This is a genomic window from Domibacillus sp. F004 (genome assembly GCF_057814295.1).
The window spans coordinates 862,486-920,156 of sequence record NZ_JBVATB010000001.1 but is presented as its reverse complement, the minus strand read 5'-3'; the positions used below and the strand labels follow the sequence as shown (position 1 = coordinate 920,156).

Genomic DNA, 57,671 nt, shown 5'->3' with positions numbered 1-57,671 from the left:
TCTTTGGCGATTTGAATCATCACATCAGCAAAGGCATCCATTGTTTCTTTTGACTCTGTTTCTGTCGGCTCAATCATCAAGCATTCCTCTACATTTAGCGGGAAATAGATAGTCGGCGGATGGTAGCCGAAATCGAGCAGACGTTTTGCCATATCAAGTGTTCTTACACCTAACTTTTTCTGTTTCGACCCTGATAAAACAAATTCATGCTTACAAACTTGTGAATATGGTGCCTCAAAGTACGGCTCTAGCTTTTTGCGAAGGTAATTCGCATGAAGCACAGCACTTTCAGATACTTGACGCAACCCAACAGGTCCCATTGTACGAATATACGTGTACGCACGCACGAGGATACCGAAGTTTCCATAATACCCTTTGACACGGCCGATAGAGAGTGGATGATCAGAGTTCAATTCATACTTCTCGCCGTCTTTTTCAACACGCGGCACTGGCAAGTACGGAATGAGTTTCTCTTTCACGCCGACTGGTCCTGCACCAGGACCGCCGCCGCCATGAGGGGTTGTAAATGTTTTATGAAGATTTAAATGGACGATATCAAAGCCCATTTTACCTGGCGTTGTTTTGCCTAAAATAGCATTGGCATTTGCCCCATCATAATACAGTAAGCCGCCTGCTTCATGAACAACTTTGGCGATTTCCACAATTTCTTTTTCAAATAGACCGAGTGTATTAGGATTTGTGAGCATGAGTGCCGCTGTGTCGTGGTCCACGTGCTTCTTTAATTCTTCTACATCTACTAAACCATTTTCATTTGATGGAATGGTCACTGTTTGAAAACCGGCAACCGTCGCGCTTGCGGGATTCGTACCGTGAGCAGAGTCTGGAACAAGTACCTTCGTTCTCGTTTCTCCTTTTTCTTTAAGATACGCCTTCACCATCATGAGCCCTGTCCATTCGCCTTGAGCGCCTGCAGAAGGCTGCAGTGTCACAGCATCCATGCCTGTAATGACAGCTAATTCCTCTTGCAATTCATATAAAAGCTGAAGTGCTCCCTGTGCCGTTTCAGCTGGCTGGTAAGGATGAATGCGGCTAAAGCCTTCTAAACGCGCTACATCCTCGTTAATTTTTGGATTATACTTCATCGTGCAAGAACCAAGCGGATAAAAACCATTATCGATCCCGTGATTTTTATTGGAGAGTGCAGTATAATGGCGTACTAGCTGAAGCTCCGATACTTCCGGAAGTTCAGCCGGGATATCACGAATTAAATGTTTAGGAAATTTATCTTGCAGATCAACTTTGTTTACGTCGCTTTCCGGAAGACTGGAACCGACACGCCCTGAACGACTAATTTCAAAGATCAAATCATTATATTCAACCATTTACGCTCGCCTCCAATACATTTATAAATTGGTCAATTTCTTCTTTCGTACGCTGTTCTGTTACTGCAATGAGCATTTGATGGTCAAAGCCGTAATCATTTCCTAAATCAAATCCGCCGATGATTCCTTGCTCAAGAAGCTTTGTATTAACTTCCTTAACTGGACGAGGAAGGTCTACAACGAATTCATTAAAGAAAGGTGCTTCATTCGTAACAACAAATCCTTTTTCCTGCAGACGTTTTGCCATATAATCCGCTTTCTCTATATTCAGCTGTGCCATATCGCGGATTCCCTGCTTTCCAAGTGCTGTCATGCAGATGGAAGAAGCAAGAGCATTCAATGCCTGATTAGAACAAATATTAGAGGATGCTTTATCACGACGAATATGCTGCTCACGCGCTTGCAGTGTTAAGACAAATCCACGTTTGCCTTGCTCATCTGCCGTTTGTCCTACAATACGCCCCGGCACTTTGCGCATAAATTTTTTAGTAACCGCAAAATATCCACAGTGCGGACCGCCAAAGGACATTGGTATCCCTAATGGCTGCATATCCCCGACAACGATATCTGCCCCTAGCTTACCTGGTGCCTGTAATTGTGCCAGTGACAATGGATTGGCACTAACAATGAAAAGGGCACCTGTTGTATCTGCGATATTTTTAATTTCTGCTAAGTCTTCGATCGATCCGAAGAAGTTTGGGTATTGAACAATCACAGCAGCCGTGTCTTTATCGATTTGGGCCTGCAGGCTTTCCAAATCTGTACAGTCACCTGCTAAATTTATCTCTTCGACTGTATAGCCCGGACCTCCCGCAACTGTGTTTAAGATCGCCCGTGACTCAGGATGAACAGCTTTAGAAACAAGTACTTTCGAACGCCGCGTAGACGCAACGGCAAGTGATGCAGCTTCTGCAAGAGAAGTAAAGCCATCGTACATAGAAGAGTTGGCAACATCCATTCCCGTTAGCTCACAAACCATCGTTTGAAATTCAAAAATGGCTTGTAATTCCCCTTGGCTGATTTCCGGCTGGTACGGAGTATAAGCTGTATAAAACTCAGAGCGGGAAATCATATGGTTCACTACACTTGGAATGTAATGATCATACGTGCCGGCTCCAAGAAAAATTGGGTATTCGTTAGCATTTTTATTTTGCGATGCAAGCTTATGCATCTTTTTCATCAACTGCGGTTCAGGAATGGCGTCTGGAATATTTAACTCTTCCTTCAGACGAATCTCGGGAGGGATATCTCCAAACAGCTCATCTACTGAAGAAATATCTAAAAAGGCTAACATTTCCTCTTGATCTTGTTTTGTATCTGGGAGATATCTGTATGTCTCTGTCATCTTAGGCATCTCCTTTACTAATAAATTCCTTGTAATCCTCTTCACTTAAAAGCGATTCTAATTCTTCTGGATTGGACATTTCCACTTCTACTAACCAGCCTGCTTCGTACGGCTGTTCGTTAATTGTCTCAGGTGTATCTCCCAGCTCCTCATTTACACCGACAACTTTACCTGATACAGGTGAATAAAGTTCAGAAGCGGTTTTCACTGACTCGATGGTACCCATTGTTTCATTCGCTGTTACTTCATCATCCATTTCCGCACTCTCCACAAAGACGATATCACCTAATTGCTTTTGGGCAAAATCGGAAATACCGATACGCACTCGATTTTCGTCCAATTGTAGTACCCACTCATGATCCTTGCTATATAACAAGCTTGAAGTCGTTTTTACCATTGTTTTCTCTCCCTTTCCCGCATTAATATTTCTGCAGTTTTTAAAATTTTTATGAGCCTTTTTTATAAAACGGTGCTTTTACAACGACAGCATCAATTCTTTTGTTCCGGATTTCAACTTGCAGCTGTGTTCCCAACTCCGTATGTTCTGTCGATACTAATGCCAGACCTAAATTTTTCTGTATTGACGGTGAGCGTGTTCCGGATGTAATAGAACCAATTTCCTTTTCTCCGGAAAACACTTTGTATCCGTGACGAGGGATGCCTCTTCCTGTTACTTCAATCCCTACTAACTTTCGTTTTAACCCTTCTTCTTTTTGAGCTATCAGGGCTGCCTTGCCGATGAAATCACTTTCTTTGTTCATTTTGACAGCAAAACCTACTCCTGCTTCAAGCGGACTGATTTTACTTGTAAGCTCCTGGCCATATAGTACAAGGCGTGCTTCAAGACGAAGTGTATCACGCGCACCAAGGCCACATGGTATTAAGCCATCTGCCTTTCCCGCTTCTAAAAGCTTCTCCCAAAGTGATTCGGCCTTGTCCGCTGCCAGATAAAGTTCAAAACCATCCTCTCCCGTATAGCCAGTGCGAGATACAAGCACGTCTATAATGCCGTCTACATTGACATGTTGAGCAAAGCGGAAAATACCGATTTCAGATAAATGAACCTCTGTAAGTTTTTGTAAGATGCTCTCTGCTTTTGGGCCTTGGATGGCGAGCAAAGCAATTTCACTTGATCTATTTTCGAGCTTTACGTCTCCTTCTGCATGCTGCTTCATCCAATCAAAATCTTTTTCAATGTTTGATGCATTAATGACGAGTAAATATTTCTCATTCTCTAGCTTATAAACTAACAAATCATCGATCGTTCCACCGTCCGGATAGCACATGGCTGTATACTGTGCTTGGTTGACTTGAATCTTTGTTACATCATTCGTCACCAGGTAGTTAAGGTATTTCTCTGCATCTTTTCCTTCTACGAGCACTTCCCCCATATGAGAAACATCAAAAAGCCCAGCTTCCTTTCGAACGGCCTCATGTTCTTCTAAAATGCTTGAAAATTGTACTGGTAGTTCCCAGCCACCAAAATCAATGACCTTTGCACCGTACTTTTTATAGACTTCAAAAAGTGGTGTTCGCTTTAATACTGTTTCTGTATTCATTGATACACCTCCGATTAAGTTTTCCTGCAAAATAACTCTTCTTTTACCTTTTTACCTGTTTCCGTCATAGCAAGACCGCCAAGTGCTGTTTCTCTAAGTGTTCTTGGCATTTCCTTTCCAATCTTGTACATAGCTCCAATCACTTCATCGCATGGAATGCGGCTTTCGATACCGGCAAGAGCTAGATCCGCCGCCGCAAAGGCAATCGATGTACCTATGACATTTCGCTTAATGCAAGGTACTTCAACAAGTCCCGCAACGGGATCACAAACTAAGCCTAAAAGTGATTTCATCGCAATGGCTGTTGCATGTACGGCTTGTTCTGGTGTTCCGCCTTTTAATTCAACGATCGTTCCTGCAGCCATGGCTGTGGCAGAACCGACCTCTGCCTGGCACCCTCCTGCAGCCCCTGAAATAAACGAACGGTTTGCAATCACATAACCAAGCATACTTGCCGTAAACAATCCCATAACTAAATCTTTATAGGGGGTACCGTCATTTTTGTGAAGCGAAAACAATACGCCCGGCAAAATTCCTGCGGCGCCGGCAGTCGGAGTGGCTACGATGACCCCCATCCGTGCATTACTTTCAGATGTTGCCATCGAGAAAGTCATCGCGTTACTAATATAATTGCCTGTAAGTGATTTCCCTGAACGTTCATAATCACTCATTTTCACAGCATCACCACCGGAAATACCACTCGGTGCAGCAGAAGTGTCTTTTCTACCACTATCAACTGCTTCCTTCATTTTGATTAACCGTTCTTCCATCATGCTGATAATGGTTTCTTTATCTCTCCCTGACTTTTCGGCTTCCATCATCAGCATAATTTCACCAATTGTTTTTTGTTCACTTTCACAAGCTTTAATGAGTTCTTTCATTGACCGGATTTCCATCATACATCTCCCATAAGAACTTTTCTCTTCCTATATTGTGGATATTTTTCGGCCAACGCAGCAAAGTCTTCGCTTGTACTTAAACGTATATCTACCGTCTTGTTATCAATCATAAATACTTTGGATAAGCCTCCCCCAAGAGATGCTCCACCAACTTTTACAACATTCTCCCCCCGCTTTGCTGTCACAATTGTTGTATTTGGATGCTCAAAATGCACACAATTGTCTTCGAGATTTAAGGTATAGTCAAGCCCTTGCCCGTATGCCAGCTCAAGCGCATATTTAATTCTTGAATCATCTGTATCCATCCCGAGCAGCCCGCCAAGTAAAGCCTTATTTGTCCCGTGCCCTTGGTAGGTTTGTGCGAAAGAATCATAGAAAATAATGTTCGCCTCTTTCGGACAACCGCCTAAGAGTTCATGTATAAACCTGCCAATAGATACAACACCGGCTGTATGAGAACTAGATGGTCCTACCATGATTGGTCCGATAATGTCAAAGCAACTTTGAAATTCCATGATAATTCCCCTTTCTTACACATTAATTGGGTGTTGAAATAAGGGATACACTTCACAAATAGATTTTGTTGTTTCTTTTGCCTTTTCTAGAACAACTGAATCCCCTTTGCTCTTCAAAACAGCCGAGATGACTTTCGCAATTTGCACCATTTCTTCCTTTTTCATTCCGCGTGTTGTTAATGCCGCTGTGCCCATACGGACTCCGCTTGTCACAAACGGGCTTTTTGGATCATATGGAATCGTATTTTTATTGACAGTAATTCCTGCCTCTTCAAGCAGCTTCTCTGCTTCTTTTCCCGTTAAGTCCCACGGGCGTACATCCAGTAACACAATATGATTATCTGTTCCGCCGGAAACAAGGACAGCTCCTTCTTTCTTTAATGCTTCACCAAGTGCTGCAGCATTTTCAATGACTTGTCTGGCATATTCTTTAAAGCTTGGCTGCAATGCTTCTTTGAAGGCAACAGCTTTGGCTGCAATAATGTGCATCAACGGTCCGCCTTGAATCCCTGGGAATACCGCTTTATTGATCGCTTTCATCATTTCTTCATCATTTGTTAAGATAATGCCGCCGCGCGGACCTCTCAATGTTTTATGTGTGGTGCTCGTCACAACATCTGCATACGGTATTGGTGATGGATGAAGCCCCGCTGCCACAAGGCCTGCAATATGGGCCATATCCACCATCAATTTTGCCCCAACTTTGTCGGCAATTTCTTTAAAACGGGCAAAGTCGATCGTTCTTGGATAAGCGCTCGTTCCGGCAATAATTAATTTTGGTCTTTCTTTTTTAGCGATGGCTTCCAGCTCGTCATAATCAATCATTTGTGTATCTTCTCTTACGCCATAAGATACAACCTCAAACCATTTTCCTGAAATGCTGACAGGACTTCCGTGAGTTAAATGTCCGCCGTGTGAAAGGTTCATTCCCATGATTTTGTCGCCAGGCTGAAGCAGCGCATAAAAAACAGCGAGGTTTGCTTGGGCACCAGAGTGAGGCTGAACATTTGCATACTTTGCATGAAACAGCTCAGTCAAACGTTCAATCGCTGCTTGTTCTGCAACATCAACAAATTCACATCCACCGTAATAACGCTTCCCTGGAAGACCTTCTGCATATTTGTTCGTCATCACGCTTCCCATTGCTTCTAATACATCTTCGCTGACAAAGTTTTCTGATGCGATCAACTCGAGTGTTTGATGTTGACGATTTTTTTCCTGCTCAATCGCTTCAAAAATTGTTGAATCATTTTTTTGTAAACTCACTCTTATTCCTCCTTATCGTTTCATTTTTCTCTAGATTGTTGCAGTAAACATTCATACACTATTCCTTTTCCGTATGTAAAAAAGGACAGAAAAGGGTAGTAATTCCTCCCCGTCTCTGTCCTTTTACCTGAGAGTTTGACTTCATTTACAGTGAAGTTTTCCCCTTTGGTGGCGTGTTATAAACGCTCTCTCCAGAGGTGCGTCCTGTTGCAGTTCATCTACCTGAGAGATTAGTTCCAAGGGTATTTTTGGAACTTGCTCCTTCGGTGGCATTACTTCTACGCTCTCCCACAACAATCATCCGCGCCATATTGAATTGTCATTATGTCCAAATAAAACAGAAGGATCTTTGTTAAATAAATTACTTGCGACTGCTCGATTTATGAAATTTGTTCCTTTAGTTTCAATGTTCCTATTACAGAATGTATAATTGCCTATCCCACTCATTATTCCCTGAGCGGGATCGAGTTGTTATAAATAAGATGGATTAGCCTCTACATTTTTAAAATAAACAGCTTCCCCATCACTTTCTCCATCAAAAATAACGGTTGTCTTAGGAGAGAAGATTAAAACGTCCCCCACTTCACCTACGTATTTATTTCCTTGGACATCACGCACAACCATTTTTCCTTTTGTCACTACTTTAATTTCGATAAAATCAAATTCTGCTGAATAATCTACTGAAGGTTGCAAGGCAAAATAACCCAATGTTAATACTTCTTTTTTGTCTGTGAGAGGCACATCCAGAATTTGTCCCTTTAGTTCCGGTGTTCTCCGCAGCTCACTTAACTCATTTAAATTGTACGTACCTGCTTTAAGCAACTGAATTCCTGGCTTTTCACACAATAGTTTTGATTCGGTTTTTTGACTCATTTTATTATCCACCTTCTATTAGATAGTTGTTTTCTGCTTTAAAGCAGGTCGATTTATGGAAAAGATCGAAATATCATGTTCCGTTTTACCAGTTGTAGCTAATTGGCTTAATGTTTCCCCAACTACGCTTGAGAATTTAAACCCATGGCCAGAGAAGCCAGCAGCAATCACTACATTAGAGTGCTCTGGGTGTACATCGATAACGAAGTGCTCATCCGGTGTTTTTGTGTACATGCAGACTGCGCCTCTTTTTAACTCACCATTTGCTCCTTGCATATACTCGCCCAAGAACTCGCGGAGGTTGTTTTCATCCTCTGGATAAACGCCAAACTCACGGTTAATGGTATCTGGGTCGATTTGCTGGCCATAAGTATGATAGCCAATTTTTAATCCGCATCCGCCGAAGCTCGGGAATCCATAATAGATGCCTTTTGGCACTTCAACCATGAAAGCCGGGAAGTCGATATCATTGCTGTATTTTGATTCATCGGATTCAAAGAAACCTACAACTTGACGGTATGGCTGTAATGGAATGTTAATGTTTAGCTTAGAAAGAAGTTTGCTGTTCCAAGCTCCCATGCTGACGATTAATTTATCAGCTGTATAAGAGCCTTTTGCTGTTTGGATTTTAACTAAGTCCGGTGAAATTTCGAAATCCTCCACTGGTGTATAAGTTAAAACTTTGGCACCGTGCGCTTCAGCCAACTCGCGGTAAGCACGAATACAGTTTTCGCTGAACAATACGCCTGAGTTTGGCTCGAAGATCGCATTGTAATTCTCAGGAACAGCAACACCTGGCCAGCGCTTATTGATTTCATCACCTTCAAGTAAATCAACAGTCAAGGAATGTTCCTTTGCAGCTTCCATCGTTTCTGCCACGAAATCTGATTCGCCTTTAGGTCCGAATACTAACACACCTGTTTTTGTAAAGATTTTATGGTGTGTTGCATTTTCTAGTTCATACCATAACTCTTGTGATCTTAAAGCAAATGGCACATACTCTCTTCCCTCACCGTAAGCATGGCGGATAATGCGTGTGTCACCGTGATGGCTGCCATTTGTATGCGGCGGGTCGAATGAATCCACCAACAATGTTTTAACTCCTTGTTTTGCTAAATAGTAACCCGCGGCCATCCCCATTGAACCGGCGCCGACCACAATCACTTCAAAATGTGTGCTCATAACAGTCCCCCCAAAGTTTGTTCATCTAGTTATTAATTTTTTCCCTTGCAGAACCCCTGCATTAAATGCAACTCATTTCACTGTTCAAACGACTGTTTTTTAATCGCTTACCAAAATTGAATTTTGAATATTTAAATAATTTATGGTGTACATGTAGCATACAGCCTTTCATTATGTGTAACAATTGTGTATTTTTGCTTAATATTTTCGCTTTAAAAAAGAATTGTTGTGCATGGTGTACAAAAATAAGTAATAATATGCTGTTCCTTTCTTATAAGATACAGCTCTAAATCATCCTATACTAAAGTAAACGTTCTTTCTTTCCATTTTGTACTCCTATAGGCTTTTGCAATTCCCCACTGACGAATATTTTCTTTCGTTACTTCCCTTACTTTAATGGATACAACGGCAGGTGAAGATAAAGGAAAAGGACGCAGAGATACCTGCTTTGAATTGATCCACTTTGCGATGATCTTATGTCCATCTGTAAACGGGAAACTTTCCCGAAATCCATCTTTAAACCAAGGGATTTCTTCCGTCTTGGGGGTTCCAGGTTCTTGCATGCACAAATATAAAGAGAGAGCATCACAAAATTGGATCATTGGAAGGTGAATGTTTAATAGATCTTCTTTATGAGCTTCAAAGAGGTTCAATTGTTCCATCAAACGGTGCTGCCTGGCTTTTTCCTGTCTAGAGAATTCAATGGCGTCAATCTCCTTGGCCCCTACTAAAAAGAAACAATAGTGCAAACTGCACAGTAATCCGGCATACGGGGACTGCCTTTCAACTTCATCAATTCCTTTTTTATAAAAGGTAAGCCGAGGGACTAGAGGAAAATCGATAAAGGAGTACGGTTCCTTGACCTGATCATTCCAAAAAGGAGTTTCATCCAAATCGATCCAACCACGGTCATGTTGAGCTATAGCAAACGTAACCTCATCCCATCGCTCGGTTTCATTAATATAAGCAGGATTCCAATGCCTGAAGATGTCCCCTGAAAGCAAGCCGTGACGATGTTGTGGTATCATTACCCAATCATGTTCTCTCTCATAGATAATCAAGCTATCACTCCATTTTCTACAGTATTTTATGTTGTTTCCTCTACTATATTTACAAAGTTAGCACTCACATAAGTTTTCTATTTGCAATCATTTCCCCTCCTATCCCGAAGAAAAAATCCTTACATCTACCTGTATAACCAGATCCATATAATCGAAAATAGCTGTTTTAAATTGACTGGTTTACTACTACAATCAGAAGCATAGGCCTCAATACATTGCTTTCGATCATTTTTTATTGCTTTGGCTGTCAGGACAATAATTGGAGGATCTCGGAACTCGGGCATTTGACGAATTACCCGAATCATCTCAAAACCATCCATTTCGGACATCATGATATCCATAATAACGAGATCTATATTTCGACTTCTTTTATCTGCTGTTCTGCATTTTCATATGGCTCTTCAAGTTGTTCATTAACGGTTCTTAACTTCTCTTGCTGGAATTGAAGCTCTTCCGATTGGCTCTGTAATTCTTCCGTTAAAGCCTGTGATTCTTGAAGTAGCTTTTCTACTTGCATATGCCTTAAAATACTTTGTATGTTAATACCAAGATTGCCCATTATTTCTTGCAGTAACACTTCTTCTAGATGACTAAATGATTCAAATGAGGCTAATTCAATAACAGCCACTACCTCTTCTTGGAATTCTGCTGGAATAACTGTTACATGGGATGGCCGTGCCGAACCTAGACCAGACGTAATTTTTATATAGTCTTCTGGAATTTGATTGAGTGAAATCATGCGGTTCTCTAGTGCACACTGGCCAACGATCCCTTCCCCTAAACGAAAGCTTTTAGCACCGACATCTTGTTGGTTATCGGCATAGGCAGCAAGTTTCTGAAAGCTTCTCTTATCTTCCTTTACATAGATGACGCCATATGTTGCCCGTACCATAGGAGTAATCTTTGTAATAAGTTGATGGGCTAACGTCTCTACATTATCTATTCCAGGATACATAGTCGCGATTTCAGCAATTTTCGTTTTTAACCAGCTTTGTTCCTCTGCACCATCTTTTAAATTCATCAGTTCAATCTGTACTATTTCTAGTTCTTCCGTTCTCTCTTTGAGTTTACGAACTAATATTCCATTTTCAAAAATGGTAATTACTTGTCGAATAATAATTAAACACAGAAGAACTGCTCCACCGATAAAAAAACTTAAAATGGCTTCTTTTTTGATCAATGCAAGAAATAATAAAATGATTAAGCTTAAGAATGGTAATATCGTTTGACTAATGTAAAATAGTTTTGATAAGTTATTTTCTTTTCGAGGTGCATCGTTAACTTTTCCACTAAAAAAACTGGAAAGGCCTATTAACAAAAGACAAACGTTCCATATCGGAGTTAAATATGTAATATCCCCATTATACGTGTGATATATAGACTGATATACATAATAGGTTTCAGCAATTGTATAAAAAGTTATTCCTGTCGTATTTAAAATTAATAAAACATGTGGAAATAATGAATTAGAAGAGAGGATTAGCAAAAAAACACCAAGTAATGTACCTAAAACAGCTACTGGATAACTTAATGAAATGACAAGTTCAAATATTGAGGATGCTTCAGATAATAACGGATTTAAGAAATAAACCCAACTAATGGTTGTTAATACAGTCATCATGATAAAGCAGTCAAAAAAGACTTGAATCGTACGATATTTTTTCCCTGTTACATATACTTTGTAAAAAACAGCAATGCTATATATAAATACAAATAAATTATAAAACAAATTGGCCCATCCAGGAAAAGGATCATCTATTCCTAAATAAGATTCACGGTACCTCCATATTAACTCACCAATAAAATAACTAAAACACCCTATAAAAATAATAACCCAAAAGTTTTTCTCCTCTTTTTCCTTTATCCGTTGTAAAGAGCTTCTTATAAACATAAGTGTAAGCAAAGGGCCTGTAATAGCTATAATACTCCCTACTAATTTCAAATCGGACCATAGTAAAATCCATGTATAGTAAATAAAAACATATATGACAGCAATCATAATTGACTGTTTTTTTTGTAATAGAATCACTAGTCATCACCTTTCTATCAAGCTTTGTTCTGATAAACATTCGTTTAATTAATTATTAAAGACATCACACGTATCGATTATGAATAATCTTCCATAAACAAACGACAAAAAGGGACGCACTCTTATAAAATGTAAGTTCTACCAAACATTTAAAAAAGAGGTGCCCCCGATGAAAAAGAATACCGTATTCCCAAGCTTAATCTAAAAGTTCCTCCATAATACTTTATTAACAAGAATTACACTTAAATCCAAATCTTCATTATTCACTATGTGCTCGAACGATCGGACATTCAAATTTATTTGCGTTACCATCAAACGGCTCTTCAGCAACTTTAACAGATTCCGTTGGGCATCCTTCAAATGCATCGATCATATCTTCATGAAGCATCTCAGGAACTTCAATCATCCCTTCATTGTCATCTAGTTTTACGAAAGCAATTCCCTCATCATCATAATCATAAATGTCAGGGGCAGCTGCTCCACAAGTTCCACAGGCGATGCACGTTTCTTTATCAATCATTGTGTACTTCCCCATAAAGACCCCCTACTTAGAATTTTAAATCTTCATCTGATTTAACTCGTTGTAGCTAAATTGGCTGTTTCCAAATTCATGGATGAACTATGACCTGGCTGTAATTTAGCTTCAGGATCGATATAGGCTTTTGCGTTATTAACTGCTGTAGGAGCTTCCCCAAATCCAACGGCAATTAACTTCACTTTCCCCGGATACGTCGTAATGTCTCCTGCCGCGTAAATACCTGGAATTGTTGTTTCCATTTTTGAGTTAACAACGATGCTTCCTTTTTGGATTTCTAATCCCCACTCTTTAATAGGACCAAGAGATGATTTAAACCCAAAATTAACGATGACCGTATCCACATCAATGATTTTTTCTTCTTGCGTTTTGCTGTTAGAGATGACGAGCTTCTCTATCCGTTCACTCCCTATAAGATCCTTTACTTCATAAGGTGTTAACATGTTTACATTCGAATTTCTAAGGGTTTCCACACTGTGCTCATGAGCCCGAAACTTATCCCGGCGATGAACAATATGGACTTCTTCAGCGATGGATTCTAACATAAGTGCCCAATCAACGGCAGAATCTCCGCCGCCGATTACCACTACTTTTTGATTAGCAAACTTATTCATGTCATCAACAAAATAATGAAGGTTCTTGCCTTCAAATGTTGCTGCTTTAGAATGTTCGAGTCGTGTCGCTTCAAAGGCACCTACACCAGCTGTTAGAATGATCGCTTTTGAAAAGTGAATCCCTTTGTCTGTGATCATTTCAAAATGATCATCGAGTTTTTTAATATATTGAACACGTTCCTCTAAACAAACAGTCGGATTAAATTGAAAGGCTTGTTCTTTTAAAGCGTTTACCATTTCTTTAGCACGTACTTTTGGATACCCAGCTATGTCGTATATAAATTTCTCCGGATAAAGGGCAGCTAATTGCCCACCCAATTGCGGAAGACTCTCTATTATTTTTACGTTACATTGACGCATTCCTCCGTAAAAGGCGGTGAATAAACCGGTAGGTCCTCCACCGACAATCGTAAGATCAAAAATTTGTTCATTCTTGTCCATTTCATTCCCTCCTTATAAAGTGCTTTACTCCGTATGACCATGCAGTGTACAAATCTGCACAACATATAGACAGATTTTATAGGTATAAGTAATTAGCCAAGATGCCTGTATTCTCAGGGTCTTGGCTGTACCGACTAGGTTAAAGCTGTTTATATTTCTGTAAAATTCCGAATATTTTTTGTAATCCTCCTACTGAAGTGATACTTCAATCTAGAGGTTGCCAAACTCGATTATTCGTCTTTCATACCGATGGATTCTAAAACATAGTTATAAAATTTAGAAACATGATTTTCAATTGGAACTAAGATTCCACCATTTTTATATGCTTTTGATCCCATGTTATCTTGACACCATTGACAAGCTTCGAAATCCTGTTCATTCACGCGATGGAATAGCTCAACCGCATCCATTGGTTCAAAATCTGGTTTTGCCATTTCTTCCGGATCAAATAGCCAGTCACAAATGACAATTGATCTGTCCGTATCAATCGGAATGATATGGTGAACAATGACATGATCCGGTGTTAAGTTAATGAATACATGAGGAGTCATCGTCATGCCGTAATAGATACGGTCATCTTCTGGAAGTAATCCTTTTAACATCGGACGAACGCCTTTCCCACTTATGGAGAAAGAATCTAGACCTTTATTTAAATTCGCCCCTAGACCCACTTGATTTTGCGTACCGACACCTGATTTGAATTCAGGAAAGGCCGCTGTTAATTCAGGATGAATCGCCGAACAATGGTAACATTCCTGGAAGTTTTCTACAATGAGCTTCCAGTTTGCTTTCACATCATACTCTTTACGATGGGCGACTCTTAGATCTTGAATTTGGTATCTAGCCAATGTCTCAAGCTCACCAAAACGCTCCATAATTTGTGTATCTAATTGTTCCTCAAGGGGCTCTGGATTTTCTGAAAAGTTCAACCAAATCATTCCATGCCACGTTTGAAGGTGTACTTTTTCTAAGCCGTAATTGTCATTATTAACTAACTCTTCACGGCATCCACTCGATTTTGGAACTCCAGCTAAGGAACCATCAAGCCCATAACTCCAAGAGTGGTAAGGACAGCGGAATACCCCTGCCTTCCCAGAAGACTCGCTGCAAAGTGTTGCTCCACGATGACGGCAAACATTTAAGAACGCACGCAGCACACCGTCTTTGCCTCTAGTAATCAGAATATTTTCGTTATTAATCCTAGTTGTGATATACCGGCCTGGCTCTGCTGCCTCATATTCATAATGACCAACAAAAAGCCACGATTCCCCAAAAATATTCTTTTTCTCTAACTCAAAGATCTCAGGAGATGTATATAATTCTCCTTTTAATGTAGATTTGATTCTACCTTTTTCAGTTACAACACTTTGATCCATTGCCATCTATAACTCCTCCTTCGTTTTTTAAAATATTTAACCAAAACATGTATAAGCTGTCTTGATATGCAAAACGCTGCTGGCCTAAGAAAGCAATTGGATGGTGTTCACTAAGCCTGCTAAAATTTCTCCTACAACACTAGCAAACTTAACTCCATGCTAGCCTGTACTACCCATCGCTTCTAAACCTATGACCATGACATTATTGTCGGCATGTTAGTCCTTCTAGCTCTATTTCCTTTATTAGTTAGTTAGTCATCGCAGTGGATTTGGTCATCATTTTGGCTGTGTAACGTTGTCCAAAGTATTCAATACTTAATTCGCTCCCTTTATTTACAGACTTAGGTGATAACAGCGCATATACTATTCCTTTACCTATGTTGTATTCATATCCAGCGCTTGTCACAAATCCAGCAGCCTTATCTCCATCAAACACTGGTTCATACCCCATCACAACGATTGACGGATCATCCAGTAGTAATGTAGTTAACAATCGTTTAGGACCCTTTTCGTTACGGTCAATCAATGCTTCTTTCCCGATGAACGTTTGTTTATTAAGATCGACCATATGATCAAGTCCCACTTCATATGGATCATGTTCACTCCAGAAGTCTTTCCCGTTTCTTAATGAAAGAGATTCGATCCGAAGATTTTCAAGGGCTCGGTCACCTACAGGAATGAGCTGATATTCGCGTCCTGCTTCAACTAGTGCGTCCCATAGCTGTAATCCTTGATCAGAAGTTGTGAAAAACTCCCATCTTTCTGTACCTGCATAGGAATCGTACACAGCAAGGACCGGAACATTTCCAATAAATACTTCTTTGGCTCTCCCCATCTCCCACTCACTTCTTACAAATATCTGGGGATCAAGAGAATGCATAATCTCGCTCGCTTTTGCACCTATTACACCAAGGCCGCACATTCCAGCTGTTAGATCTTGGATCACAATCCGGCTTGATACTGGTAATTGTTTTCTTATCCAGCTTGCTTCAACTGCCCCTGTACAAAGAACAAAGAATGTTGAAGCTGCTGTACGAATGACCTTTATTTCATCTTTTATACCTGCTAACTCATGCAGCATCAATGTACTCGTCACATGCCCGATTGGAACATCCATATTGCTAGTTGTCAGTTGTTGTAAAAACTCAAGTGCTCCTTCACCACGGACTTCCAACCGCTTTTTCACTGCTGTTCCATCGTAAAGTCCAGCATGTTGACGTGTATGAAGTTGCTCAGCCTCGATAATTGGTGACCAATATTCCGCTGCCCATCCTTCCCGCTTTAAAATGGTTTTTTCATATTTTGCAACGAGCCAATCATTTGCTTCATACCATTGCGGCTGCTCCCAGCCAGATTTTTCGTTAAAATAAGCCCCGAATGTTTTTTGACGTATATAATATGGACTTACACGCATGTCGCGCGATGTTTCCGGTGGCATGAACGGATGATGAACATCGTATACTTTTTCATAATTTTCAATCGAACGCTTTTTATAATAAGCCGGGCTCTGTGCGTAAGTGTCAAAACGATTAATATCACATAACTCTAAATCAAGGGTCGGCGCTCCATTTATAATCCATTCAGCCATTTGTTTGCCAACACCAGCAGAATGAGTTACCCAAATAGCTTCTGCCACCCAAAATCCACGTACTTTTTGTGATTCTCCTAGTAAGGGCATTCCATCAGGTGTAAATGAGAAGATCCCATTTATTCCTCTTTTCACGCCTGCTTGTTTTAACCCTGGAATGAGTTTTTGAGCATCTTGCCAAGGCTTTTCAAAAAAATCTTCAGGTGTAAACGGCTTTACAGATGGCATCTCTTTTGCTTCACCGTATTTCGTGATTTCACTGACCTCGACAGGCAATGGGCGGTGCTGATAAGAACCAATACCTATTCCATTGAATACTTGGCGAAAATACATAGCATTGTCTTGATCGCGGATAAGCGGCGCTGTTACTTCTTCAGTTTCGTCAGCTAATTCTTGTAAATCATTCGAAAAAACATATTGATGAGCGATTGGTTGAAGAGGAATAGTGACTCCTACCATTTCTCCAATGCGCGGTCCCCAGAATCCTGCACAGCAAATAATCAAGTCAACTTCAAATCTTCCAGCACTTGTTTCCACTGCCTTTACTTGACCATCCACAACCTCGATGTCCGTTACTTCTGTATGGCCGTAAAATTTAGTCCCGCATGATTCCACAAAACTAGCCATTTCGTCAATTGCACGAAGTGGTTTGGCAATTCCATCTGACGGTACATACAGTCCACCTAAGATGTTGTCTGGATTGATTAGCGAATTTTTTTGAGCACATTCTTCTGGAGTAAGAACACTTGCCTCCATTCCCCATGATCTTCCTACACCTGCTTTTCGTTTCAAATCTTCTAACCGTTCCTCTGTATTGGCAACTTCAAGACTCCCTACCGAATAGAAAGAAGGTTGATCTTCATTACTTAATTCTTTAAAAGCCTCTACTGTTTGATTAGCTAATGTTGTCAGCACTTTAGAAAAGCTAAGTTGAAACACAAGCCCTGGAGCATGTGATGTGGATCCCCCTGTTTCAAATAACGGACCTTGTTCAATAACTGTGATGTTTCGTTGCCCCATTTTGTTCAAATAATAAGCGGTACTACATCCAACAATACCGGCTCCAATGATGATAATTTTCTTTTGCTCCATCACTTTTCATCCCACTTCCTTTGGATAACTATAGTAAACAGTGTCGTTATCCTTATTATTTTTATGGGTCATCAATTCCATTTACATCTACAATTACTCCTTTAAGATCAGCAGCTTATTATCCCCCCATCTTTAGACCTTTTTATGTAACCGTTTTCAATAGTATTTAAAATTCGAAGAGACTGTTAGTTCTTTTTGATTAATAGTTAGAGCTGCCTTTTTAAAAAGAGTTTCTTTTAAATTCATCAACCTCCTTTCGTAATCATGATTATTTTATAATTAAGATAATAGCAAGCTTGGACAATATTGTAAACACATTTTTTATAATTTTTTAAATATTTTAAATATTGTTTACATTGTAATCGTAATCATGTTATAGTCATGATTATTGTTTGGTAAAAAAATCAAGAAAGGAGTATTGTAAGCGTTTACTAAATGAATAGGAGGAATAAAAGTGAAAAAAATACTGTTTTTATTACTTCATTAGATGAAAGCAAAAACCTTTTGAGAGAGAAGTAACAGGTTATTAGATTCCGGTATGACAAATGAGCAAAAGTTCAATTTCGGCAATAGAAAAGGGGGAGATTTTTTGAATACCAACAGTATTTATAAAAATAGCGTTTTTTATGTTTCTATTCTGATAACCGGTGTTTTTATTATTTGGGGAATCTTTTTTACTGAGAACCTCACAAAGGTCACCACTGCTTTTTTCAACGGAACGATTAATCACTTTGGATGGGTTTATCTCAGTTCTGCCCTATTCTTTGTGCTATTTGCTTTTTATCTATTATTCTCTAAATATGGTCATATCAGGCTTGGAAAGGAATCAGACAGACCGGAATTTAAGACGGGTTCCTGGCTGGCGATGTTATTTGGTGCCGGAATGGGGATAGGAATTGTATATTATGCTGTTGCGGAGCCTGTACTTCATTACACGAGTCCGCCTATCGGAAAAGGGTATACCGATACTGCAGCTGCTGAAGCAATGAAGTATACATTTTTCCATTGGGGCTTACAACCCTGGGGTATTTACGCAGTTATCGGTTTAGCATTTGCGTTTTTTCAATTTAACAGAGGCCTGCCTGCATCAGTCAGTTCCGTTTTTTATCCTATTTTGAAGGATAAAATTTATGGTCCCATCGGAAAAACGATCGATATCCTTGCTGTTGTTGCCACTGTATTTGGTATAGCGACATCTTTGGGTTTAGGTACAATGCAAATTACAGCTGGACTTAACCACTTATTTAACGTGCCGGATACTCTAACAATTCAAATCATCGTTATAGCTGTGGCAACCGTTCTTTTTTTAATCTCTATAACTACAGGATTAAAGCGTGGTATTAAATATTTATCAAATACCGCCATAATCCTATCGTTTACAATGATGGCATTGATCATGATAGTCGGTCCTACATCTTCCATTTTTAAAGTACTGTTCGATACGACGGGCAGCTATTTTAATGATTGGCTTGACATGAGTTTAAGTCTGCAACCATTCGGTGAAGGAGAGTGGATTAACGGCTGGACCTTGTTCTACTGGGCTTGGTGGATCGCATGGGCACCATTTGTGGGAATGTTTATTGCCCGGATTTCAAAAGGAAGAACAATAAGCCAGTTTATAACTGGGGTACTCATTGTACCGGCACTTGGTACATTTGTTTGGCTTTCCGTCTTTGGCGGATCGGCTCTTCATATCATTCATAACTTAGGAAACCCTGAGTTAGCCACCCAAATTGCTTCTAATCTTTCATTGTCAATCTTTAGTTTTTTTGATTACCTTCCATTAAATTCACTGTTAAGTATCTTAGGTTTTACAGTCGTGGTAGTTTATTATATTACAGTAGCAGATACAGCCACTTATGTACTGGGCATGCTTTGTGAAGGAGGAAAATTAAATCCTTCCAATAAAATTAAAATTACATGGGGCGTTATTCAGTCATTGGTTGCCGTGGTACTCCTATTAGCTGGTGGCCTAGAGGTACTCCAAAAGGTCTCTATTGCTGCTGCATTCCCATTCGCTATTGTTATGCTTCTAATGTGTTGGTCCTTGATAAGGGAACTAAGAAATGAAGTTGATATAAACAAGAAAAGTGTAAAAGAAGAAAAAGCCAGTTAACGTATGGGAAATGTCAGCGCAATTGGGAATAAAATGGACACATAAAGGTTCTAAGATGAGTGTCAGGACAGTTGCAGTTAGATACCAAAAACGGCGGGTACCCGCCGTTTTTGGTGCGCCCTAGCATGGGCGCAGTCTATAAAGTGCAAGTCCCGAAACGTGAAGGCAGTAGTAGCAATTACTTAACGCAAAGTTATCCATGGTGACACGATATATAATGGAAGCAAGGGGAGGATCCCTCAGTTCTTCGATAAAGTTAACCATGATAATAAGAGTAAACCTCGCTGAATTTCAACGAGGTTTTTATATGCTTAACATAAAAATTTGTTGAATTAACACCTGGACTTCAACATATTTCATTAGATTTGTTTGTTTTTTCAGAAAATTAAATCCCTCACAATCTATCTAGAGAACGTGGAGATCGCTCTACCTCTCACATCAAATGATCTTTTAAAGCGTGGTATTACGAATATGATTGATCGTTGCTTCTGTTGCTTCATCGACTGTATAGGCAGTTCTTTTATTAATGAGCATCGTAAGCATACCTTGCCAAATTAAATAGTGACATTCTGCGATTCGTTCAACATGTGCTTCTTGAATATACCCTTCTTTAATGCACTCCTTCAAGGCGATAACCGTTCTCTTTGATAAATTAGCTTCTAAAAGCATCTCCTTTACACCATCTGGAAATTCCATCAAATCAGTTGGCGAGTATTCATAATACGGCGTCATGTTGATCGGATGAGTACCTAAATTAGCTGAAAATACAGCATAGTAGATTTTGGGCGATTCAAAAGAGTATTTACAAAAGCATTCCCAAATCAAAAAATACCTTTCCAAAGGGTTTTTTGATTTCTCAATGTATTTTGGTAAAGCATCCGTATATTTTTTTACAAAGCTCATAGAAGCAAAGAATATGAGATGGGATAAGTCTTCAAAGTAGTTATAAATGGTTGCACTGTTATACCCAGCTAAATCAGCGATCTTCCTTATCGTAACTTTATCAACCCCTTCTTTTTCAATAATATCAGCAGTTGCGTTAATAAAGTAAGACATCATGCGAGCAGTTTGCTTTTCCTTGTTTTTTTCTGTTTGTTTTTTCAATCTTTAACACCTCGAAATCACCATAATTAATTTTGATTGTTACATAAAATGATATAGTGTGCAGTCTATAATCATGAATTGTTCTGGGACGATTACCGCTAATGTCCATTTACCTTGTAATGATCTCTGATGCTGCTTTTTAATAGTCAATTTGTATCCTTTTTGATTTGGCACACCCGTAATGCATTAGACAATAATAAGCGTACATCTAAGTTAATATTCATTAAACCTTTCCTCTTTATCAAAACAAAAAACCTTCACCTATTCTTTGTAAGTCTCAATAGCGATTTCTTAATCGGCTATTGAGACTTACTCTAAACGAGGGAAAGTGTTTAGTTTGTGCTGTTAATTTGCATTATGTATGGCATCCCAAGAGAGATTCGAACCCCCGACTGCATAAAAACAAAACATGTCCATACATATACAAGCATTTGTCTATATCACTGTTCATTTCGTTAGCTAAGGGAGCTGTCACTTTCCGAACTTATTATTAACTTACTTCTATTATAACAGATAAGTTGAGGCCATATAAACTTGATTCAAATAAAACCGGGGAGAATCAACTAATGACCAAAAAAGAAAGACGAACATTTTCGAAAGAGTTTAAAGAACAAATTGTTCAAGGCAAGAAGAGTTAATTAGACTTCGCAAAGAAAATCAAAGGCTCTTACTGAAAAAGGGCATGATTTTTCAAAATCGTCGCCCTTTTTAACCTTTATTTTATTTTCGTATCTTAAATAGAGGCTAAATGAATCTCTACTGGAATGATTTGATGTTCCCCTTCATTCCGCGCATTCCTTCGCTTTTCCAATTTGCACGGTGAGCTCTCGGAACCATTCTCGATCTCTCAGTTCGAGTGCCATATCCATTAATTCCATTAGTTCATCCGACTGGAGCTGTTCGTCCAATTTCTCAAGATTTTGAGTACTCGAATTCGAGGTAACGAAGTGCCCATTTCGTATATAAGTAACAACAGATGCGTGGTGCGTTGATGCAACGATAAAACCTCGTGTCTGGTTCTTTTTATTAAAAACCCAATCTCCTGTATTGTAAATGACAATCACCCCTTTCTAAGGGTATTATGCCTTATCTAACCATTTTCATTCACAACTCCTATTTTATGAATTCCATGTATACTCTATTGTTGTCCTCACAACACAAAAAAGCCCTTTCTTATCCTGAAAAGGCTTTAAATATTGCTTTTAAAAATCATTTACATCTCATATTCGTACATATACAGTCCGCGGCCAAGCTTTCGGACACGTTCATTTTCACGTTCAAGGCTATTCATAAATGTCGTCATATTCGCAATTTTTTTGCCTGTCCGCTCTTCTACAAAACGCTGTAATTCAATGCCGCGGATAGGTGTGTTTTGCTCCTTCAGCACGACGACTGCTGTTTCACGCAGTTCAGTTAAACTTTCACTGCGCCGGCCGCGCCGAACTTTTGGCGGCAGCCCGATTGTGGTAATAGACGCGACTGATCGATTATCCGATTTATCCACATTGTCAAGCTCCTGTAAACGGGAAAAAATAATTTCCCTCTCTTTTTTAAACTCCTGTATCACCCGAACTTCCGCATCGGCCAACTGATCAAGTCTAATTTTTAATGCAATTCGTTCATCAAACACTTTTTTCTCCCCCTACAAATCGATCGTTTGCTTAGTTTACATCTTGAAAATAACCTTTATAAAACCCCGATACATGGCCTTTATTATCAACAACAAAATAAAATTCATCTGTTTCATTTTTCACATCGTACACATTGCCTTCTGTCAATACATTTTCAACCATGTACTTTTCTGCTTTTGTATGCACGCATGTTACCTGTTTAATCGTTTCTTTTTCATGCCATTTTGTATGTATCATTTTCATATCTCCTTTAAAATTTCATTTGCAGCTTCTGCGACTAATGGCGAAATATATGATGGCCGCATCATCTGTGCCGGATAGATTTCCTTCCACTTATCTGCACTAAGGCCATGAAGATAAACCGCGTCAGCTACTGATTCTTTTATATTTTGGTTCCGGAGTACCAATGCGAGAATAAGACCTGTCAGCACATCCCCACTGCCGCCTTTGGACAGACCGTCGTTGCCTGTCACATTCACATAGCCACTGCCGTCTGCAAAAGCCGTCACGGTATACTCCCCTTTTAACACGACCGTGACATTGTGTTCAACGGCATAAGCAGAAGCGGCATCTATACGCGTACGCTGAATATAAGCGGTTTCTTTGCCTGTCATCCTAGCAAACTCTCCCGGATGCGGTGTAACGATGACCGGACATTTTTTCTTCACGTAAGAGCGTGGATACAAAGCACCCGCATCAAGAATCACTGGCTTGCTTTGTGCTAAAAGTTCTTCGATTAATCTTTCCAGCTTATCATCAGACGGCCGGCCGCAACCTGCTGCAATGGCATCAAATGAATGGTCTATTTCAATGTGCGGACTCAATCGATACATTGCTTCCGGCACATGGGACGCAATAATTGGAATAGCTTCTTTTTCTGTCTGTACGGTCAATTTTCCAGCACCACATGCGACTGCGCCGGATGCAGCGAGCGCTGCACTGCCTGGCATATCTTTCGTACCTGCAATGAGCAGACCGTGTCCAAACGTGCCTTTATGAGCATTCTGGCCGTTATATGTGAGCGATTTCACCACTTCCTGCCGGCATCTCACCTTCCAGCTCGAGGTATGCGGCAAACCGATCTCGACTATTTCCGTATCACCATATAAAGATGCTGCCGGAAACAAAAAGCAGGATGGTTTATATCCGTGCAGTGAATACGTCCGATCCGCTTTAAACGCAAACTTGTCACACTCACCATCATCTGCTGCTGCACCGGTTGGTATATCAATCGCAACTTTCATCGCTTTCTGTTTATTCATCCAATCTGTCACACATTGAATGCTTTCCCGAAGCGGAAGCTTCGTTCCGACACCGAGTAAGCAGTCAATAAGTATGGAACCTGATTGATCAGGCAATTGTGTCGATACTGAAAAACCAAGTGACGAATAATAGTCAAAGTGTTCTTTTGCTGCATTGGATACCGGAAGTCCTGTTGGAAAGGAAAGGGTGCACGGCACACCAGCTATTTGAAGATAACGGGCAAGCACAATGCCATCCCCTCCGTTGTTACCTTTACCTGCAACAATAGTGAAGCGATGGTTATGTATATTGAAATGCTGTTTTATAGCGTTAAAGAGGCCAAGTCCTGAAAGCTCCATCAACGTAAAAGACGTCATTCCTTTTTCTTCTGCACATCTGTCAGCCTTTTTTATTTCACTGCTCTTATAAATATACAACAAATAGCCCTCCTTTTTCATGATTTTATTACAAATTTCTTTAAAAAAACATTATAAATTGGGAATATTTTATCTTTTTTACTCAATTTTTGTTTAACGTTTGCATTTAAATTGATTACTAGTATAATAATCAGAAATAAAGATATATATATATCTTTATTTTAACACCACTCAGAGGAGGTCATAAACGAATGAAGATTATGAGCAATGAACTGTTAGTGGCTGCTTATCGGGATGCATTGAACAATGGAGAAGAGAAGGAATGGGTCAATGCGTTAAAAAATGAAGTAAGGAAACGCGGATTAACACCTAAAAATGAAAAAGAATAGGTAACTGGTTGTTTAGTTTCCCTTGGATACGAGATTGTTATACTAATGACTATCGTTTTTAGCTTTTTGCTGTATGGCTGTCGTCATGTTTCTCAACTCGTGGAGATAGAACGTTTCACACTTTACAAGACATAAAATGATGCAATAAGGCATTACCAGGGAGGCGTGTTCCTTTATGGGACATACTTCATGGTAATGCCTTTTTTACGGATGGCGTCTTGAATAGGCCTTCAACATGTAAGCCAAACCTTGATCGATCACTCTGAAATAACCTTGGGGACAAAGTGATTTGAGAGATACCTCCTGACTGGCTACCTCATCCCCACCCTTCATTTTCACTTCTGACGGGCAGCTTCTTGTGCCCATAATAAAAACACCTTCCTGTTGATTAAGGGATTCAATACCCATTGTTCAACGGAAAGGTGTTTTTATTTGTTTCACTCTATAGGGCAAGTCCCACTAACAGATGTGAGATTTTTTATTATCCTTCTAGAAGAAGATCTTCAGGATTTTCAATTAAATCTTTTACCATTTTCAAAAAGCTGACTGCTTCTTTTCCATCAATGATACGGTGATCATAAGAGAGAGCCACGTACATCATTGGACGAATTTCAATAGAATCACCAATCGCAACGGGGCGCTTTTGAATCGTATGCATACCGAGAATACCGACCTGTGAACCATTCAAAATAGGCGTTGATAAAAGAGAGCCGAAAACACCGCCATTTGTGATCGTAAATGTACCGCCTTGCAAATCAGCAAGCGCCAGTTTATTATCACGTGCTTTTAAAGCCATCTCCATAATAGATCCTTCAATTTCAGAGAAGTTTTTGCGGTCACAATCACGGACAACCGGTACGACAAGACCATCATCTGTTGATACGGCAATACCGATATCATAGAACTTTTTCAACAAAACTTCATTGCCATCGATTTCAGCGTTAACGTAAGGATATTTTTTCAATCCAGCGACAACCGCTTTTGTGAAGAAGGACATAAAACCTAGACGCACATCATGATCATCAAAGAATTTATCTTTTTTACGTTTACGAAGATCCATAATATTTGTCATGTCAATTTCATTAAATGTTGTCAGCATCGCAGCTGTTTGTTGTACTTCAACCAGGCGTTTAGCAATCGTTTGACGGCGGCGGCTCATACGCTCACGCTCAACCGGTTTCCCATCATCCTGTTTTTTTGCAGGAGACGCTGCTACAGGGGCTTGTTGTGGAGCTGCCGCTGGAGAAGAAGGTACAGATTGATGTGTTTCTACATCCTGAACACGGACGCGTCCTAGCGGATCAGCTGCTTTAACTGCAGATAAATCAATCCCTTTTTCACGTGCTAATTTACGTGCCGCCGGTGAAGCAACTGTCCGGTTGTTTGGATCTTCCTGAGCCGGTTCCAGCTTTACTTCTTTCTCTTCTGCTTTCGGCGCTGCTGGTGGTGTGGAAGGAACTTCTTGAGTTTGCGCAGAACTAGCTGCGCCCGCTTCTACAATAGCAATAACTTGACCCACTTTCACGGTCTCGCCTTCTGCCGCCTGTAGTTCTTTGACAGTTCCCGCTTCTTCTGAAATCACTTCCACGTTTACTTTATCCGTTTCGAGTTCAACAATGTATTCGCCTTTTTCGACATAATCACCCGGTTGTTTTAACCATTGTGCTATTGTACCTTCTGTAATTGATTCTGCCAGTTCGGGAACTCTAATTTCTGCCACGTTAAAATCCTCCTTGTAGTCATTCATAATCATTTTCTTATTATGTACTAACTGCAGCCGGGGCTCACCCTCCGACCGCAGTATACTGTTTTTACTTGTCTTTCGTCATGGCAGCACGCAACAGACGTGCTTGTTCTTTTTTATGGACAATTGCATCCCCTTCAGAAGGGCTTGAACGACGACGGCGGCCCACATAGCGAACAGATGTACCATCAGAAGCTATATCACGAAGTCTTGGATCCATGTAGGTCCAGGCTCCCATATTTTGTGGTTCTTCCTGGAGCCAGATCATTTCTTTCACATTTGGAAACCGTTCTAAAATTTTGGCAATTTCTTCTTTCGGGAATGGATACAATTCCTCTATCCGCAACACATGAAGCCAATCTAGATTATCTTCTGTCTTGTCAATTTGCTCGGCAAGGTCAATTGACACTTTTCCGCTGCAAAGAACGAGACGTTCGACTTTTTTAGGATTACTGCCCGTTCTCGGTTCTTCTACAATAAGTTTAAATACACCATCAGAGAATTCTGATGCTTTCGATGCCGCAAGCGGATGACGCAGCAAACTTTTCGGTGTCATGAGAACGAGTGGACGCACTTCTTCTTTTTGCAGAATAGAAGCTTGGCGGCGCAAAATATGGAAATATTGCGCGGTTGATGATAAGTTCGCCACCGTCCAGTTATTCTCTCCGGCTAACTGCAAGAAACGCTCCATCCGAGCACTTGAATGCTCCGGTCCTTGGCCTTCATAGCCATGAGGCAGAAGCATAACAAGGCCTGACTTTTGGCCCCATTTTGCTCGGCCAGATGCAACGAACTGGTCAAACATCACTTGTGCCATATTGGCAAAGTCACCAAACTGTGCTTCCCAAAGAACAAGCGTTTCCGGAGAGAATACATTATAGCCATACTCAAAACCGACGACAGCAGTTTCTGTAAGCGGTGAGTTAATGACATCAAATGACGCATTCGTATTGCTTAACCCATGAAGCGGTATATATTCTGCACCGGTATTTTCATCATGCAGTACAAGGTTTCTATGCGCAAATGTGCCGCGCTGCGAGTCCTGACCAGTCAGTCTGATTGGGTTACCTTCTTTTAATATTGAAGCAAACGCGAGTGTTTCAGCATGGCCCCAATCAATTTGACCGTCTTCTTCAAATAGGTGTTCACGGCGTTTCAAAATACGCTCAAGTTTTTTAAATGGCTTAAATCCTTCCGGCCACGTTAAAAGTTCCTGATTAATGATTTTTAAGTCCTCTTCACTGACGCCTGTTTTGTTACAAGGAAGATCCTGTTCAACGACTTTTGGTGGATTCATTACAATGTCTGGGTTGTCATCTGTTTTTGGAACAGTTTCAAACAAGTCTTTTAGCTTTTGTTCATTGTCACTGTACAGTTTTTCTGCGTATCCTGTGTCAATGACACCACGATCGACAAGTTTATTCGCATACAATTCACGGACAGTTTTATGATTACGTATTATCTGGTACATTTTTGGATTCGTCGTCATCGGTTCATCTGTTTCGTTATGACCGAAGCGGCGGTAACCGATTAAATCAATCACAAAATCTTTACCGAAGCGTGAGCGATAATTAACTGCCATAAAAGCAGCTGCCACACATGCTTCTGGATCATCTGCATTCACATGAACGATTGGTACTTCGAAGCCTTTTGCTACGTCCGATGCATAACGCGTAGATCGGGAATCATACGTTTCAGTCGTAAACCCAATCATGTTATTTGAAATAATGTGAATGGATCCACCTGTTTTATAGCCAGTAATCTGGCTCATGTTAAATGTTTCACCGACAATTCCCTGACCTGGGAAGGCAGCGTCACCATGGATAATAATCGACATTGCTTTTGAAACATCTAGATCCGGTTTTCCTTTACTTGTCCGAACTTCCTGCGCCGCTCTTGTATATCCGGCTACAATGGGACTGACAACTTCGAGATGACTCGGGTTATTGGCAAGTGTAATGCGCGCTGTTGATGTATCTTTTTCTTTATAGCTGCGGTCCGCACCAAGATGATATTTTACATCCCCTGTCCAGCCGTAATAATTCATTTTCATTGAACCAAGAGGCAGCATTTTTTTATTCGGTGCGTGTGCGAATTCAGCGAAAATCATTTCGTATGGTTTACCTAGAATGTGGGCGAGAACGTTTAGACGTCCACGATGGGCCATACCAATGTTAATCGCTTGTGTTCCTTTGACAGCAGAGTGATGAACGAGTTCATCGAGGAGTAGAACCATCGCATCTAATCCCTCGATTGAAAAGCGTTTTTGACCAACAAATGTTTTATGAAGGAATTTTTCAAATCCTTCTACTTCCGTCAATCGCTTCAAAAGCGCTTTTTTATGATCATCTGAAAATGTTGGATAATAATCGGTTGATTCAATTTGCTGACGAAGCCACTGTTTTTCTTCAAGATCATGTACATGCGCAAATTCAAAAGCTACCTTATCTGTGTATACTTTCTTCAAGTGCATAATTGCCTCATATCCATCTTGTATATGGGGTGGGGCACCTTTACAAATATAGTGAACTGGAATAGCACGCAGATCCGCTTCTGTTAACTCATATGTTTCAAGATCAATTCGACGCGTATCTTTACGATCGCCAGAAAGCGGATTAATATCCGCTGCAAGGTGTCCATGAATACGAATACCGTCAGCCAGCTTTATGGCTCCATACAGCTTATCAAGATCACCTGATGAGGTTGCTGCGGATGGCGATGCACTGCCAGCAAGAGAAGCAGGTGCACCCCACTTATCAAACAACTTTCTCAATTCTTGATCCACTGCGTCAGGATCAGTCAAGTAATGTTCGTACACTTCCATTACATATCCAAGGTTAGGTCCGGAAAAATCTTTCCATGGACTACCCTGGCCATTCTGCATGTTCATTCTGAAAAACCTCCAACTGTTTCGCCCATTTGATTTTCTTTTACTTTGTTTTTTATACATTCGTCGTAAAAATATGTACATGTAAATTCTAAAACGCTTACACCATCAGTCTAACATGGAGAAACATCTTAAGAAAGAAAAAGGCCTTTTAATTAAGTAAATCATCCTACAACATAGCTACTGCCTTTTTCATGTATCATCTTACTACTGTTTTTTATAAAAACCAATGCTTTTTTGTAAATTTCTTTAATAAACTTTTATCTTTTTTAAAAACGCTTAAAATCCCGTTATTACGCGGTTTTTCGCCTTCAAATAGATAGAATTATGGTTATAGAATGCATCCTTTCTATTAGTAAAGTGTTATGTAAAGCAACAGTTGGAATCTTTTTATTTTTTAGATTTTTTCAAAAAAAGCACCCTTTTAAAGGATGCTTACATGTAATCATACTGGTTATTACATTTTTTGATCACAAACTTCAGCTAACTCAACCGCTGCCTCTTCAACCGAATATTTACTGCTTAGATGCCACGGTATAGATTGTTTAGACGTTTGTTCTGTTGCAGATACGTAAATTTTCCTATTTACCTCTGCCACTTTAATTTCCCAGTAATAGATTACTGTCTTCATTCCTTCTTGTACTTCCACTGGACGTAAAAATGTTTCAATTTCCCCGTACATATTATTCCTCCTTCTTTTATTCTTTTCTTCTATAACATTATCTTTTTCATAAAGCCAAAAGTAAACGTGTAATTTTTGGCTATCTTGCATTTCGCTTTTTTTCTATTCCGCCCACAAGCCTTTTTCTAAACGATAAAAACGAGATCTTGTAGGAATTGCCTGTCGTTGAATGTCCTATATTGTCTTTTTTATGTTTCTTTCTTATATTATAGAATAAGGGAGTGATAAATTTGTCTAAACTAATTTCATATGAACATGTTCGTTTTTTGCGTGAAGAACGAGTTATTTTAAATGATGTGAACTGGGTGGTAAACGAAGGGGAACATTGGGCTGTGCTTGGATTGAATGGTTCAGGAAAATCAACATTGTTAAATATGATGGGCGGTTATGAATTTCCGACAAGCGGCACGATTCATGTATTTGGACATCAATATGGAAAATATAACTGGGAATACATAAAAAAACGGCTTGGTTTTGTTGGGAATACGTTAAATCGTTTTTTGTCTACACTAAATCAAGAAACTGCACACGAAATTATCGTCAGCGGCAAATTTAATTCGATTGGGATTTATGAGCAGACGACAGATGTGGACTGGGAAACAGCAGAACAGCTGCTCAAAGAGTTCCATATTTTTCATCTAGCTGATCAGCCATACCGATTTTTATCCCAAGGAGAACAGCGCCGCGTCTTAATTGCTCGGGCGTTTATGGCACAGCCGGATGTAATGATTTTAGACGAGCCCTGTTCTGGTCTCGACGTCCAGGCTCGTGAGGACTTGCTTGAATCATTGCAGGAACAAGCAATAAAAAATAAAACTGTATTGCTTTATGTCACCCACCACATCGAAGAAATTATTCCAGCAATCACCCATGTTGCGGTCGTAAAAGAAGGTACCGTGATCGCGTCAGGACCGAAAAAAGAGATATTGACGAACGACATTTTGAGCAATGCTTTTGGTTTACCGGTTAAAGTGGAGTCGCGCGACGGCCGGAACTGGCTGCAAGTAGTAAAAAAATCATCGTCTGTTCTATAAAAAATCGATCCGGGGGCTATGCACCCCCGGATCGATTTTCCCTTTATTCTATTAACCACTTCAAGTATAGTTAAAGTTTTCCTTTATCTCACACCGACTTTACCCGGTACTAATTCTTTAATCTCGTGGCCCCGTCCTTCATGGAGCAGCGAGACAATTTTACTGCCGACAATTACACCATCACAAGCAGCACCAAGTGTTTCAGCTTGTTCTTTAGAGGAAACACCGAATCCTGCAAGAACCGGTACAGAACTCTTTTCTGTAATACGAGCAAGATGAGCGGACAGATCTCCAGCAAATCCCGCGCGGGCGCCAGTGATGCCATTCACTGTCACCGCGTAAATAAAGCCTTCTGCTCCATCAACCGTTTCCTTCATTCGTTCATCCGAACTTGTAAGCGTGACGAAGCGAATAAGTGCAATATCCTGTTTTGTTAATGGCTCTTTAAACTCTGCTTCTTCCTCCATTGGCACATCGGGAATAATAACACCAGACACACCAGCTGCTGCACATTGATCCGCAAAGGCTTCCGCACCGAGTTTAAATACCGGATTTGCGTACGTCATAATAACAATGGGAATAGATATGCTGTCTTTAAACGATGCAAGTTCAGTGAGTACTCCTTGTAATGTCACCTTTTCAGCAAGCGCCCGTTTTCCGGCTTCTTGAATGACCGGACCGTCAGCGACGGGATCGGAAAACGGGATACCGACTTCCACGACTGTTACTCCTGCGTCTTCTAACAATAAAATCGTTTCTTTCAATGTATGAAGGCCACCATCACCCGCCATGATATAGGCCGTAAATGCTTTTTTGCCTTCTTCCTTTACACGTGCAAACACTGCGGCCATTTTATGCTTCGTCATTATTTTGGCCCTCTCTTTCAAAACGTTCTTTAATTTGTGCAACGTCTTTATCACCGCGTCCTGACAGACAAATGGCGATAATTTCGTCTTTTTTCATCGCTTTTGCAAGTTTCAGCGCATAAGCGATGGCATGAGAGCTTTCAAGCGCTGGAATAATACCTTCTGTTTTAGTAAGTACTTTAAATCCTTCAAGCGCTTCTTCATCTGTAATATGTTCATAAATAACTCGGCCTGAGTCTTTTAAAAAGCTATGTTCGGGACCCACGCCTGGATAATCAAGACCAGCAGAAATAGAATGCGCTTCTTGAATTTGCCCTGCTTCGTCCTGAAGCAAATACATTTTACTGCCGTGCAGCACCCCAACACTGCCCATCGTCATCGAAGCCGCATGTTTATTTGTGTCTATTCCACTCCCCGATGCTTCTACGCCATACATTTTAACCGATTCATCTTGAATAAATGGATAAAACATTCCCATCGCATTGCTGCCTCCTCCAATGCAAGCCACCACGGCATCAGGGAGACGTCCTTCTTTTTCCTGAAGCTGCCTTTTCGTTTCATTGCCAATAACAGCTTGAAAATCACGGACAATTTGCGGGAATGGATGGGGGCCAAGCACTGATCCCATAATGTAATGAGTATCTTCCACATTTGTTACCCAGTAGCGAAGTGCTTCATTTACCGCATCTTTTAGTGTACCGCTTCCTTGTGAGACACTTTCCACTCGCGCACCGAGCAGCTCCATGCGAAAAACATTTAATTCTTGACGGCGAATGTCTTCCTCTCCCATGAAAACAACACATTCGAGATTCAGCAATGCACAGACAGTAGCTGTTGCGACACCATGCTGTCCAGCACCTGTTTCGGCCACGACTTTTCGTTTGCCCATACGGACAGCAAGAAGCGCTTGTCCAATTGTATTATTAATTTTATGAGCCCCTGTATGATTCAAATCTTCGCGCTTTAAATAAATTTTCGCACCGCCGGCTGCTTTTGTTAAATTTTCTGCAAAGTAAAGCGGGTTTTCCCGCCCAACATAATCCGTTAAATAATGATTTAATTCAGCTAGAAATGATTCATCAACGATCGCCGAATTGTATGCTTCTTCTAGTTCTTTAACGGCCCGCATAAGTGATTCTGGCACGTAACGGCCACCGTATTCGCCGTAATGCCCTTTTGCATCCGGTTGATTATATAAATTACTCAATTTAATTTGCTCCTTTCGCACGCTGTACAAATTGAAACACTTTCGTTTCATCTTTTCGGCCGTCGGTTTCGACACCGCTTGAAATATCCACTGCAAATGGGCGAACGGACTGTACCGCATCTTCTATATTATCAGGTGAGAGGCCGCCCGCCAAAATGAGACGACTTTTATCAACCTCTGGATTTTCAAGAAGAGACCAATCAAATACGTGGCCACTGCCTCCCCGAAAGCGAGCCGGGGGACTGTCAATTAAAATATACTTGGCCGGGTAGGCAAACATTTCTTTGTACGTGATATGTTCTTTTACTGAAAAAGCTTTTATGACTGGCACCGGCATACTTTCAGCAAATTCAGCTGTTTCATCACCATGAAGCTGTACATAATCAAGATTCGCTGTTTTCACAATATCACAAATTACACTAGCTTCTTCGTTAACGAATACACCTACTTTTTTCACACTCGGTCCGACCGCTTCACCGATCTGACGGGCTACGTCAACCGGAATACGCCGGCTGCTGTCAGCAAAAACAAATCCGATCATGTCAGCACCAGCCTCACTTGCCCAACTTGCTGCTTCTATCGATGTAATCCCGCAAATTTTAACGTTCATTTTACAATTCCACCTTTAGTGAGCGGACGGCTCCCGCAACATCACCGGCCATCATTAATGTTTCACCGACAAGAAGTGCCCGAGCGCCAGCTTCTTTTAAGCGAATTGCATCTTCCTGTGTTTTTATACCGCTCTCCGATACAAAAATAGCCTTTTCTTTTCCATAACGGGACATAAGCCGTTCCGTTACTGCAAGATTTATTTGAAATGTGTGAAGATCACGGTTGTTAATTCCTATAATATTCGCTTCCATCGCAAGTGCCCGTTCCATTTCCGCTTCATTATGCACTTCAACGAGCACATCAAGTTTATGCTCTTTTGAATGGCGGTACAACCTTTGCATCTCTTCATCGTTCAAAGCAGCGGCAATTAATAAAATGATATCGCCTCCTGAAGCTTTTGCCCGATCAATTTGAATTTCATCAATGATAAAGTCTTTATTTAATAAAGGAATCTCGACACCTTCTTTTACTGCTTTTAAGTCATCCATCGTGCCTTTGAAAAAGGGCGTATCCGTTAAAACAGACACGGCATCAGCACCGTTGTCTGCATAGATCGTTGCTTGTTCAACTGGATCAACATCTGGGTTTATATCGCCTTTTGACGGAGATGCCCGTTTTACTTCTGCGATCAACGCCATCGTTTTAGACGCCACTACTCGGTTATAAAAGGAAATCGGTGTCCGATCTGTCTTATATGTGAGTGCTGCCTGTTTTAAGAGCACTACTTCTTCACGTTTTTTATCGATAATTTTATCTAAAATGGTTGTCATCCTGTTACCACTGCTTTCTGTCGTGTTTTTGAAAACTCCACTAAATAATTTAATTTTTGCAGTGCAGCACCTGAATCGATACTTTCTTCTGCCATCTTCACGCCTTCACGAATAGACTTTGCCTTGCCATTTGCGAATAAACCGATTGCGCTATTGAGCACGACCGTATCACGCTTTGCACCGCGTTCTCCTTCTAAAATCCGTTTTAAAATTTCGGCGTTTTCAATCGCTTCGCCGCCTTTAATCGCCTCGAGCGGATATTCCGGCAGGCCGGCGGATTCAGCTGTTACAATCATCTTTTCTATTTTGCCGTTTTCGAGCAAAACTAAATGATTTTCACCAGCAAGGGAAGCTTCATCCATATAGCCGGCCCCGTTTAATACAACAGCGCGTTTGCGGCCAAGGCGGTTTAACACATCGGCCATCATCTCTAGTGAATCACGGCGATATGTGCCTAAAAGCTGCGAATCAAGTTTTACTGGATTCGTTAGCGGCCCAATCAAATTAAAGATCGTTGGGATTTTCAAATCACGGCGCACTTTTGTGATGCGTTTTAATTTCGGATGAACATGCGGTGCAAATAAAAATGTAATGTTGTTTTCTTCAAGAAGCCGGTCTGTTTCATCAGCGAGAAAGTCAAGTGATACCCCCAGATGTTCAAGCACGTCGGCGCTGCCTGTTTTACTTGATACACTTCTATTTCCATGTTTAGCTACTTTAACACCCGCACCCGCAAGCACGAAAGCAGATGTTGTGCTAATGTTAAAGCTTTGTGAACCATCGCCGCCTGTACCGCAGTTATCCATCACGTTGCTCCAATTTGTACGAGACGCAACCGCATTTTGGTGAAGAACATGAACAAATGAAGCAACTTCCTCTACGGTTTCCCCTTTTGCTTTCAATGCAATTAAAAAAGCAGCGATCTCACTATCCGTCACATCTTCTTGTAAAATTTCTTCTACAGCGTCTTCCATTTCCTCGGCTGTAAGCGATTGTCCATCGGATAATTTCATTAAATATTTTTTCATATTTTTTTCCTTCCGATACGAACGGAAAAATTCGCCAATTAAATTATCGCCTACTTTTGTGCCAATCGATTCCGGATGAAATTGAAGGCCAAAGACCGGATACTCTTTATGACGGAGTGCCATAATTTCATTGTCATCCGTTGATTCTGCTATCACTTCTAGCTTTTGATTAAGTGTCTCTTTGTCTACGACAAGAGAATGATACCGCATGACCGGCACCGGACCTTGCACCGCAGAAAATAATCCTTTGCCTTCATGGCGAATCATGGACAGCTTGCCATGCTTAATCGTTTTCGCTTGAATGATGTCCGTGCCAAATGCAGCAGCTATCGCCTGATGGCCAAGACAGATGCCGAGAATCGGAATCCGATGATAAAAGGCGTGCACTGCCTCAATCGAAATCCCCGCTTCTTCCGGTGTACCGGGTCCCGGGGAAATGACAATCGCTTCCGGTGCCAGTGCTTCAATCTCATCAATCGTAATTTCGTCATTACGGACGACACGGACATTTTTACCAATGCGACTGATTTGTTGGTATAGATTGTATGTGAACGAATCGTAGTTATCAATAAGTAAAATCATTTTTGCACCTCCAGTAATGCTTTCGCTTTATGCATTGTTTCTTCATATTCTGTATCAGGTACAGAATCATAGACGATGCCTGCTCCTGCCTGTACGTGCGCAATATTGTCTTTAATAACCATCGTGCGGATCGCAAGCGCAAAGTCCATGCTGCCGGTTGCCGACAAGTACCCGACTGCGCCAGAGTAAACACCGCGTTTCACCGGTTCAAGTTTATTGATAATTTGCATAGCCCGAATTTTCGGCGCGCCTGAAACCGTACCCGCTGGCAAACACGCTGTCAGTGCATCAAGAGGATGATAATTTTCTCTTAATTCACCTGATACTTCTGAAACGATATGCATGACGTGTTTATACTTTTCAATGTTCATATACTTATCCAATGTGACCGAGCCAATTTCTGAAATTTTCCCGACATCGTTACGGCCAAGATCGACCAGCATCCGGTGTTCAGCAATTTCCTTTTCATCTGCTAATAGCTCTTCTGCAAGCTGTGCATCTTGTTCTGGCGACTTGCCTCGCGGGCGAGTACCGGCAATAGGATTTGTTGTAACCGTTGTGCCGCTTACTTTCACAAGACTTTCTGGTGATGTGCCTAACACTGTGTAGCCATCAAAATCAATGTAAAACATGTACGGTGACGGATTTGATGTGCGAAGACGGCGGTACAAGGTGAACGGGTCCCCTTCAAATGGAGATGAAAGGCGCTGCGAAAGAACGACTTGGAAGATATCACCGCGAATGATGTGTTCCTTCGCCTTTTCAACCATTTCACAAAATGTTTTACGGTCTGTTTTTGACGTAAATGCAAGAACATTTGTCTCATTGCCTGCAACTGGTTTTTGCTCGGCTTGAATATCCTTATACAAATTTTCGATCGCCATATCCATTTCAGCTTCCGGTCGGCTTCCAAATAAATCAACGGCAACGAGCGAGACATGTTGTGTTAAATGGTCATAGACGACGAATGTATCATAAAACAGCAGATGGACATCCGGCATTTCCAGTTCATCGGGAAGCGGGTCGCCTATTCTCTCTTCAAAAAAGACGGTATCGTATCCAATGTATCCAGCTGCACCGCCGAAAAATGGGAACGGGTACTCTTTCTCACCATATACAGGCATCATTTCTTTTAATTTTTCCATGAATTTTTCTGGACCAGATTCTGTTTTGCCTTCTTTTTTCGTTATCGTATATCCGTCTTTATCAGCTGTAAATTGCGCAACCGGATCTACCGCTATAAATGAATACCGTCCGCTTTCTTCATGTTTTGCAGAACTTTCAAACAACATTTTTTGCTTTCCGCCTAGCATATGGTAAATGGAGATCGGTGTGACCATATCTCCTTCCATTTCTTTTAGTTTGTATTGAATTGTTTTCTGTAATTTCATCTGTAAGTCCCCTTTCTTTCCATAAAAAAACTCCATAGATGATCATCATCTATGGAGGACGGTTTCCCGCGGTGCCACCTCTCGTTGAAGCAAATGTGCTTCCCCTTAAAAACCGGTTAACGGCCGGTCGCCGGGCGCTCTACTTCCCATTGTTCAAGCTGCCACTCACGGACCCATTCGAGCTGCTGCTGCGTGCCAGGTTTCCACCATCCCCTGGCTCTCTGTAACGAGCAAATACAACTGTACTTTTTCCGATCATCGTGTTCGTTTATAGAGTAATACTGTTTCATTAATAAATACAAAAAGGCCCCCTTCATCTTTAAAAGGACGGGGAGCCGTGGTACCACCTTTATTGATCGCACATATGCGATCCACTTTAACAGCAGAATTTCTGCCTGTCTTTTGTAACGTAAGACGTACGCCGGAGCCTACTTTTACAATCTTGTAGTTCGGTCCGGTAGCTCGGAAGCCCATTCACAACGTTTCCTGCACCAGCTTGCACCAACCGCCGGCTCTCTAAAGCATTCTTCATTGCTACTCTTCTTCTTCAATGCTCATGTATTTAACTAATTATTATCATAATACAAACCTTATGAAATTTCAACTTTTTTAAATGATTTTTCTATACGCGTCACCTTGTTGTAAAACACTCAACAATTGTGATGATCTATTATTCTGTTTCCCAATCCGTGTATAAATCCGTCCGGCGGTCGCGCCACGTTGTAACCGATCCTTTTTTACGCACGTCGTATAAAAGCGAAAGATCAAGATCTGCAGTAATAATCATATCATCGTTCATAATGCCTTCTGCGACGATACCTGCTGGCGGGAACGGAATGTCATTCGGTGCAATAACAACTGCCTGACCCATATTTGCACGCATTAAATCTACTGTCGGCAAGGATCCGACTGTACCTGTTCCAACTACGTATACTTGATTTTCAACGGCCCGTGCATGGCTCGTATAACGGACACGATGAAAACCGTGCCGGTCGTCTGTGCATGATGGACAGAAAATAACATCCGCTCCGCGCGCTTTCGCCATCCGGACGATTTCTGGAAACTCAATGTCATAACACGTTAAGATGGCGATTGTTCCTTTATCTGTTTCAAAAATACGGAATGAATCGCCTTGCTGCATATTCCATCCTTCGACTTCCGCTGGTGTTATATGAAGCTTTGGCTGCATTTGATAGGAGCCGTCTGGATAAAATAGATAAGCGGTATTTTGAATGCCATCTCCCGCTGCTGTCACATGCGTGCCTGCTATAATATGAACGTTGTAGTGACGTGCAAACTCAGAGAATGTATGCTCATAACGCTCTGTGAACATTGGCAAATCCGTAATTTTTAACGCAGCACCTGTTTCTTCGTCACCGATCGAAAGAAGCTGAGTCGTAAAAAATTCAGGAAATAAAATAAATTCCGCTTCAAATTCCATCGCGGTTTTTATGTAATGTTCGCATTGTGCCGCAAATTCATCAAATGATTGGATTGTGTGCAAATGATACTGTACTGCTGATACCCGCATTTTCAAAATATGTCTCCCCTTTGTAACTGATTTTTTTAAGATCTGCTTTTAAATTAAAGGATGTGAACGATTTTAGCAAGAAAAAAAGACAGCAATTATTGCTGTCCAATGTCAGATATGAAATTCAGTCTCAAAGAGGGGGTATTGATAATGAATCTCAATTTCAATTATAACTATATTTTTAAAAATGTCAACTCATACACAGGCTGTTTCCTTGCGAAAAAAATCCGGCGAAGTTACTCGCCGGATTGAATCCATTCAGGTCCTCTAGAATCTACAATAAGCTCTAGCACATTACAATCCTTGAATTTCTCGCGGAATTGATCCGCAATGCCCTGTCCTTTCCCACGCGGAGCAACCGTTAATACGGTTGGACCTGCCCCGCTAATGACCGTTGCATATGCTCCATAGCTTTGTGCGAGTTTGCGCGCTGGAACAAATTCTTTAATAAGCGAGGTCCGGAACGGTTCGTGAAACACATCACGCTCCATCATACGACCAGCTGTTTCGTAGTCATGTTGCATAAAAGCAGCAACGAGCATGTTTGAAACGGCACTGCCAAGCACCGCTTCTTTACGGTCAAACGACGCTGGGAGTACATTGCGTGCGTCTTCTGTTTTCAACTCATAGGGAGGGACAAGGGCAACTAAGTCAATATCCGGTGCCGGAAGTTTTACCATTTCTGCTTTTTCGCCGAGCGATACACCACAAACCATCCCGCCAAAAAGAGAGGCACCGATATTATCAGGATGTCCTTCAAACATGTTTCCGATATTAAGCTTTTCTGCATCTGTCAGTTGTAATTCTGCAAATTTATTGGCAATTTCAATGCCTGCTGCAATGGCAGCGGCACTGCTGCCAAGACCTCTGGCAAGCGGAATGTCACTTTCTAAAACGGCTTCAATAGGCGGCATAACGACATGGCGTAGTTCAGCCGTTTTTTTGGCCACAATGGCAATTAAATGCTGCTCATCTTCCGGAAGTCCGTTTAAAAGAGCCGACCGGTGTGAAAATACCCACCGGTCAGCTTTTTTTACTTTTACGGTTAAATAAAGACTAAAGGCTAGGCCGATTGAATCAAATCCTGGCCCTAAATTGGCCGTACTTGCCGGCACTTTTAAAAGGCCGGATGCCTTCATGCCTGCACAGCTCCCTTAATGAAATTAAATACCGCTTCTTCATCGTTTGGCAGAACAGTCGGTTTTTTCTCAATTTGTGCAATGGCTGTTTGTGGATCTTTCAATCCATTACCAGTTAAAACAGCGACAATATTCGCCCCTTGCTCGATTTCGCCTGACTTGACATGTTTAATAATGCCTGCAATAGATGCGTTGGAAGCCGGTTCTGCGAAAATACCTTCTTCTCTTGTCATCATTTCATACGCTTCCAAAATTTCAGCGTCTGTGACAAAATCAATTTTCCCGTTTGACTCATCCCGTGCTGCTTCAGCAAATCTCCAGCTAGCTGGGTTTCCGATGCGGATGGCTGTTGCAACTGTTTCCGGCTGATCGATTGGCGCACCTTTTACGATCGCTGCGGCACCTTCCGCTTCAAAGCCATGCATACGTGGAAGACCTGTGCCGAATTTTTCATTATATTCCTTAAAGCCTTTCCAGTAAGCGGTAATATTCCCGGCATTGCCGACTGGAATAGCAAGTACGTCTGGCGCTTGTCCTAGCTGATCGCACACTTCAAACGCTGCTGTTTTTTGACCTTCAATACGGTATGGGTTTACCGAGTTAACGAGTGTAATCGGTGATTTTTCGCTAATGTTGCGGACCATCGCTAATGCTTCATCAAAATTCCCTTTAATTGCAACGATTTCCGCCCCGTACATCATTGCCTGAGCTAGTTTGCCCATTGCGATTTTACCGTCAGGAATAACAACGATTGTTTTCATACCAGCACGTGAAGCGTATGCCGCAGCTGCAGCTGATGTATTTCCTGTTGAAGCACAAATAACAGTGTTACTGCCTTCTTCTTTCGCTTTGGCAACAGCCATCACCATCCCGCGGTCTTTAAATGAACCGGTTGGATTGGCGCCTTCTACTTTCACATGAATGTTTACACCTAATTTTTTTGAAATATTCACAAGTGGAATAAGCGGTGTATTTCCTTCCATTAATGAAAGCATCGGTGTATTTTCGTTCACCGGTAAAAACTCTTTATATTGATGTAGTAAACCTTCCCATTTAGCCATTATTTCGCTCCTTCTCCTTCAACGCGGTAGAAACTTTCAACTGAATGCACAACCGCTAGATCTTTAATTTGTTCAAGCATTTGATTATAATTTTGCAACGATGCTTTATGCGTTACGATGACAATTTCCGCCATTCCTTCTTTATCAAGCGGCAATTGGAGAATTTTTTCAAAACTAATGAAATTAGATGAAAATAGTTTCGTTAGTTCTGAAAATGCACCAACTTCATCACGCACATGAAGACGGATAAAGTATTTAGCAAATTTTTCTTCGTCGCTTTTCAGCTTTTTCTCAAATTGAGGTGCTGAAATGCTTTTGCCATTCACGCCGAGACGCATATTTGTTACAACAGCAAGAAGATCACTTACAATCGATGTAGCTGTTGGCATACTTCCGGCACCCGGTCCATAAAACATCGTCTCACCGACTGCTTCCCCGTATACGTATACTGCATTGTACTCATCATTCACTGATGCCATTGGGTGATTATTGGAAATAAATGTCGGTTGTACGCTTGCTTCTACACGTTCATCGGATTGATCTGCATATCCGATCAATTTCATCGTGTAGCCAAGTGTCTGACCGTGTTTCAAGTCACTGTCTGAAACCGTTGAAATGCCGCTCACATTTACGTCTTCAAGCTCGATATTCATTGAGAATGCAAGACGAGCAAGAATAGCCATTTTACGGGCAGCGTCCAGCCCTTCCACATCAGCAGTCGGATCGGCTTCCGCAAAGCCAAGATCTTGTGCTTCTTTCAATGCCACATCGTATGACATGCCCTCTTTATGCATTTTTGTCAAAATAAAGTTTGTTGTTCCGTTTACGATCCCCATCAATTTTTGAATTTTATCAGAGGCAAGGCCCTCTGCTAATCCACGGATGATTGGAATACCACCGGCTACACTCGCTTCATAATAAAAATCGCAGTCGTTTTCAGATGCCGCTTTTAACAATTCAGATCCGTATAGAGCAACTAAATCTTTATTCGCCGTGACGACATGTTTCTTTTGATTCAAGGCATCCAGCAAATACTGCTTCGTTTCATCAATGCCGCCCATTACTTCAACGATTACATCGATATCTGGATCATTAATGACATCGTATGGATCAAGTGTTAATGACTCTTTTGGCAGATTTACATCACGCTTTTTGTCCACATTTTTTACAAGCACTTTCGTTACTTCTATCGGGCAGCCGACGCGATGAACGAGCTGTTCCTGATGGTTTTGAATAATCTTCACAACACCTGTTCCGACCGTTCCAAGACCGAGCAATCCTACTTTTACGTTATCTTTCATCTCAACGTCACCTCAACTATGTATTTGTATGATGTACATTTGTTTTTACATAGTAGACATTATATCGGTATTTCTTGCTTTTTACAACCTAATGTTTTCGCAAAATAGAATGTTTCTGCCTTTTCTTATCTTAAAGAAATGTTTGTCCTGTTTCAAGCAATTGTTATATTTTTTGACGGTATCACATTCACATCTTTCGCTACATAGAACGGTTTTTGACCACAATTTTTGAAAATAGCGTCTTTAATAAACACATCATCTGCTTTCTGCGCACCACCGAAGACTTTTAATGCCGGAGCGGCTGTTTGAAAATTTTCCATAATAATATTTTGCATATGAATATGTTTTGATTTATATTGAATCCCTGCAACAGGCAAGCCTTTATAATCATATTGAGCGTTCCCGATTGCTCGCATCCCGTTAATGACCACATGTTTATAGGCCGAAATCGTAAGCGCGCGCGGCTTTGAACTCGCATATAAATCAGTGTAGATCGGATGAACAGATACAATGCGCGTCGCCGTAATGAAACGGGCTGTTTTCGATTCCGGATCTGTTTTGCTATGGTGACCAATATGGCGGAAATTGTATGAGCGGTTATCATTAACAGACAAGTGCCCGATAATATGAACGTTTGCAGCCGCCGAGCTCGTCGCATGCGCTTTTACTTCCACACCGCCAAAACAGCGTGTCGATGCGTTGTTGATCAGCCATACATACCGCGAGCCGTCATCGACTTCGAATCCATTTGAATTAGAAAAGCCTTTTTGATGGCTTCGTCCAGAGGGATCACACATAAAGCAGTTAGAAATAAGGATGTAATCGCTATGGTGAGTCGTTACACCATCATCCCCAAATCCTGATCCTGTGCACCCATCGATCCAAATATATCGGCTGCCGCCCCGGGCCCGATGTCCATCTCCTGAATAATCATATAAAGTAGACGACACATCGTAACAATGCAAACCGGGATTTTTTGCCTCACAGTTTTTGATCCAGCCATACTCAACATTAGCGAATGTTAAACAGCTTGAACGGTTATTGCCGCTCGATGATTTTTCATCAAGTTGAAGTCGTTCTATATTCCAATCCAATGTCATTCCTTCAATTGAAATATGATGATTTCCTTTCACATGGTTTTCATTTGTTATCACAAAGCTCCGTTTCGGTGCAGTGTCTCGCAGTTTCAATATCGTTTTTCCTGCTCCTGCTCCTTTTAGAACTGTATAAGATGGAACATGTAGTTCATCAATGATAAACGTGCCTTCTGGAATGTAGACGGTCCGTTCACCGCTTGATAAAGCTGCCGCAATATCTTCTCCTTTTTCCACATATACTTTTTTCTCTGTTTTTTTTTGCAGCATCTTCCATTCCTTATCAAGAGTTTCTTTCCAATCCGGATACACTCCATTTTTACCGACAATGGTATGATGCATTTTCATAGGCTCTTCTGTTTTTGTCCATATAGATTTTATTTTTTTTAAAATCGATTCTTTCTGTTGAGAAGGTTTCCACTTAGCAGCCGATTCGAAAAATAACCGGTCTGTCTCAGCTACAGCTCTTGCTAAAGATTCGCTTCCTTCAAAATAAGTATTGATTAATGCAGCATTATCATTTGGGTTATGATGAATGTTTAGTTGCATTTTTTTCTCCTTTTTATTTGAATTTTACACATAATGTATTTATTTCTTAATAAATGAAATACTTTGTTCCTGTTCAAATATACCCTTTTCAAACGTTCGTTCCATCCACTCAATTGAATCATTTTGTTTCATTAAAACAACGGTTGAACTACGGGTGCCGTAATTCTTTTCTTTGCTTTTAATAAACACGGATGATAGCAGTCTTTCCCATTCGAGTGATACACCTGTTTGTGGGAGCTGTTCATCCGATGCTTGTGTTTCATCCGCCAGAAAATCAAATAAACCGCTATAATCAGCTTGTTCATCGTTGTCCACCCACTCTGCTAATTTTTTCTTTGTTTTCATTGTTTTCGGCCACGGTGTACTCATAAAAGCATTGCTGACACTGTGAATACCAGGCGGCAATTCATAGGGTGGTTCACCAGATTTGCTATTGAAGGAATAGATTGCTTCTTTCGTGCCAGCGACAACATTAAAACCGGGATAGCGTTCTTTTCTCCTATCCAATTCTTCTAAAAACCTACGTGCGTGCATTTCTCCTTCTAAAAAAGACCGGACGATGTGCCCTCGGGATTCTTTATCTGCGGAAAACTCGGATGGATCACGATAGTTTGTCAATGCACAAATACGTCCTGTTTTTGACACGCCAAGCCATGTTCCCCCCTTCGATAAATCCTTTCCTGCTAAAATATGAGGTGCATCTTCCCACCAGTGTGACGGTGCAGTCGGGCGATTATAAAATTCATCTCTGTTTGCGGCAAGTACGAGCGGAATTTCAGGCACTACTTGAAAAGCTATATTCACTAAACACATAATAATCACACTTTCTTTTTTACTTTATTATGAGACATAAGAAAAAGGACGTCCATTTGGACAGTCCTTTTTCTATTATTGATCTAATTCTTTCCGTTCTTTTTCAGTAAAGATGCGTGAGCGTGTTAAAAATCGTTTTCCTTGAGGGCCTTCAAGTGAAAACATACCACCGCGCCCATCAATGACATCAATAATAAGCTGCGTATGTTTCCAATATTCATACTGTGCTTCGTGAATGTAAAATGGGCTGCCGCCAATTTCACCGAGCAGCTTGTCCGAGTCTCCGATTAAAAATTCGCCTGCCGGATAGCACATGGGCGCACTTCCATCACAGCAGCCGCCGGATTGATGAAACATAAGAGGGCCATGCTTGTCCTTAAGTACTTGAATCAATCGGGTGGCCGCAGGAGTCGCTGTTACACGTTCTGCCATGATTGCTTCCCCTCACTTTTTTAAAAGAAACCAAGTGCATCTTCTGAGTAGCTTACGAGCAAATTTTTTGTCTGTTGGTAATGATTTAGCATCATTAAATGATTTTCACGGCCAATACCTGACATTTTATAACCGCCAAACGCAGCATGTGCCGGATATTGGTGGTAACAATTCGTCCACACGCGCCCTGCTTGAATTTGCCGTCCAAATCGATACATACGGTTAGCATGGCGTGACCAAACGCCAGCACCGAGTCCATACAATGTATCATTCGCAATTTCGAGCGCTTCCGCTTCATCTTTAAATGTTGTAACCGATAAAACCGGGCCGAAAATTTCTTCCTGGAAAATACGCATTTTATTGTGGCCTTTAAAAACAGTCGGTTTTATGTAATAACCGCCTTCAAATCCTTCGATCGTATTTTTCTCACCGCCAGCTAAACATTCTGCACCTTCTTGTTTCCCAATATCAAGATAGGAAAGAATTTTTTCCATTTGTTCATTGGAGGCTTGCGCACCTATCATCGTATCAGTATCAAGCGGATTGCCTGTTTTAATCTGTTTCACACGTTCAATTGCTCGTCCCATAAATTGATCATAAATCGTTTCATGAACAAGAGCACGCGATGGACATGTGCATACTTCTCCCTGATTTAGTGCGAACATAACAAATCCTTCCACTGCTTTGTTCAAAAACGCGTCGTCTTTTTCCATAATGTCATCAAAGAAAATGTTCGGTGATTTCCCGCCTAATTCAAGTGTGACCGGAATTAAGTTTTGTGATGCATACTGCATAATAAGACGTCCTGTTGTCGTCTCGCCGGTAAAAGCTATTTTCGCAATACGTTTATTTGATGCTAGCGGTTTTCCTGCTTCAAGTCCAAATCCGTTTACGACATTCACAACGCCTGGTGGCAGCAAGTCTCCGATCAGCTCCATTAAGACAAGAATGGAAGCAGGCGTCTGCTCAGCCGGTTTCAAAACGACACAGTTGCCGGCGGCCAGTGCCGGTGCCAGTTTCCAAACGCCCATTAAGATCGGGAAATTCCATGGAATGATTTGGCCGACAACGCCGAGCGGCTCGTGAAAATGATAGGCCACTGTATCATCATCAATTTGACTAAGTGATCCTTCCTGTGCACGAATCGCACCGGCGAAATAACGGAAATGATCGATAGCTAACGGCAAATCAGCATTTAATGTTTCACGAACTGCTTTCCCATTATCCCATGTTTCCGCAACAGCAAGCGTTTCTAAATTTTCTTCCATTCGGTCTGCAATTTTATTTAGTATATTCGCACGATGTGCTGGTGACGTTTTCCCCCATGCGTCTTTTGCTTCATGAGCGGCATCGAGTGCCTGTTCGATATCTTCTGCCTGCGAACGGGCGACTTCACAAAACACTTCGCCTGTCACTGGTGTAACATTTTCAAAATATTGGCCGCCGACAGGTTCTGTCCATTGCCCGTTAATATAGTTGCCGTATTTCTTTTTAAATGTAATCTTCGATCCTTCCTGACCCGGATTTGCATAAATCATCTATGCATTCCCCTTTCATCAATGGAATTGTTTATAGATCATAAAACGAATTTATAAAGCGCTTACATTATCAAAGTATCTTGTTTATTCTTATTTGTCAAATAATTCATCTTTTTATCATATTAAGATGATTCAACTGTTTTTTTGCCTTATTATAAAGCTCTCGTACAGAAGGTCATTATGGTAAAAATAAAAAAATCCAGGAACACGTCCTGGATTAAAAAACTTCTGCATGTAAATAGGATTCGACTTCTTCACGCAACTGATCATATGCAGCCTGCTCTTTATATGCTTTCTGGTCTTTTAGCTGAAATTGGCGTGGGCTGTCGAGCTCTAAATGAACAATCGCTTCAAATAAATACGTGCCATTTCCAATAAGGTCAATGGAATAGCGGCCCGCTTCGTGTTGGTGTACCACACAACGTACTTTCCCGCCATTATTGTATACATCAACAGGCGTTTCATAATCGTTTAACCCTAGCTGACATGTCGTTAATGTAGAAGCCGACATGGCTGTTCCGCATGCATTAGTAAACCCGACGCCGCGTTCATATGTACGAACGTAAATAGCGCGATCTTTGATCGGATAAACGAAGCTGACGTTTACACCATCCGGGCAAATATCATTCGGGCTGTTCAACATTTGGGCAATTCGTTTTTGCTCACCGGATGCAATCAATGATCGATCGCAAACGGCAATTAAATGCGGATTCGGCACGGCAAGCGCTGAGAAATGAATCGAATCCGATAATTCTTCTACTTTCTCATCAAAAAGTCGATCTTTGCCGATGGCCATTGGCAAAGAGTCCAGTTCAAATAGGACCGGTGAAATTTCCACTCGGTACGCCGGCACACCTTCATAAATATCACCATCACGCTTTACATATAAATTGGCTCTATTTGTCTCCACAACAATTTCGTCGCGTCCTAATTTGTCGCATACATATCGTCCGTGCACTCGAAGACCGTTCCCACACATAGATGCTTCTGAACCATCCGAATTGAAAATACGCATTTTTGCATCTGCCTTCGTACTTTCCATGACAAATAAAATACCATCTGCACCAATGCCTGTTTCCCGATCGCAAAGCACCAATGCAAGGTCACGCCGGTTTTCTTCTGTAAAGCTGTATCCATGTGTCCATTCATCAATAAGTAAAAAATCATTGCCCGATCCGTGGCCTTTAATTAATTTCAATTCCATGTCCATCGCCTCTTTCAACACTTCTTTTTTCTATAGTATAACAAAAATTGCAACAGTCAAAAAGGACGAGCTGTACACGGTGATACTTGTTTCTTCACACATTCGGGCACAGCCATATGAATTGCTGCCATCTTTCCTTATTCATTTAAAAAAAGCTGCCGGACAATCCGGACAGCTTAATAGACGATCTTATCTAAATCGATTGGACGCAGATTATGCGTCGAACGAACGAAGCAAGTTCGCCATTTCAATAGCTGAAATAGCGGCTTCCCAGCCTTTATTTCCTGCTTTTGTTCCTGCACGTTCAATCGATTGTTCAATCGTATCTGTTGTTAATAGACCAAAAATAACAGGCACACCAGTTTGAAGACCTGCTTGTGAAATGCCTTTCGCTGCTTCATTGCATACATAATCAAAGTGAGCTGTTGCACCGCGAATCACTGCACCAAGTGTAATGACAGCATCGTATTTACCGCTTTCGGCCATTTTTTTTGCAGCCATCGGCAGTTCGAATGCACCTGGCACCCAAGCGATGTCAATATTATCCGCATTCACTCCGTGGCGAATAAATCCGTCTTCTGCACCGCTCACAAGTTTTCCTGTAATAAATTCGTTAAAACGCCCTGCAACGATTCCTACTTTTAAATCTGTCCCTATTAAATGACCTTCAAATGTTTTTCCCATCTTTATATCCCCTCTTCTGTTAAGTTTAAAATATGGCCTAGCTTTGACAATTTGGTCTGCAAATAATTTCGGTTGTCCGCGTTCGGGATCATCTCAATTGGCACGCGATCCGTCACTTCGATTCCATACCCTTTTAAACCGGTTATTTTACGCGGATTATTCGTAAGCAATTTCATTTTCGTAATACCTAGGTCCCGTAAAATTTGAGCACCGATGCCATAATCACGTAAATCATCTTTAAAGCCAAGTTTTACGTTCGCTTCCACAGTGTCATAGCCTTGCTCTTGTAGTTCATATGCTTTCATCTTGTTGATAAGCCCGATGCCACGGCCTTCTTGGCGCATATAAAGAAGAACACCTCGGCCTTCTTCTTCAATTTGATGGAGGGCTGCATGAAGCTGCGGTCCGCAATCACATCTGTATGAACCGAAAATGTCGCCTGTTAAGCATTCTGAATGAACGCGTACAAGCACCGGTTCTTCGCCTGTAATATCGCCTTTAACAAGCGCAACATGCTCCTGTCCCGTCAATTCTTCTTCATAGCCGACTGCACGGAATCTACCAAAAGATGTTGGCAGCTGAATATCTGCTTCACGGCGGATTAGCGACTCGTGGCCACGCCGATAAGCAACAAGCTGCTCAATCGTCACTATTTTCAATCCGTGTTTCTCTGCCATCACTTCAAGTTCTGGCAGACGCGCCATCGTACCGTCTTCATTCATAATTTCACAAATAACACCAGCCGGCTTTGCTCCCGCGAGCTTGGCAAAATCAACCGCTGCTTCCGTATGACCGGTCCGTCGCAGGACGCCTCCGTCTTTTGCGACCAACGGGAAAATATGGCCTGGACGCTTAAAATCAGCAGGCATAGACTGTTCATCCACAAGTGCTCGAATCGTATCCGCGCGTTCAAAAGCACTAATGCCAGTCGTTGTCCAAATATGGTCAACGCTAACTGTAAAAGCAGTCCCATGACTGTCTGTATTATGGTCAACCATCGCATGCAAATTGAGGCGGTCCGCAATGTTTTCTTCAATGGGTACACAAATAAGACCTCGCGCTTCTTTTGCCATAAAATTAATCATTGCCCCATCTGCCAATTCAGCAAGCCCAAGTAAATCTCCTTCATTTTCACGGTCTTCATCATCAACAACGATAATCATTTTCCCATTCTTTAAGTCCTCTATTGCTGATTCAATATCTGAAAACATAGGATGTCCCCTCCTTATAAATAGCCGCTCTCTTTTAATAAATCCATCGTAATGCCTTCTTTTTGCGATCCTTCTTTTTTCTCCAACATATTGCCGACGTATTTCGCAAGCATGTCGCATTCGATATTGACGGGGTCACCAATTCCTTTTGCAGCAAGTACTGTTTCATCCCGTGTATGCGGGATAAGCGATACTGTTAGATCATGATCGGTCACACCAAATAAAGTAAGCGATGTTCCGTCAAGAGCAATCGACCCTTTGTACAACAAATAACGGGCAAGATGCACAGGATAGGATATGGTCATATAAAGCGCATTCTCTTCTAGTTTTTTTGCTGTAATATGTCCAACACCATCCACGTGCCCTGAGACAAAATGACCGCCAAATCGGCCATTTGCAGCCATCGCACGTTCTAAATTAACCGATGACCCTGGTGTTAACATCGACAGGGAAGTGGATGTAAACGTTTCAGGCATGACATCTGCCGTAAAATGAGTTTTCGTGAAGGTTGTAACCGTTAAACAAACGCCGTTTACCGAAATGCTGTCTCCTAATTGAACATCTGATACAACTTTTTTAGCGGCAATCATTAACTGAAGCGATTTTCCTCCCCGGACAATGCGCTCAATTTTGCCGACTTCTTCAATAATGCCGGTAAACATTTAATCATTCCTTCTTTCAGCGACAATTTTCAAATCTGGACCGATCATCTCAACGGATGTAAATTTGAGCGGCAGCGCTTCAGTCATGACCGATCTGCCAAGACCGCCGAATGATGACGGGGCAGACTTTCCGCCAATGAGTTTTGGCGCGATGTACATGATCAGTTTATTAAACAAACCACTGTCTAAAAAGGATGCGTTTACTTCTGCACCAGCTTCCACAAACAGCGTCATGATACCCATTTCGCCAAGTTCATCAAGCACAGCGGTAATCGACATATTCGGCAGGCGAATAATCGTCACGCCGGCATCTTCCAGTGCGCGCTGTTTTGTGGTTTGTGCATCACTTGCACAAAAAATAATTGTTTTTGCTTCTTTATTTTGAATAATGTGGAAATCAATCGGAACGCGTAAATGCGTATCCAGCAGCACCCGAATAGGGTTTTTTCCTCCGCGGGGCAAACGGGAGGTTAGGAGTGGATTGTCATGTAAGACTGTTCCGATACCGGTTAAAATGGCATCGTTTTGTGATCTTAGAAGGTGTACATCTTCTCTGGCAGCATCATTTGTGATCCAGCGGCTGTGTCCAGTATGAGCAGCCGTTTTGCCGTCGGCGGTGACGGCTGTTTTAATCGTAACATAAGGTCGTTTCGCTTGAATAAAATGAAAAAACGGCGCAAGCAATGTGTGTGCTTCTTTTTCACAAATACCGGTTGTCACATTGATACCAGCTGCACGCATTTTATCGATGCCTTTTCCTCCGACGAGCGGATTAGGATCGACAGCTGCGATAAATACGCGGCGAAGGCCTTTTTCAATAATGAGATTTGCACACGGGGGTGTTTTCCCAAAATGAGCACACGGTTCAAGCGTTACGTAAATATCAGCACCTTTTGCATGATCACCCGCTATGGCAAGCGCCGTTACTTCTGCATGAGCTTCACCAGCTTTTAAATGAGCACCCATGCCGATAATCCGGCCGTCTTTCACAACGACTGCGCCAACCGGTGGGTTAGGAGACGTTTGATAAGCGGCTCCTTTAGCTAGAGACAATGCAATATTCATATAGTACGTTTCTTGCATAAACACGCTCCCTTCTCTTATACTATCCGCCAGTACACAAATAAAGGGGCCCTTACATTAAATATAATGCGGGGCCCCATTTTAGCGTTAACAAATAAGCGTTATACATACTAATTTCAAAAATTAGCAAACGCGTCTTATCCTTTCCTCCCATCCAGACTTTCACTGTCGGCTCTGGAATTTCACCAGATCCACCGCATAAATGCGGGTCACGGACTGAAGACCATATGTGGCCCATCACCGCCGGTCGGGAGTTGCACCCTGCCCCGGAAAGGTATTATTCGAATGTTGTATACATTATGAACTTATTTTGATCTTTCTGTCAAGCAGATAATTCTTGTTTTTTCATCCAAATAGCCCTCGTTGCAATAAGTATGAGCAGGACAACTTGTAGCACAATGCTTTCTCTTGTCGGATACAGGCTGATCATGGCGATAAATAGAACATACGATGCTTGATGCGTATTGATCACACCCGCTGCTTGAAGTGACTAAAATTTCAAAAGGGATTGCGGCCATGTTTTCTTCAACGGCTGTAAATCGCGGTCTTTTACTTCCATTATCGCATCGCCAATCGGCACAAATAAAAGATCTGTATTTGTTTCTGCTTGTGCACCAGAGTTCACCCATCCGCATATAATAAAAAGCAGCACAAAAAGAGTAACGAAATACCGTTTCAACCTTCGCTCGAAGCAGCTTCGTTTCATCTATTAACTGCTCTTGCATATTCTTCGCAGCCTTCTGTCGCATGGTCCACCCATAGCCTTTTTTCAATACGGTGCATACAATGTTTTGGCCAGCCCGATGTCATTTGTTTTGACGGCTTCTGCACATTTTTCAGTTTTTGTGACGAATAAATCAAGTTCATCGATCGCATACTTCATACTCATGGTATTCATCTGTTGCGATCGTTAAATCAAGTTCTGTATCTGCTGCAATGGATTCTGATTCTTCATTGCCGCATGCTGTAAGTAATATGGCGGCTAACACCATCGTCGACACCTTCATCTATCTTTTCGATTGTTTTTTTCGAAAAAAATGTCGAAAATTTTTTAAATTCATGTTTAAAAACTATTTGCAAACGGGTAAAAATTTAATATTATGAAGGTACTGAGACATTTTAATAAATGTTGTGTATGGGAAGGCAAATGGTGCGCCACCGGTTTCTTCAACTGGTTCTAATGGGTTCGATTCCCATCCCGGAATTTTTTGTGGACAGGCTGATGTTGGGACGGTCTCGTTTTACCATCTATAAAAAATTTCGAGGGCGAATCGGACTCTAGAACCGCTGTGCTCTCAATGTGAAAAAGGAGGGAATTACAATGTTGAAGAAGCGCGATGTTCATGAAAGTCATGCTTTATTTGATTTGATGATGCACCCGGAGGTCTTCCCTTTCGTGCGTCATAAAGTGAAATCTTATGAAGAATTTGTGTTTGTCACGAAGCAAAATATTGAATCGGAGGAACGCGGCGAATTAATTTCGCGGACCATTTTAGATGAATGGGGCAATCCGATTGGCACAATTAACTTATATGACATCGAGGAAAACGCCGGTTTCCTTGGCACGTGGCTTGGAAAACCATTCCATGGCAAAGGATACAATGAGCCCGCGAAGGAAGAGTTTTTCAAAGAATTATTTTACGAAATCGGAATTGAATCTGTTTACATGTCGATTCGTAAAGTGAATATCCGCTCCCGTAAAGCGGCAGAAAAACTGCCTTATGCGGTTCCGGCCAATGATACACGCCCAGATGTATATGCCAAAATAAACAAAAATGAGATTGTATTTGATTTATTTGAAGTACCGAAGGACCTCTTCACCCTTCATTTGATGCGTAAAGATCGGGATAGCGAACAGGCGATGGAAGCGTAACACCCATTCCGGAGAACCCCTCACTAGCGTACCTTGCTTCAAATGAGAAGCGAACATTCCTTCCGTCTGACGACCAATTTAAACGAAAAAGGGCTGCCTCTCATGATGGGGATAGCCCCTTTTTCATTTCAATTCAACCGTACACCCTTCAGTCATTAGAGAACCTTTCACGCAGTCTGTACCCCTTACAATTGCTTTTTTCATCACAGCGTCTCCCTCCTTTACTATTGACGCCATTATCCAGTAGAATGAACATATCTTGGTCTGATAAAGGAGTTTATTGTCGATGGAAACAAGAAGAAAGATGTTTTTTTCCTATAAAAAAGATCCAGCAAAATCAAACGATATAGAAGCCCTTATGACGATCGCAAAAGAGCAAGGGTTCACGATTGTCGATCGCTCGATGGACGCCAACATTATCGTTGCTGTTGGCGGCGATGGGGCCTTTTTGCAAGCGGTCCGAAAATCCGGTTTCCGCAACGACTGCTTGTATGTCGGGGTGACAGATGAAGTAGAAACCAGCTTGTATTGCGATTTTCATATTTACGATACAGAATCAATGATCGAAGCCATGCAAACCGCCAGTATAGAAGTACGCCGATATCCGGTCATTGATGTTCATTTGGATGGTCACACTCACTTTCATTGTTTAAACGAGCTGTCTGTGCGCTCATCCATTATTAAAACATTTGTGATTGATGTCTTTATTGACGATTTGCATTTTGAAACATTCCGCGGCGATGGAATCGTTGTTTCAACACCAACGGGGAGTACAGCATACAATCGCTCATTAAACGGAGCGGTTGTGGATCCGCTTATTCCGTGTATGCAAGTAAGTGAAATGGCATCGCTTAACAACAATCAATTCCGTACGCTCGGTTCATCATTTATTTTAAGTGACAGCCGAAAGCTTACTCTTCAAATTGTCCAAGATGGCAACGATCATCCTCTTATCGGACTCGATAATGAAGCACTCAGCGTGCAAAATACGAAAAACATTAAGATCGAACTGTCTGGTAAAATCATTAAAACGGTGAAGCTGAAAAATAATTCATTTTGGCATAAAGTACAGCGAACATTTTTGTGAATAAAAAAGGGCCGTCCTCTGCCGTCAAGAGGGCGGCCCTTTTCGTTCCCTATTATCAGGCGATAAGATCCCTCTTTTTCATAGGCTATGTTAAACAATGTTATTGATAAAATGAGCCAAAAATCAACCATGTTCTATAATAGAGCCTTTTCATAAAAAAAATTTTACTGTAATTCCCTTTTCTGTTGGCTCTATCTTCACATTTTTCACGACAATTCCTCTCGCCGCCGCTTCTTCAATGGTTTCCTTTATCGCAAATGTAAGATTCACTGCTTTCTGATCTAACAGCTGGTCGTTGGACATATTTTCTGGCGTGGATTCTTCAATCGTTCTCAACTTACTTTCCATCATCTCATGAACCTCTTTTAACTGCTGTTCGTTTCCACCGGAATCCATTTCATCTCCTCCTCATTAATCTATTTCATTTTTGGAAAATGCACTTTGTTATGTTTACCCTATTCAACGTTTCTTCATATAAGAAGAATAAAATTTTTAACCTCTCTTTCCTTAGCCTCCTTGTCAGGCATACTTCTCTCTATCCCGTTTATACAGTTGATCATTATTACTACCATTTTGAACGAAAAAACAGAAAATGAATCATGATATGCAATAAAGTTGAGTAAAGTAGCGGAGGATGTACTTTAAAGAAAGGACATATACACATGGCTCATAAAACAGAGAACAAAAAAACAGACATACTTTTCAATCAAGTTATTCTTGGCTTTATCTTCTTTCTTCTTGCTTTTCAATATCCACGGATGACGGTCGCTTTTGTATTAATTATTCTTTCTGTTTTTGCTTTATATCTTTATCTTCAGTCAACTGTGCACCGTTTAAAGAGCAAAAGGGTTCTTCAAGCCAGTATGGGCGAGATTGATAGAATGTCAGGAGTAGACTTTGAAAATTATTTAAGTATATTATTTGAGGATTTAGGCTATGAAGTAGAACTTACTCCCGCTTCCGGCGATTACGGAGCAGACTTATTGTTAAATAAAGACGGAAATTTTATTGCTGTACAAGCGAAACGATACGGTAAAGCAGTAGGGGTCGCTTCTGTTCAGCAAGTATTTTCTGCTAAAACATACTATAATGCCCATGAAGCATGGGTGGTAACAAACAATACGTTTACAAAAAACGCCTGCGATCTTGCTAAAAAAAGTGGAGTGAAATTGGTGGATAGAGAACACCTTATACGTTTTATAACCGAGAACAAAACAGACAACCTTGTACCAACGTATACCATTACACAGTGGAATGAGGAATAAAAAGTACACGATGTGAAAAAGAAGCAGCTTGCTCTCTATTCAAATGTTTGATGGTCAGCTGCTTCTTGGCACACATTATTTTTTATATCATAAACAGATTTTACTATTCTTGAAGGCACTATTTAAAATAAATAATGAGAGACAATTTTCACAAATGATTTTTCAGCATTTAACAAAGCCCGCTCATCAAAATCGAATTTCGGATGATGATGAGGGTAGTGGGTGGCTGCATCTTCATTTTGTGACCCTATTTTAAAATAAGTACCTGGCTTTTCAAGTAGAAAATAAGAAAAGTCTTCCGCTCCCATAGAAGTTTCTATTTCCACAATGTTCTCTTCAGAAAATTGTTCGATAAGCAATGTTCGTACGGTTTCTGTTTCTTCCGGATGATTATACAAAGCAGGATAGCCATTTAAATAATCAATCGTATATGTGGCATCAAACGCGGAGGTAATCCCCTCTACAATGCTATAAATTTGTTTTTCTACCTGTTTGCGAATAGCAGCATCAAATGTACGAACTGTTCCTTCTAAAATCGCTTTATCAGCAATAACATTAAAGGCGCTTCCTGATTGAAAAACACCAATCGTTACTACGGCGGATTGTAGTGGATTAACACGACGGCTGACAATTTTTTGTAACGAACTTACGATATCACTGCCGATCACGATAGAATCAATTGCATCTTGAGGGCTTGCGCCATGACCGCCTTTTCCCTGAATATGAATCGCAAATTTGTCGACTGCAGCCATTTGATATCCTTCACCTACAGCTATTTTTCCTAACGGTGTTTGGGAATCTAAATGGGCGCCAAAAACATAGTCCACATCATCTAGGACTCCATCTTCAATCATAAACTTGGCTCCCCCTGGTGGTGTTTCTTCCGCTGGCTGAAAAATAAAAATTACATTCCCTTTTATTTGATGATGAAACTGGCTTAATGCTTTCGCAGTTCCTAACAAAGCAGCTGTATGTCCATCATGGCCGCATGCATGCATGACTCCTGGATTTTGTGATTTATAAGGTACCTCTTTTTCATCATGAATGGGCAAAGCATCAAAATCTGCTCTTAAGGCGATCGTCTTTCCTGCTTGCTCACCTTTTAAAATGCCAATCAAACCGTGACCGCCAATATTTGTTTTTACTTCTAACCCGAAGCCAACCAACTTCTCTTTAATATACTCCGCTGTCTTCACTTCTTTAAATGATAATTCCGGATTTTTGTGCATATATCTTCGCCAGCTAACTACATCATTGTAATGATCCATTAAGACTTCGTTTATCTCTTGCAATAAAGCGTCATTCATGATTATCCACTCTTTTCTCTTATGTATGTAGCATTTCCCGTTAAATATTTTACTGTAGTAAAACTGCTTTCCTGAATGAATGTATCACTCTGTTCCTTTTTTTCTAACAAGTTTAAAACAATCTCTACTATGCGTTCTTGTTCAGCCTTGTTTAATGGACATTCCGTTCCGCTGTCTCTCCTAAATGAAAAAGAACATCCTATTTCCCAATAAAAAAGGCAAAATTGCTTTTCACTGATCCTCCTGCTTTAGCTACTATTTTATAGCTATTATATCATCACACTGTTTCGGATTTACAAATTGAAAAGAAGGAAAGCTCAAATCGGGCTTTTCCTTCTTTTCATTGTTTCTTTCCTATTAATTTTTATGAAAAATACAGTCGATTTCTTAAATTTCTCTGGCTTTTTTACATAGCTTTCGATTATAAATGCACATTCAGTACAAATAATGTATTCAA

55 protein-coding genes, 3 riboswitches and 2 other annotated features (1 of these 60 running past the window's edge) are annotated in these 57,671 nt (G+C 41.0%); of the genes, 6 read left to right on the top strand and 49 right to left on the bottom strand.

What is annotated here, in order from left to right:
* The 16 genes from gcvPB to ACZYRN_RS04770 all read right to left on the bottom strand — a co-directional run.
* Positions 1–1,343, bottom strand: the 5' portion of a protein-coding gene (gcvPB, locus tag ACZYRN_RS04845) for an aminomethyl-transferring glycine dehydrogenase subunit GcvPB (RefSeq protein ID WP_488910370.1). It extends 148 nt beyond the left edge of the window; 1,343 of the gene's 1,491 nt are visible here — the first part of the coding sequence; the start codon lies at positions 1,341–1,343; its stop codon lies off the left edge, out of view.
* Positions 1,336–2,688 (bottom strand): aminomethyl-transferring glycine dehydrogenase subunit GcvPA, encoded by a 1,353-nt coding sequence (gcvPA, locus tag ACZYRN_RS04840; RefSeq protein ID WP_488910369.1) that lies wholly within the window; start codon positions 2,686–2,688, stop codon positions 1,336–1,338. The genes gcvPB and gcvPA overlap by 8 nt, the downstream gene beginning before the upstream one ends.
* A 1-nt stretch (position 2,689) precedes the next feature.
* Complete coding sequence (gene gcvH / locus ACZYRN_RS04835) at positions 2,690–3,085, bottom strand: glycine cleavage system protein GcvH (protein ID WP_488910368.1); 396 nt, start codon at positions 3,083–3,085, stop codon at positions 2,690–2,692.
* Positions 3,086–3,134: 49 nt separating this feature from the next.
* On the bottom strand, positions 3,135–4,247 hold the full coding sequence (gcvT, locus tag ACZYRN_RS04830) for a glycine cleavage system aminomethyltransferase GcvT (RefSeq protein WP_488910367.1): 1,113 nt from the start codon (positions 4,245–4,247) through the stop codon (positions 3,135–3,137).
* 14 nt (positions 4,248–4,261) lie between these two features.
* A complete protein-coding gene (gene sdaAA, locus ACZYRN_RS04825) occupies positions 4,262–5,143 on the bottom strand; it encodes an L-serine ammonia-lyase, iron-sulfur-dependent, subunit alpha (protein WP_488910366.1) in 882 nt (293 codons plus the stop codon).
* A complete protein-coding gene (locus ACZYRN_RS04820; RefSeq protein WP_488910365.1) occupies positions 5,143–5,661 on the bottom strand; it encodes a serine dehydratase beta chain in 519 nt (172 codons plus the stop codon). Before ACZYRN_RS04820 ends, sdaAA begins: the two co-directional genes overlap by 1 nt.
* Before the next feature lie 15 nt (positions 5,662–5,676).
* Positions 5,677–6,927: a serine hydroxymethyltransferase gene (gene glyA / locus ACZYRN_RS04815; protein ID WP_488910364.1), complete on the bottom strand. Its 1,251-nt coding sequence runs from the start codon at positions 6,925–6,927 to the stop codon at positions 5,677–5,679.
* A gap of 113 nt (positions 6,928–7,040) precedes the next feature.
* Positions 7,041–7,124, bottom strand: a riboswitch (glycine riboswitch).
* 3 nt (positions 7,125–7,127) lie between these two features.
* A riboswitch (glycine riboswitch) is annotated at positions 7,128–7,228 on the bottom strand.
* A 170-nt stretch (positions 7,229–7,398) separates the two neighbouring features.
* Positions 7,399–7,800, bottom strand: a complete 402-nt coding sequence (locus tag ACZYRN_RS04810; protein WP_488910363.1) for a cupin domain-containing protein — start codon at positions 7,798–7,800, stop codon at positions 7,399–7,401.
* Positions 7,801–7,818: 18 nt separating this feature from the next.
* Positions 7,819–8,982 (bottom strand): N-methyl-L-tryptophan oxidase, encoded by a 1,164-nt coding sequence (gene solA / locus ACZYRN_RS04805; RefSeq protein WP_488910362.1) that lies wholly within the window; start codon positions 8,980–8,982, stop codon positions 7,819–7,821.
* A 296-nt stretch (positions 8,983–9,278) separates the two neighbouring features.
* The gene (locus ACZYRN_RS04800) at positions 9,279–10,043 is read right to left on the bottom strand and encodes a DUF3891 family protein (protein WP_488910361.1); all 765 of its coding nucleotides are present in this window, start codon (positions 10,041–10,043) and stop codon (positions 9,279–9,281) included.
* A gap of 125 nt (positions 10,044–10,168) precedes the next feature.
* Positions 10,169–10,348: a response regulator gene (locus ACZYRN_RS04795; protein WP_488910360.1), complete on the bottom strand. Its 180-nt coding sequence runs from the start codon at positions 10,346–10,348 to the stop codon at positions 10,169–10,171.
* Between the two features lie 47 nt (positions 10,349–10,395).
* Positions 10,396–12,072 (bottom strand): GAF domain-containing protein, encoded by a 1,677-nt coding sequence (locus ACZYRN_RS04790; protein ID WP_488910359.1) that lies wholly within the window; start codon positions 12,070–12,072, stop codon positions 10,396–10,398.
* 259 nt (positions 12,073–12,331) lie between these two features.
* Positions 12,332–12,607 carry a ferredoxin gene (locus ACZYRN_RS04785; protein WP_488910358.1) on the bottom strand — a complete coding sequence of 92 codons (276 nt, stop codon included), beginning with the start codon at positions 12,605–12,607 and terminating at the stop codon, positions 12,332–12,334.
* A 38-nt stretch (positions 12,608–12,645) separates the two neighbouring features.
* On the bottom strand, positions 12,646–13,662 hold the full coding sequence (locus ACZYRN_RS04780) for an NAD(P)/FAD-dependent oxidoreductase (protein WP_488910357.1): 1,017 nt from the start codon (positions 13,660–13,662) through the stop codon (positions 12,646–12,648).
* A gap of 230 nt (positions 13,663–13,892) precedes the next feature.
* Positions 13,893–15,044 (bottom strand): aromatic ring-hydroxylating oxygenase subunit alpha, encoded by a 1,152-nt coding sequence (locus tag ACZYRN_RS04775; protein ID WP_488910356.1) that lies wholly within the window; start codon positions 15,042–15,044, stop codon positions 13,893–13,895.
* A 241-nt stretch (positions 15,045–15,285) separates the two neighbouring features.
* Positions 15,286–17,718 (bottom strand): GcvT family protein, encoded by a 2,433-nt coding sequence (locus ACZYRN_RS04770; RefSeq protein ID WP_488910355.1) that lies wholly within the window; start codon positions 17,716–17,718, stop codon positions 15,286–15,288.
* 589 nt (positions 17,719–18,307) lie between these two features.
* Between ACZYRN_RS04770 and ACZYRN_RS04765 the strand changes: the two genes are divergently transcribed.
* Complete coding sequence (locus tag ACZYRN_RS04765) at positions 18,308–19,834, top strand: glycine betaine uptake BCCT transporter (RefSeq protein WP_488910354.1); 1,527 nt, start codon at positions 18,308–18,310, stop codon at positions 19,832–19,834.
* 450 nt (positions 19,835–20,284) lie between these two features.
* On the opposite strand, the gene ACZYRN_RS04760 is transcribed toward ACZYRN_RS04765, so the two are convergent.
* From ACZYRN_RS04760 to ACZYRN_RS04740, 5 genes are all read right to left on the bottom strand, one after another.
* Positions 20,285–20,938 (bottom strand): TetR family transcriptional regulator, encoded by a 654-nt coding sequence (locus ACZYRN_RS04760; RefSeq protein ID WP_488910353.1) that lies wholly within the window; start codon positions 20,936–20,938, stop codon positions 20,285–20,287.
* A gap of 782 nt (positions 20,939–21,720) precedes the next feature.
* Entirely contained in the window at positions 21,721–22,002 is a 282-nt protein-coding gene (locus tag ACZYRN_RS04755) for an IDEAL domain-containing protein (RefSeq protein ID WP_488910352.1), read from the bottom strand.
* A 149-nt stretch (positions 22,003–22,151) separates the two neighbouring features.
* On the bottom strand, positions 22,152–22,568 hold the full coding sequence (locus ACZYRN_RS04750) for a Rok-like winged helix domain-containing protein (protein ID WP_488910351.1): 417 nt from the start codon (positions 22,566–22,568) through the stop codon (positions 22,152–22,154).
* A gap of 31 nt (positions 22,569–22,599) precedes the next feature.
* Positions 22,600–22,806 (bottom strand): DUF6501 family protein, encoded by a 207-nt coding sequence (locus tag ACZYRN_RS04745; RefSeq protein WP_488910350.1) that lies wholly within the window; start codon positions 22,804–22,806, stop codon positions 22,600–22,602.
* A 2-nt stretch (positions 22,807–22,808) separates the two neighbouring features.
* Positions 22,809–24,248: an NAD(P)H-hydrate dehydratase gene (locus ACZYRN_RS04740; RefSeq protein ID WP_488910349.1), complete on the bottom strand. Its 1,440-nt coding sequence runs from the start codon at positions 24,246–24,248 to the stop codon at positions 22,809–22,811.
* Between the two features lie 191 nt (positions 24,249–24,439).
* On the opposite strand from ACZYRN_RS04740, the gene ACZYRN_RS04735 reads away from it, so the two are divergent.
* Positions 24,440–24,577, top strand: a complete 138-nt coding sequence (locus ACZYRN_RS04735) for a sporulation histidine kinase inhibitor Sda (protein WP_488910348.1) — start codon at positions 24,440–24,442, stop codon at positions 24,575–24,577.
* Positions 24,578–25,058: 481 nt separating this feature from the next.
* Here ACZYRN_RS04735 and odhB read toward each other — a convergent pair whose 3' ends face one another.
* The 3 genes from odhB to ACZYRN_RS04720 form a co-directional block, all read right to left on the bottom strand.
* Positions 25,059–26,297: a 2-oxoglutarate dehydrogenase complex dihydrolipoyllysine-residue succinyltransferase gene (gene odhB, locus ACZYRN_RS04730; RefSeq protein ID WP_488910347.1), complete on the bottom strand. Its 1,239-nt coding sequence runs from the start codon at positions 26,295–26,297 to the stop codon at positions 25,059–25,061.
* Positions 26,298–26,388: 91 nt separating this feature from the next.
* Positions 26,389–29,211 carry a 2-oxoglutarate dehydrogenase E1 component gene (locus tag ACZYRN_RS04725; RefSeq protein WP_488910346.1) on the bottom strand — a complete coding sequence of 941 codons (2,823 nt, stop codon included), beginning with the start codon at positions 29,209–29,211 and terminating at the stop codon, positions 26,389–26,391.
* Positions 29,212–29,665: 454 nt separating this feature from the next.
* The gene (locus tag ACZYRN_RS04720) at positions 29,666–29,890 is read right to left on the bottom strand and encodes a hypothetical protein (protein ID WP_488910345.1); all 225 of its coding nucleotides are present in this window, start codon (positions 29,888–29,890) and stop codon (positions 29,666–29,668) included.
* Between the two features lie 230 nt (positions 29,891–30,120).
* On the opposite strand from ACZYRN_RS04720, the gene ACZYRN_RS04715 reads away from it, so the two are divergent.
* A complete protein-coding gene (locus ACZYRN_RS04715) occupies positions 30,121–30,924 on the top strand; it encodes an ABC transporter ATP-binding protein (RefSeq protein ID WP_488910344.1) in 804 nt (267 codons plus the stop codon).
* Between the two features lie 83 nt (positions 30,925–31,007).
* Here the strand turns inward: ACZYRN_RS04715 and trpA are convergent, their stop codons facing one another.
* The 23 genes from trpA to ACZYRN_RS04600 all read right to left on the bottom strand — a co-directional run bounded on the left by trpA (position 31,008) and on the right by ACZYRN_RS04600 (position 52,674).
* Complete coding sequence (gene trpA, locus ACZYRN_RS04710) at positions 31,008–31,790, bottom strand: tryptophan synthase subunit alpha (RefSeq protein WP_488910343.1); 783 nt, start codon at positions 31,788–31,790, stop codon at positions 31,008–31,010.
* Entirely contained in the window at positions 31,777–32,997 is a 1,221-nt protein-coding gene (gene trpB / locus ACZYRN_RS04705; protein WP_488910342.1) for a tryptophan synthase subunit beta, read from the bottom strand. The genes trpA and trpB overlap by 14 nt, the downstream gene beginning before the upstream one ends.
* A gap of 1 nt (position 32,998) precedes the next feature.
* The gene (locus tag ACZYRN_RS04700; RefSeq protein ID WP_488910341.1) at positions 32,999–33,607 is read right to left on the bottom strand and encodes a phosphoribosylanthranilate isomerase; all 609 of its coding nucleotides are present in this window, start codon (positions 33,605–33,607) and stop codon (positions 32,999–33,001) included.
* Position 33,608: 1 nt separating this feature from the next.
* On the bottom strand, positions 33,609–34,379 hold the full coding sequence (gene trpC, locus ACZYRN_RS04695) for an indole-3-glycerol phosphate synthase TrpC (RefSeq protein ID WP_488910340.1): 771 nt from the start codon (positions 34,377–34,379) through the stop codon (positions 33,609–33,611).
* Positions 34,376–35,989: a bifunctional anthranilate synthase component II/anthranilate phosphoribosyltransferase gene (locus tag ACZYRN_RS04690; RefSeq protein WP_488910339.1), complete on the bottom strand. Its 1,614-nt coding sequence runs from the start codon at positions 35,987–35,989 to the stop codon at positions 34,376–34,378. Before ACZYRN_RS04690 ends, trpC begins: the two co-directional genes overlap by 4 nt.
* Positions 35,986–37,380, bottom strand: a complete 1,395-nt coding sequence (gene trpE, locus ACZYRN_RS04685; protein WP_488910338.1) for an anthranilate synthase component I — start codon at positions 37,378–37,380, stop codon at positions 35,986–35,988. Before trpE ends, ACZYRN_RS04690 begins: the two co-directional genes overlap by 4 nt.
* A 51-nt stretch (positions 37,381–37,431) precedes the next feature.
* Positions 37,432–37,648, bottom strand: a binding site (T-box leader).
* Positions 37,649–37,700: 52 nt separating this feature from the next.
* Positions 37,701–37,940: a binding site (T-box leader), on the bottom strand.
* A gap of 110 nt (positions 37,941–38,050) precedes the next feature.
* The gene (locus ACZYRN_RS04680; protein ID WP_488910337.1) at positions 38,051–38,917 is read right to left on the bottom strand and encodes a carbon-nitrogen hydrolase family protein; all 867 of its coding nucleotides are present in this window, start codon (positions 38,915–38,917) and stop codon (positions 38,051–38,053) included.
* Positions 38,918–39,147: 230 nt separating this feature from the next.
* Complete coding sequence (gene thrB / locus ACZYRN_RS04675) at positions 39,148–40,050, bottom strand: homoserine kinase (RefSeq protein ID WP_488910336.1); 903 nt, start codon at positions 40,048–40,050, stop codon at positions 39,148–39,150.
* On the bottom strand, positions 40,047–41,111 hold the full coding sequence (thrC, locus tag ACZYRN_RS04670; protein ID WP_488910335.1) for a threonine synthase: 1,065 nt from the start codon (positions 41,109–41,111) through the stop codon (positions 40,047–40,049). The genes thrB and thrC overlap by 4 nt, the downstream gene beginning before the upstream one ends.
* Entirely contained in the window at positions 41,111–42,412 is a 1,302-nt protein-coding gene (locus ACZYRN_RS04665; RefSeq protein WP_488910334.1) for a homoserine dehydrogenase, read from the bottom strand. The genes thrC and ACZYRN_RS04665 overlap by 1 nt, the downstream gene beginning before the upstream one ends.
* Positions 42,413–42,564: 152 nt before the next feature.
* A complete protein-coding gene (locus ACZYRN_RS04660) occupies positions 42,565–44,055 on the bottom strand; it encodes a glycosyl hydrolase family 28-related protein (protein WP_488910333.1) in 1,491 nt (496 codons plus the stop codon).
* A gap of 39 nt (positions 44,056–44,094) precedes the next feature.
* Positions 44,095–44,868 carry an NRDE family protein gene (locus ACZYRN_RS04655; RefSeq protein ID WP_488910332.1) on the bottom strand — a complete coding sequence of 258 codons (774 nt, stop codon included), beginning with the start codon at positions 44,866–44,868 and terminating at the stop codon, positions 44,095–44,097.
* 75 nt (positions 44,869–44,943) lie between these two features.
* Entirely contained in the window at positions 44,944–45,300 is a 357-nt protein-coding gene (locus ACZYRN_RS04650) for a DUF779 domain-containing protein (RefSeq protein WP_488910331.1), read from the bottom strand.
* A 20-nt stretch (positions 45,301–45,320) separates the two neighbouring features.
* Positions 45,321–46,838 (bottom strand): aldehyde dehydrogenase, encoded by a 1,518-nt coding sequence (gene adh / locus ACZYRN_RS04645; protein ID WP_488910330.1) that lies wholly within the window; start codon positions 46,836–46,838, stop codon positions 45,321–45,323.
* 217 nt (positions 46,839–47,055) lie between these two features.
* Positions 47,056–48,042, bottom strand: coding sequence for a diaminopimelate epimerase (gene dapF / locus ACZYRN_RS04640; RefSeq protein ID WP_488910329.1), 987 nt, complete (start codon positions 48,040–48,042; stop codon positions 47,056–47,058).
* 213 nt (positions 48,043–48,255) lie between these two features.
* Complete coding sequence (gene ribH / locus ACZYRN_RS04635) at positions 48,256–48,726, bottom strand: 6,7-dimethyl-8-ribityllumazine synthase (RefSeq protein ID WP_488910328.1); 471 nt, start codon at positions 48,724–48,726, stop codon at positions 48,256–48,258.
* Between the two features lie 2 nt (positions 48,727–48,728).
* The gene (locus tag ACZYRN_RS04630) at positions 48,729–49,937 is read right to left on the bottom strand and encodes a bifunctional 3,4-dihydroxy-2-butanone-4-phosphate synthase/GTP cyclohydrolase II (protein WP_488910327.1); all 1,209 of its coding nucleotides are present in this window, start codon (positions 49,935–49,937) and stop codon (positions 48,729–48,731) included.
* 14 nt (positions 49,938–49,951) lie between these two features.
* Positions 49,952–50,599, bottom strand: a complete 648-nt coding sequence (gene ribE, locus ACZYRN_RS04625; protein WP_488910326.1) for a riboflavin synthase — start codon at positions 50,597–50,599, stop codon at positions 49,952–49,954.
* Positions 50,600–51,682, bottom strand: a complete 1,083-nt coding sequence (gene ribD / locus ACZYRN_RS04620) for a bifunctional diaminohydroxyphosphoribosylaminopyrimidine deaminase/5-amino-6-(5-phosphoribosylamino)uracil reductase RibD (RefSeq protein WP_488910325.1) — start codon at positions 51,680–51,682, stop codon at positions 50,600–50,602.
* A 138-nt stretch (positions 51,683–51,820) separates the two neighbouring features.
* A riboswitch (FMN riboswitch) is annotated at positions 51,821–51,960 on the bottom strand.
* A 44-nt stretch (positions 51,961–52,004) separates the two neighbouring features.
* Positions 52,005–52,154, bottom strand: coding sequence for a hypothetical protein (locus tag ACZYRN_RS04615; protein WP_488910324.1), 150 nt, complete (start codon positions 52,152–52,154; stop codon positions 52,005–52,007).
* 18 nt (positions 52,155–52,172) lie between these two features.
* The gene (locus tag ACZYRN_RS04610) at positions 52,173–52,388 is read right to left on the bottom strand and encodes a hypothetical protein (RefSeq protein ID WP_488910323.1); all 216 of its coding nucleotides are present in this window, start codon (positions 52,386–52,388) and stop codon (positions 52,173–52,175) included.
* On the bottom strand, positions 52,385–52,549 hold the full coding sequence (locus tag ACZYRN_RS04605) for a hypothetical protein (protein WP_488910322.1): 165 nt from the start codon (positions 52,547–52,549) through the stop codon (positions 52,385–52,387). The genes ACZYRN_RS04610 and ACZYRN_RS04605 overlap by 4 nt, the downstream gene beginning before the upstream one ends.
* Positions 52,546–52,674: a hypothetical protein gene (locus ACZYRN_RS04600; RefSeq protein WP_488910321.1), complete on the bottom strand. Its 129-nt coding sequence runs from the start codon at positions 52,672–52,674 to the stop codon at positions 52,546–52,548. Before ACZYRN_RS04600 ends, ACZYRN_RS04605 begins: the two co-directional genes overlap by 4 nt.
* 329 nt (positions 52,675–53,003) lie before the next feature.
* On the opposite strand from ACZYRN_RS04600, the gene ACZYRN_RS04595 reads away from it, so the two are divergent.
* Both ACZYRN_RS04595 and ACZYRN_RS04590 read left to right on the top strand, forming a co-directional pair.
* On the top strand, positions 53,004–53,555 hold the full coding sequence (locus ACZYRN_RS04595; protein WP_488910320.1) for a GNAT family N-acetyltransferase: 552 nt from the start codon (positions 53,004–53,006) through the stop codon (positions 53,553–53,555).
* A 286-nt stretch (positions 53,556–53,841) separates the two neighbouring features.
* Complete coding sequence (locus ACZYRN_RS04590; protein ID WP_488910319.1) at positions 53,842–54,642, top strand: NAD kinase; 801 nt, start codon at positions 53,842–53,844, stop codon at positions 54,640–54,642.
* 150 nt (positions 54,643–54,792) lie between these two features.
* On the opposite strand, the gene ACZYRN_RS04585 is transcribed toward ACZYRN_RS04590, so the two are convergent.
* Positions 54,793–55,038 carry a hypothetical protein gene (locus ACZYRN_RS04585; RefSeq protein ID WP_488910317.1) on the bottom strand — a complete coding sequence of 82 codons (246 nt, stop codon included), beginning with the start codon at positions 55,036–55,038 and terminating at the stop codon, positions 54,793–54,795.
* Between the two features lie 266 nt (positions 55,039–55,304).
* Between ACZYRN_RS04585 and ACZYRN_RS04580 the strand changes: the two genes are divergently transcribed.
* Positions 55,305–55,907, top strand: a complete 603-nt coding sequence (locus ACZYRN_RS04580) for a restriction endonuclease (protein WP_488910315.1) — start codon at positions 55,305–55,307, stop codon at positions 55,905–55,907.
* A 122-nt stretch (positions 55,908–56,029) separates the two neighbouring features.
* Here ACZYRN_RS04580 and ACZYRN_RS04575 read toward each other — a convergent pair whose 3' ends face one another.
* On the bottom strand, positions 56,030–57,214 hold the full coding sequence (locus ACZYRN_RS04575) for a M20 metallopeptidase family protein (protein WP_488910313.1): 1,185 nt from the start codon (positions 57,212–57,214) through the stop codon (positions 56,030–56,032).
* Positions 57,215–57,671 lie beyond the last annotated feature (457 nt).

Coding starts and splice junctions, on each gene's coding strand:
- gcvPA (WP_488910369.1), bottom strand. CDS start 2,688: ATGACAGAGACATACAGATATCTCCCAGATACAAAACAAGATCAAGAG.
- gcvH (WP_488910368.1), bottom strand. CDS start 3,085: ATGGTAAAAACGACTTCAAGCTTGTTATATAGCAAGGATCATGAGTGG.
- gcvT (WP_488910367.1), bottom strand. CDS start 4,247: ATGAATACAGAAACAGTATTAAAGCGAACACCACTTTTTGAAGTCTAT.
- sdaAA (WP_488910366.1), bottom strand. CDS start 5,143: ATGGAAATCCGGTCAATGAAAGAACTCATTAAAGCTTGTGAAAGTGAA.
- ACZYRN_RS04820 (WP_488910365.1), bottom strand. CDS start 5,661: ATGGAATTTCAAAGTTGCTTTGACATTATCGGACCAATCATGGTAGGA.
- ACZYRN_RS04810 (WP_488910363.1), bottom strand. CDS start 7,800: ATGAGTCAAAAAACCGAATCAAAACTATTGTGTGAAAAGCCAGGAATT.
- solA (WP_488910362.1), bottom strand. CDS start 8,982: ATGAGCACACATTTTGAAGTGATTGTGGTCGGCGCCGGTTCAATGGGG.
- ACZYRN_RS04795 (WP_488910360.1), bottom strand. CDS start 10,348: ATGATTCGGGTAATTCGTCAAATGCCCGAGTTCCGAGATCCTCCAATT.
- ACZYRN_RS04785 (WP_488910358.1), bottom strand. CDS start 12,607: ATGGGGAAGTACACAATGATTGATAAAGAAACGTGCATCGCCTGTGGA.
- ACZYRN_RS04780 (WP_488910357.1), bottom strand. CDS start 13,662: ATGGACAAGAATGAACAAATTTTTGATCTTACGATTGTCGGTGGAGGA.
- ACZYRN_RS04775 (WP_488910356.1), bottom strand. CDS start 15,044: ATGGCAATGGATCAAAGTGTTGTAACTGAAAAAGGTAGAATCAAATCT.
- ACZYRN_RS04770 (WP_488910355.1), bottom strand. CDS start 17,718: ATGGAGCAAAAGAAAATTATCATCATTGGAGCCGGTATTGTTGGATGT.
- ACZYRN_RS04745 (WP_488910350.1), bottom strand. CDS start 22,806: ATGATACATACAAAATGGCATGAAAAAGAAACGATTAAACAGGTAACA.
- ACZYRN_RS04735 (WP_488910348.1), top strand. CDS start 24,440: ATGAAGATTATGAGCAATGAACTGTTAGTGGCTGCTTATCGGGATGCA.
- ACZYRN_RS04725 (WP_488910346.1), bottom strand. CDS start 29,211: ATGAACATGCAGAATGGCCAGGGTAGTCCATGGAAAGATTTTTCCGGA.
- ACZYRN_RS04720 (WP_488910345.1), bottom strand. CDS start 29,890: ATGTACGGGGAAATTGAAACATTTTTACGTCCAGTGGAAGTACAAGAA.
- trpA (WP_488910343.1), bottom strand. CDS start 31,790: ATGACGAAGCATAAAATGGCCGCAGTGTTTGCACGTGTAAAGGAAGAA.
- ACZYRN_RS04700 (WP_488910341.1), bottom strand. CDS start 33,607: ATGAACGTTAAAATTTGCGGGATTACATCGATAGAAGCAGCAAGTTGG.
- trpC (WP_488910340.1), bottom strand. CDS start 34,379: ATGACAACCATTTTAGATAAAATTATCGATAAAAAACGTGAAGAAGTA.
- ACZYRN_RS04690 (WP_488910339.1), bottom strand. CDS start 35,989: ATGATTTTACTTATTGATAACTACGATTCGTTCACATACAATCTATAC.
- trpE (WP_488910338.1), bottom strand. CDS start 37,380: ATGAAATTACAGAAAACAATTCAATACAAACTAAAAGAAATGGAAGGA.
- thrB (WP_488910336.1), bottom strand. CDS start 40,050: ATGAAGGCATCCGGCCTTTTAAAAGTGCCGGCAAGTACGGCCAATTTA.
- thrC (WP_488910335.1), bottom strand. CDS start 41,111: ATGGCTAAATGGGAAGGTTTACTACATCAATATAAAGAGTTTTTACCG.
- ACZYRN_RS04665 (WP_488910334.1), bottom strand. CDS start 42,412: ATGAAAGATAACGTAAAAGTAGGATTGCTCGGTCTTGGAACGGTCGGA.
- ACZYRN_RS04660 (WP_488910333.1), bottom strand. CDS start 44,055: ATGCAACTAAACATTCATCATAACCCAAATGATAATGCTGCATTAATC.
- ACZYRN_RS04655 (WP_488910332.1), bottom strand. CDS start 44,868: ATGTGTTTAGTGAATATAGCTTTTCAAGTAGTGCCTGAAATTCCGCTC.
- ACZYRN_RS04650 (WP_488910331.1), bottom strand. CDS start 45,300: ATGGCAGAACGTGTAACAGCGACTCCTGCGGCCACCCGATTGATTCAA.
- adh (WP_488910330.1), bottom strand. CDS start 46,838: ATGATTTATGCAAATCCGGGTCAGGAAGGATCGAAGATTACATTTAAA.
- dapF (WP_488910329.1), bottom strand. CDS start 48,042: ATGGAATTGAAATTAATTAAAGGCCACGGATCGGGCAATGATTTTTTA.
- ribH (WP_488910328.1), bottom strand. CDS start 48,726: ATGGGAAAAACATTTGAAGGTCATTTAATAGGGACAGATTTAAAAGTA.
- ACZYRN_RS04630 (WP_488910327.1), bottom strand. CDS start 49,937: ATGTTTTCAGATATTGAATCAGCAATAGAGGACTTAAAGAATGGGAAA.
- ribE (WP_488910326.1), bottom strand. CDS start 50,599: ATGTTTACCGGCATTATTGAAGAAGTCGGCAAAATTGAGCGCATTGTC.
- ribD (WP_488910325.1), bottom strand. CDS start 51,682: ATGCAAGAAACGTACTATATGAATATTGCATTGTCTCTAGCTAAAGGA.
- ACZYRN_RS04610 (WP_488910323.1), bottom strand. CDS start 52,388: ATGAAACGAAGCTGCTTCGAGCGAAGGTTGAAACGGTATTTCGTTACT.
- ACZYRN_RS04605 (WP_488910322.1), bottom strand. CDS start 52,549: ATGAACTTGATTTATTCGTCACAAAAACTGAAAAATGTGCAGAAGCCG.
- ACZYRN_RS04600 (WP_488910321.1), bottom strand. CDS start 52,674: ATGGTGTTAGCCGCCATATTACTTACAGCATGCGGCAATGAAGAATCA.
- ACZYRN_RS04595 (WP_488910320.1), top strand. CDS start 53,004: ATGTTGAAGAAGCGCGATGTTCATGAAAGTCATGCTTTATTTGATTTG.
- ACZYRN_RS04590 (WP_488910319.1), top strand. CDS start 53,842: ATGGAAACAAGAAGAAAGATGTTTTTTTCCTATAAAAAAGATCCAGCA.
- ACZYRN_RS04585 (WP_488910317.1), bottom strand. CDS start 55,038: ATGGATTCCGGTGGAAACGAACAGCAGTTAAAAGAGGTTCATGAGATG.
- ACZYRN_RS04580 (WP_488910315.1), top strand. CDS start 55,305: ATGGCTCATAAAACAGAGAACAAAAAAACAGACATACTTTTCAATCAA.
- ACZYRN_RS04575 (WP_488910313.1), bottom strand. CDS start 57,214: ATGAATGACGCTTTATTGCAAGAGATAAACGAAGTCTTAATGGATCAT.